The sequence below is a fragment of the Methylobacter sp. genome, from assembly GCF_023227905.1.
Classification (GTDB): domain Bacteria; phylum Pseudomonadota; class Gammaproteobacteria; order Methylococcales; family Methylomonadaceae; genus Methylobacter_A.
On the sequence record NZ_JALOCF010000001.1, the window covers coordinates 57,672 to 115,342 of the forward strand.

52 protein-coding genes are annotated in these 57,671 nt (G+C 48.6%); 25 read left to right on the forward strand and 27 right to left on the reverse strand.

What is annotated here, in order from left to right; genetic code table 11:
• Window positions 1–157 precede the first annotated feature (157 nt).
• Both M0R47_RS00300 and M0R47_RS21820 read left to right on the forward strand, forming a co-directional pair.
• On the forward strand, window positions 158–544 hold the full coding sequence (locus M0R47_RS00300) for a DUF3597 domain-containing protein (protein ID WP_292548819.1): 387 nt from the start codon (window positions 158–160) through the stop codon (window positions 542–544).
• A gap of 91 nt (window positions 545–635) precedes the next feature.
• Window positions 636–1,349: a YidB family protein gene (locus M0R47_RS21820; protein ID WP_366513149.1), complete on the forward strand. Its 714-nt coding sequence runs from the start codon at window positions 636–638 to the stop codon at window positions 1,347–1,349.
• Here the strand turns inward: M0R47_RS21820 and M0R47_RS00315 are convergent.
• Window positions 1,335–1,535, reverse strand: a complete 201-nt coding sequence (locus M0R47_RS00315) for a sigma 54-interacting transcriptional regulator (RefSeq protein WP_292548821.1) — start codon at window positions 1,533–1,535, stop codon at window positions 1,335–1,337. The genes M0R47_RS21820 and M0R47_RS00315 overlap by 15 nt on opposite strands.
• Window positions 1,536–1,713: 178 nt before the next feature.
• Between M0R47_RS00315 and M0R47_RS00320 the strand changes: the two genes are divergently transcribed.
• On the forward strand, window positions 1,714–3,681 hold the full coding sequence (locus M0R47_RS00320) for a sensor domain-containing diguanylate cyclase (protein WP_292548823.1): 1,968 nt from the start codon (window positions 1,714–1,716) through the stop codon (window positions 3,679–3,681).
• Window positions 3,682–3,878: 197 nt separating this feature from the next.
• On the opposite strand, the gene M0R47_RS00325 is transcribed toward M0R47_RS00320, so the two are convergent.
• The gene (locus M0R47_RS00325) at window positions 3,879–4,469 is read right to left on the reverse strand and encodes a hypothetical protein (protein ID WP_292548825.1); all 591 of its coding nucleotides are present in this window, start codon (window positions 4,467–4,469) and stop codon (window positions 3,879–3,881) included.
• A gap of 380 nt (window positions 4,470–4,849) precedes the next feature.
• On the opposite strand from M0R47_RS00325, the gene M0R47_RS00330 reads away from it, so the two are divergent.
• The 5 genes from M0R47_RS00330 to M0R47_RS00350 all read left to right on the forward strand — a co-directional run bounded on the left by M0R47_RS00330 (window position 4,850) and on the right by M0R47_RS00350 (window position 11,281).
• Window positions 4,850–6,055, forward strand: a complete 1,206-nt coding sequence (locus M0R47_RS00330) for a molybdopterin-dependent oxidoreductase (RefSeq protein ID WP_292548827.1) — start codon at window positions 4,850–4,852, stop codon at window positions 6,053–6,055.
• 10 nt (window positions 6,056–6,065) lie between these two features.
• A complete protein-coding gene (locus M0R47_RS00335; RefSeq protein WP_292548829.1) occupies window positions 6,066–6,341 on the forward strand; it encodes a cytochrome c in 276 nt (91 codons plus the stop codon).
• A 466-nt stretch (window positions 6,342–6,807) separates the two neighbouring features.
• Window positions 6,808–7,005: a DUF1289 domain-containing protein gene (locus M0R47_RS00340; protein ID WP_292548831.1), complete on the forward strand. Its 198-nt coding sequence runs from the start codon at window positions 6,808–6,810 to the stop codon at window positions 7,003–7,005.
• A gap of 578 nt (window positions 7,006–7,583) precedes the next feature.
• The gene (locus M0R47_RS00345; protein ID WP_292548833.1) at window positions 7,584–7,931 is read left to right on the forward strand and encodes a hypothetical protein; all 348 of its coding nucleotides are present in this window, start codon (window positions 7,584–7,586) and stop codon (window positions 7,929–7,931) included.
• A gap of 635 nt (window positions 7,932–8,566) precedes the next feature.
• A complete protein-coding gene (locus M0R47_RS00350) occupies window positions 8,567–11,281 on the forward strand; it encodes an NB-ARC domain-containing protein (RefSeq protein ID WP_292548835.1) in 2,715 nt (904 codons plus the stop codon).
• A gap of 101 nt (window positions 11,282–11,382) precedes the next feature.
• On the opposite strand, the gene M0R47_RS00355 is transcribed toward M0R47_RS00350, so the two are convergent.
• The 3 genes from M0R47_RS00355 to M0R47_RS00365 all read right to left on the reverse strand — a co-directional run bounded on the left by M0R47_RS00355 (window position 11,383) and on the right by M0R47_RS00365 (window position 14,029).
• A complete protein-coding gene (locus tag M0R47_RS00355; protein ID WP_292548838.1) occupies window positions 11,383–13,197 on the reverse strand; it encodes a sigma 54-interacting transcriptional regulator in 1,815 nt (604 codons plus the stop codon).
• 233 nt (window positions 13,198–13,430) lie between these two features.
• Window positions 13,431–13,760, reverse strand: a complete 330-nt coding sequence (locus M0R47_RS00360) for a type II toxin-antitoxin system RelE/ParE family toxin (protein ID WP_292548839.1) — start codon at window positions 13,758–13,760, stop codon at window positions 13,431–13,433.
• The gene (locus tag M0R47_RS00365; protein ID WP_292548841.1) at window positions 13,757–14,029 is read right to left on the reverse strand and encodes a type II toxin-antitoxin system Phd/YefM family antitoxin; all 273 of its coding nucleotides are present in this window, start codon (window positions 14,027–14,029) and stop codon (window positions 13,757–13,759) included. Before M0R47_RS00365 ends, M0R47_RS00360 begins: the two co-directional genes overlap by 4 nt.
• 381 nt (window positions 14,030–14,410) lie before the next feature.
• On the opposite strand from M0R47_RS00365, the gene M0R47_RS00370 reads away from it, so the two are divergent.
• Together M0R47_RS00370 and M0R47_RS00375 are read left to right on the forward strand one after the other, a co-directional pair.
• Complete coding sequence (locus M0R47_RS00370; protein ID WP_292548843.1) at window positions 14,411–14,668, forward strand: hypothetical protein; 258 nt, start codon at window positions 14,411–14,413, stop codon at window positions 14,666–14,668.
• 111 nt (window positions 14,669–14,779) lie between these two features.
• A complete protein-coding gene (locus tag M0R47_RS00375) occupies window positions 14,780–16,489 on the forward strand; it encodes a proline--tRNA ligase (protein ID WP_292548845.1) in 1,710 nt (569 codons plus the stop codon).
• Window positions 16,490–16,558: 69 nt separating this feature from the next.
• Here M0R47_RS00375 and M0R47_RS00380 read toward each other — a convergent pair whose 3' ends face one another.
• The gene (locus M0R47_RS00380) at window positions 16,559–17,092 is read right to left on the reverse strand and encodes a hypothetical protein (RefSeq protein WP_292548847.1); all 534 of its coding nucleotides are present in this window, start codon (window positions 17,090–17,092) and stop codon (window positions 16,559–16,561) included.
• 3 nt (window positions 17,093–17,095) lie between these two features.
• Entirely contained in the window at window positions 17,096–17,620 is a 525-nt protein-coding gene (locus M0R47_RS00385) for a hypothetical protein (RefSeq protein ID WP_292548850.1), read from the reverse strand.
• A gap of 377 nt (window positions 17,621–17,997) precedes the next feature.
• Between M0R47_RS00385 and M0R47_RS00390 the strand changes: the two genes are divergently transcribed.
• A complete protein-coding gene (locus M0R47_RS00390; RefSeq protein WP_292548852.1) occupies window positions 17,998–18,513 on the forward strand; it encodes an adenine phosphoribosyltransferase in 516 nt (171 codons plus the stop codon).
• Window positions 18,514–18,545: 32 nt separating this feature from the next.
• Here M0R47_RS00390 and M0R47_RS00395 read toward each other — a convergent pair whose 3' ends face one another.
• The 3 genes from M0R47_RS00395 to hpnH form a co-directional block, all read right to left on the reverse strand.
• Window positions 18,546–19,529 carry a VacJ family lipoprotein gene (locus tag M0R47_RS00395; RefSeq protein WP_292549019.1) on the reverse strand — a complete coding sequence of 328 codons (984 nt, stop codon included), beginning with the start codon at window positions 19,527–19,529 and terminating at the stop codon, window positions 18,546–18,548.
• A 13-nt stretch (window positions 19,530–19,542) separates the two neighbouring features.
• Window positions 19,543–20,160: an ABC transporter substrate-binding protein gene (locus tag M0R47_RS00400; RefSeq protein ID WP_292548854.1), complete on the reverse strand. Its 618-nt coding sequence runs from the start codon at window positions 20,158–20,160 to the stop codon at window positions 19,543–19,545.
• Window positions 20,161–20,326: 166 nt separating this feature from the next.
• Window positions 20,327–21,436, reverse strand: coding sequence for an adenosyl-hopene transferase HpnH (gene hpnH / locus M0R47_RS00405; RefSeq protein ID WP_292549021.1), 1,110 nt, complete (start codon window positions 21,434–21,436; stop codon window positions 20,327–20,329).
• Between the two features lie 477 nt (window positions 21,437–21,913).
• Here hpnH and M0R47_RS00410 point away from each other — a divergent pair, with 477 nt between their 5' ends.
• From M0R47_RS00410 to gloB, 9 genes are all read left to right on the forward strand, one after another.
• Window positions 21,914–23,014, forward strand: coding sequence for a phytoene/squalene synthase family protein (locus M0R47_RS00410; RefSeq protein WP_292548856.1), 1,101 nt, complete (start codon window positions 21,914–21,916; stop codon window positions 23,012–23,014).
• A gap of 11 nt (window positions 23,015–23,025) precedes the next feature.
• Entirely contained in the window at window positions 23,026–24,981 is a 1,956-nt protein-coding gene (shc, locus tag M0R47_RS00415; protein ID WP_292548858.1) for a squalene--hopene cyclase, read from the forward strand.
• Window positions 24,978–25,694 (forward strand): phosphorylase, encoded by a 717-nt coding sequence (locus M0R47_RS00420; RefSeq protein WP_292548860.1) that lies wholly within the window; start codon window positions 24,978–24,980, stop codon window positions 25,692–25,694. Before shc ends, M0R47_RS00420 begins: the two co-directional genes overlap by 4 nt.
• An 8-nt stretch (window positions 25,695–25,702) precedes the next feature.
• On the forward strand, window positions 25,703–28,318 hold the full coding sequence (locus M0R47_RS00425; protein WP_292548862.1) for an MMPL family transporter: 2,616 nt from the start codon (window positions 25,703–25,705) through the stop codon (window positions 28,316–28,318).
• Between the two features lie 15 nt (window positions 28,319–28,333).
• Complete coding sequence (locus M0R47_RS00430) at window positions 28,334–29,719, forward strand: aspartate aminotransferase family protein (protein WP_292548865.1); 1,386 nt, start codon at window positions 28,334–28,336, stop codon at window positions 29,717–29,719.
• A gap of 198 nt (window positions 29,720–29,917) precedes the next feature.
• Window positions 29,918–30,274, forward strand: a complete 357-nt coding sequence (locus tag M0R47_RS00435) for a copper resistance CopC family protein (protein ID WP_292548867.1) — start codon at window positions 29,918–29,920, stop codon at window positions 30,272–30,274.
• A 9-nt stretch (window positions 30,275–30,283) separates the two neighbouring features.
• Window positions 30,284–31,921, forward strand: coding sequence for a CopD family protein (locus M0R47_RS00440; protein WP_292548869.1), 1,638 nt, complete (start codon window positions 30,284–30,286; stop codon window positions 31,919–31,921).
• Window position 31,922: 1 nt separating this feature from the next.
• Entirely contained in the window at window positions 31,923–33,785 is a 1,863-nt protein-coding gene (dxs, locus tag M0R47_RS00445; RefSeq protein WP_292548871.1) for a 1-deoxy-D-xylulose-5-phosphate synthase, read from the forward strand.
• 221 nt (window positions 33,786–34,006) lie between these two features.
• Window positions 34,007–34,771 carry a hydroxyacylglutathione hydrolase gene (gene gloB, locus M0R47_RS00450; protein WP_292548873.1) on the forward strand — a complete coding sequence of 255 codons (765 nt, stop codon included), beginning with the start codon at window positions 34,007–34,009 and terminating at the stop codon, window positions 34,769–34,771.
• A gap of 160 nt (window positions 34,772–34,931) precedes the next feature.
• On the opposite strand, the gene lysS is transcribed toward gloB, so the two are convergent.
• From lysS to M0R47_RS00485, 7 genes are all read right to left on the reverse strand, one after another.
• On the reverse strand, window positions 34,932–36,431 hold the full coding sequence (gene lysS / locus M0R47_RS00455; protein WP_292548875.1) for a lysine--tRNA ligase: 1,500 nt from the start codon (window positions 36,429–36,431) through the stop codon (window positions 34,932–34,934).
• A gap of 29 nt (window positions 36,432–36,460) precedes the next feature.
• Window positions 36,461–37,559, reverse strand: a protein-coding gene (gene prfB, locus M0R47_RS00460) for a peptide chain release factor 2 (RefSeq protein WP_292548877.1) whose coding sequence is annotated in 2 segments (ribosomal slippage) — window positions 36,461–37,483 and window positions 37,485–37,559 — 1,098 coding nt in all. Because the reading frame shifts where the segments join, the coding sequence is not laid out codon by codon here.
• Between the two features lie 142 nt (window positions 37,560–37,701).
• Window positions 37,702–38,454 carry an SAM-dependent chlorinase/fluorinase gene (locus M0R47_RS00465; RefSeq protein WP_292548879.1) on the reverse strand — a complete coding sequence of 251 codons (753 nt, stop codon included), beginning with the start codon at window positions 38,452–38,454 and terminating at the stop codon, window positions 37,702–37,704.
• Entirely contained in the window at window positions 38,451–39,410 is a 960-nt protein-coding gene (gene ttcA, locus M0R47_RS00470) for a tRNA 2-thiocytidine(32) synthetase TtcA (RefSeq protein ID WP_292548881.1), read from the reverse strand. Before ttcA ends, M0R47_RS00465 begins: the two co-directional genes overlap by 4 nt.
• 119 nt (window positions 39,411–39,529) lie before the next feature.
• Entirely contained in the window at window positions 39,530–40,753 is a 1,224-nt protein-coding gene (gene fabB, locus M0R47_RS00475; protein WP_292548883.1) for a beta-ketoacyl-ACP synthase I, read from the reverse strand.
• A gap of 11 nt (window positions 40,754–40,764) precedes the next feature.
• A complete protein-coding gene (gene fabA, locus M0R47_RS00480) occupies window positions 40,765–41,280 on the reverse strand; it encodes a 3-hydroxyacyl-[acyl-carrier-protein] dehydratase FabA (protein ID WP_292548885.1) in 516 nt (171 codons plus the stop codon).
• Between the two features lie 82 nt (window positions 41,281–41,362).
• Complete coding sequence (locus M0R47_RS00485) at window positions 41,363–43,309, reverse strand: transglycosylase SLT domain-containing protein (protein WP_292548887.1); 1,947 nt, start codon at window positions 43,307–43,309, stop codon at window positions 41,363–41,365.
• 58 nt (window positions 43,310–43,367) lie between these two features.
• Here M0R47_RS00485 and M0R47_RS00490 point away from each other — a divergent pair, with 58 nt between their 5' ends.
• The 3 genes from M0R47_RS00490 to M0R47_RS00500 all read left to right on the forward strand — a co-directional run bounded on the left by M0R47_RS00490 (window position 43,368) and on the right by M0R47_RS00500 (window position 46,623).
• Window positions 43,368–45,245, forward strand: coding sequence for an ABC transporter ATP-binding protein (locus M0R47_RS00490; protein ID WP_292548889.1), 1,878 nt, complete (start codon window positions 43,368–43,370; stop codon window positions 45,243–45,245).
• A gap of 75 nt (window positions 45,246–45,320) precedes the next feature.
• Entirely contained in the window at window positions 45,321–46,154 is an 834-nt protein-coding gene (locus tag M0R47_RS00495) for a PHP domain-containing protein (protein WP_292548891.1), read from the forward strand.
• Window positions 46,155–46,194: 40 nt separating this feature from the next.
• The gene (locus M0R47_RS00500; protein WP_292548894.1) at window positions 46,195–46,623 is read left to right on the forward strand and encodes a YcgN family cysteine cluster protein; all 429 of its coding nucleotides are present in this window, start codon (window positions 46,195–46,197) and stop codon (window positions 46,621–46,623) included.
• Here M0R47_RS00500 and M0R47_RS00505 read toward each other — a convergent pair whose 3' ends face one another.
• The 6 genes from M0R47_RS00505 to M0R47_RS00530 all read right to left on the reverse strand — a co-directional run bounded on the left by M0R47_RS00505 (window position 46,624) and on the right by M0R47_RS00530 (window position 52,459).
• Window positions 46,624–47,160 carry a flavin reductase family protein gene (locus tag M0R47_RS00505; RefSeq protein WP_292548896.1) on the reverse strand — a complete coding sequence of 179 codons (537 nt, stop codon included), beginning with the start codon at window positions 47,158–47,160 and terminating at the stop codon, window positions 46,624–46,626.
• 215 nt (window positions 47,161–47,375) lie between these two features.
• Entirely contained in the window at window positions 47,376–48,209 is an 834-nt protein-coding gene (locus tag M0R47_RS00510) for a putative phage abortive infection protein (protein ID WP_292548897.1), read from the reverse strand.
• A gap of 22 nt (window positions 48,210–48,231) precedes the next feature.
• The gene (gene pgaD, locus M0R47_RS00515) at window positions 48,232–48,678 is read right to left on the reverse strand and encodes a poly-beta-1,6-N-acetyl-D-glucosamine biosynthesis protein PgaD (protein WP_292548899.1); all 447 of its coding nucleotides are present in this window, start codon (window positions 48,676–48,678) and stop codon (window positions 48,232–48,234) included.
• Window positions 48,675–50,003 (reverse strand): poly-beta-1,6-N-acetyl-D-glucosamine synthase, encoded by a 1,329-nt coding sequence (gene pgaC, locus M0R47_RS00520; RefSeq protein WP_292548901.1) that lies wholly within the window; start codon window positions 50,001–50,003, stop codon window positions 48,675–48,677. The genes pgaD and pgaC overlap by 4 nt, the downstream gene beginning before the upstream one ends.
• A 61-nt stretch (window positions 50,004–50,064) precedes the next feature.
• Window positions 50,065–52,095, reverse strand: coding sequence for a poly-beta-1,6-N-acetyl-D-glucosamine N-deacetylase PgaB (gene pgaB, locus M0R47_RS00525; protein WP_292548903.1), 2,031 nt, complete (start codon window positions 52,093–52,095; stop codon window positions 50,065–50,067).
• A 115-nt stretch (window positions 52,096–52,210) separates the two neighbouring features.
• Window positions 52,211–52,459, reverse strand: a complete 249-nt coding sequence (locus M0R47_RS00530; RefSeq protein ID WP_292548905.1) for a PA3496 family putative envelope integrity protein — start codon at window positions 52,457–52,459, stop codon at window positions 52,211–52,213.
• Window positions 52,460–52,748: 289 nt separating this feature from the next.
• Between M0R47_RS00530 and M0R47_RS00535 the strand changes: the two genes are divergently transcribed.
• Complete coding sequence (locus M0R47_RS00535; protein ID WP_292548907.1) at window positions 52,749–53,345, forward strand: hypothetical protein; 597 nt, start codon at window positions 52,749–52,751, stop codon at window positions 53,343–53,345.
• 53 nt (window positions 53,346–53,398) lie between these two features.
• The gene (locus tag M0R47_RS00540; protein WP_292548908.1) at window positions 53,399–53,782 is read left to right on the forward strand and encodes a 4a-hydroxytetrahydrobiopterin dehydratase; all 384 of its coding nucleotides are present in this window, start codon (window positions 53,399–53,401) and stop codon (window positions 53,780–53,782) included.
• 170 nt (window positions 53,783–53,952) lie between these two features.
• Here M0R47_RS00540 and M0R47_RS00545 read toward each other — a convergent pair whose 3' ends face one another.
• Genes M0R47_RS00545 through miaB form a run of 4 tightly spaced genes read right to left on the reverse strand, consistent with a single transcriptional unit; the run spans window position 53,953 to window position 57,583 of the window.
• Complete coding sequence (locus M0R47_RS00545; RefSeq protein ID WP_292548910.1) at window positions 53,953–54,795, reverse strand: transporter associated domain-containing protein; 843 nt, start codon at window positions 54,793–54,795, stop codon at window positions 53,953–53,955.
• Entirely contained in the window at window positions 54,792–55,193 is a 402-nt protein-coding gene (gene ybeY / locus M0R47_RS00550) for an rRNA maturation RNase YbeY (protein WP_292549023.1), read from the reverse strand. Before ybeY ends, M0R47_RS00545 begins: the two co-directional genes overlap by 4 nt.
• 56 nt (window positions 55,194–55,249) lie before the next feature.
• The gene (locus tag M0R47_RS00555) at window positions 55,250–56,224 is read right to left on the reverse strand and encodes a PhoH family protein (RefSeq protein ID WP_292548912.1); all 975 of its coding nucleotides are present in this window, start codon (window positions 56,222–56,224) and stop codon (window positions 55,250–55,252) included.
• 3 nt (window positions 56,225–56,227) lie between these two features.
• Window positions 56,228–57,583: a tRNA (N6-isopentenyl adenosine(37)-C2)-methylthiotransferase MiaB gene (gene miaB / locus M0R47_RS00560; protein ID WP_292548914.1), complete on the reverse strand. Its 1,356-nt coding sequence runs from the start codon at window positions 57,581–57,583 to the stop codon at window positions 56,228–56,230.
• Between the last annotated feature and the right edge of the window lie 88 nt (window positions 57,584–57,671).

Below are 57,671 nucleotides of genomic sequence, written 5' to 3' on the forward strand. Positions count from 1 at the left end.
CACCCAGTTCCAAGCGCTCGGATGCTCAATATTTATTAGCGTTCCGGATCCAAGTACCTGAACCAGGCCGGTTTCGTACCGCTTAATTTTAAATAGCCAAACTTCAACAAGCGTCAACATTGCTCTCACTCAACTTTTCATTTTATAAGGATCTGTCATGAGCCTATTTAATTCCATTCTTGAAAAACTGGGCATTCGCGGTGCGGCTGCCGCGAAAAAACCTGATGAAGGCCAGCCACAAACACAGCCACCAGCAGCTTCCGCCCCTACTGAAGGAGTTTCTGTGGTCGATGTTGTAACCAAATTGGAAGGATTAGCCGCTTCCCATCCGGAAAAACTTAACTGGAAAACCTCGATTGTCGATTTGTTAAAATTATTGGGACTGGACAGTAGTTTAGATGCACGTAAGGATCTTGCGGCAGAATTGGGCTGCCCTACGCAAATGATGGCCGATTCATCCCAGATGAATATATGGCTGCATAAAACCGTGCTGCAAAAACTCGCACAGAACGGCGGCAACATTCCTCCAGAGCTGTTGAGCTAAACAGATTTATTCGGAAATACCACTGATTGCCGCAAACACCGGAATCATGCTGTTGCAGTTATCTTCCACGAATTTCACTCGGAGAAACCTTATGAGCCTTTTTACAGACATTGTTAAATCCGCTATTGGCACAAATGATTCTTCTGGACAAGTTGAAAACAAAACCCAAAATTTATTGAATGGCTCTCTGGAAATGCTGGAGAAAATGGGCGGCATAGACGGGTTGGTTAAGAAACTTCAGCAATCAGGAATGGGAGATATTGCCGAGTCCTGGATCGGAACTGGAGAAAACAGGAGTATAAATCCCGACCAGCTGGCCAATGCACTGGGCAAAGACCAGGTTGATGCTGTCGCTCGACAGGCAGACATCCCTGAATCTCAAGGAGCATCAGTGCTGTCACAAATTTTACCCGCTGTGATCGACAAATTGACGCCGGATGGAAAGCCTCCCGAATCAAGCAGCCTGGCAACCTGGGGCAAGGTGCTTCTTGGCGGAGCGGGGGCCGCGCTTGCTGCAAAAGCGGCCGCATCGTATTTTGGCGATAAGGAAGATGAGGAGGAGCAAGCGCCCAGCCCAGGACAACAGGCAACAACCGCAAGCGCCGCTGCTGTCGATACCGGAGTTGGATCGGCCACTGCCTCGTCCGTTCGAACTTACACTGTATCCAGCGGCGATACGCTTTCTAAAATTGCCAAACAGTTCTATAACGATAGCAATCAATGGCAGCGCATTTTTGATGCCAATCGCAATATCTTAAACGACCCGAATCGGATATTTCCCGGCCAGCATTTACGTATTCCATAGCGGATATAAGCCTGAATACAAATCGAAACGAAACCTCTCCAAACCAGCCGCTTCGTCCGGATTGCGATGTGCGGCCGCGGTTACCCGCACATCGACCTGGATGGTTTTGCCGCCCCCTGCCCGCTTGAATTCCTGCTCCTGCCTGACCAGCATCATCGTAAACGCCTGTTTTTTGCTTGCGCTCAAACAAGCTTATTTTCCGGCTTACAGAGCTACAAGACTGGAAAGCAGCGCTGAACCGGTTTACCATTCAGCTTGAGACAGGATGCAGGGCCGTTGAAACCCGCTAGAAAATCAGGATACGCTCCATGAACAGCAAAAACATGTACCAAAACGCTAGATAACACACAGCTTCTAGAACGTTATGGTAACTAAAAGATTCCCCACACTTTCCACCGAAGGAAAAGTTGTTTTTATTATCTCCCTGTTTGTGCTGATTTCAGTATTGCTGGGCGGGATGATTTTTTGGTATGGCAGTATTTTCGATGGCGTGCGCTCCTATGTCAGGGGCGAAGGTTTGTGGGCCAAGGCGCAGAAAGATGCCGTATTCTATCTGGACAGTTATTCCTATAACCGTTCGGAAAGCGACTATAACGCTTACCTGCAAGCTCTACAGGTCATCAATGGCGATAAAAATGCCCGGCTGGCATTATTGGAATCCCCGCCAAATTATGAGGAAGTCAGAAAAGGCTTTCTGCAAGGGCAAAATCATCCTGACGACATAGAATCGATGATAGAGTTCTTTTTAACATTTCAGCGCATTTCCTATATGCGCGACGCTATCTTTACATGGCAATCTGCCGATCAAATGATCGACGAACTGAAGCAACTCAGCGAACAAATCCGGATTGAACTCAATGCCGCAAACTCAAACACCGAAAAAATAATCGAATTGCGGCAACGCTTGCAGCAACTCAATGGTCAGCTTCATGAACTGGAAAACCGCTTTTCACTGATCCTGAGCGCAGGGGCAAGATGGGTTAAACAAGCGACATGGCTCGCTACCGTACTAGTGCTGATTATCTTCATCGGCATCGCACTCCTGGTCAGCCGACAAATCATCAAAGGCATCACCAAAGCGGAACAGCGACTGCTTATCAGCGAGTCGCGGTTTCGCAGGCTCAAGGAATCGAATACGATCGGCATTATTTCCTGGCGAACAGATGGCGTAATCGAGGAAGCGAACGACCTGTTTTTAACCATGACCGGCTATGACCGGTCGGATGTTTTGACCGGCACCCTCAACTGGCGGGATATTACACCGGTTGAATTTCAACAGCGCGATCAACAAGCCATCCGCGAGCTTTTAATACATGGCCGATGCGAGCCTTTTGAGAAAGTATTGATCCATAAACTGGGTCATTGGGTACCGATTTATATTGGCTCGGCAATGCTGGCCGGCAATCAAGAACAAGGCATTGCCTATGTCATGGACCTGAGCGAACGCAAAAAAGCGGAGCAACAATTAAAGCTGGCGGCAACGGTTTTTGCCGCCAGCAGCGACGGAATTCTGATTACCGATTCGTCGGCGCGTATCGTTTCGGTCAATCAAGCGCTTTGCGCTATGACCGGGTACACCGAAGTCGAACTATTGGGCCAGCCTCCGTCAATCCTGCAATCGGGTTATACCACCGGTGAAGAATACAGCCGGATGTGGGAAGCGCTGAATAAAAGCGGCCAATGGCAGGGTGATGTTATCGACCGCAAGAAAAACGGCGCCCTGATTCCGATGAGAGTCAGCATTAACCAAGTAAAAGACGCCGACCACCAACTCACGCATTATGTCGCCATCCTGTCGGATATTACCGAACGCAAAGCGACAGAAGAGCATCTGCGCCACATCGCTCTTCATGACCCGTTAACCGGCTTGGCTAATCGGGTGCTATTTAATGACCGGCTTGAGCAGGCAATTAGACTGGCGGCGCGCAACAATACCAAATTTGCCGTGTTGTTCCTGGATCTGGACAAATTTAAACCGGTTAACGATCTTTTCGGGCATAAGACCGGAGATAAGTTATTGCAAAAAGTTGCAGACCGGCTCACTCGAAGCGTCCGCGAATCCGATACCGTCACCCGCTTGGGCGGCGACGAATTCGTCATACTGTTCGAAAATATTACCGGTCAGAAAATGGTTGAAAAGCTGCTTAGCCCTCTTGTCGATACAATATGCAGCCCTTACCATATTGATGAGAACGATATCGAAATTGACGTAAGCGCCGGAATAAGCGTTTATCCCGACCATGGCACTGACGCTAAAACGCTGTTGCATCATGCTGATACAGCAATGTATGAAGCAAAGGAAGCAAAGGGAAATGCGCTTAAATCTTTGTAAGTTGGGCATGCTTTGTGTTGCCCAAGATTCTGGTGACAAACCTGAAATCCGTCTCCATATTAAATCGGGCATAAAAAGCATGCCCAACCACAGCCTGAGTTGTTCACTGTAGGGTACGCACCGCGTACCTTTTGAGGTTCTAGTGGCGGAACGGTCTGAAATGGTACGCGGTGCGTACCCTACAGTGCTTGAAACGTTTATATGCTATTGGAATAAGGTTTCTGTTTTTCAGGCGGAGCGGCTTTTTCCATCTCACGGCGAAATTCATCCAGTTGCCGTATTAACTCCTGGCTGAAGGACCTGATTTGTTTCTCAAACAACGGAATTTGCTGCTTCAATTCCTTGTTGAAGGTTTCACCCAACGCTCGCAAGCTTCTAAAAATGTCTCCTAACGGCAGGATTGAAAGATTATTGAGCGTTTGCTGGTAATCGACTTTCCATTGATCGTTTTCTTTCAATAACACCGTATCAAAAGACAAATCATCATTGCTTTCCGAGTCTTTTAGCCTCATGCGCGTCGCTACCGTTGCATTAAAGCCGTTGATTAAAGCCGTCCCGGTTTTTACCGTCGCATCTCCCAGGACCGGCTGTGAATTAACAAGATATTGGGTCTCCCGGGTAGCGTATTTTCTGGCAGAGTCAATATCGCCATCGGCCATCTCTTCCCAAAATACCTCGGCAACCTGTTCGGGGGTTGATACGGTCTGGCAGCCGCTGAGCAAGAGCAACAGGCTTAGAAGCCCCACCAATTCAGCTAAATTTTTCAATAAAACTTTAGTTGTTGCCATCGAAACCTCCGGGAATTTAAGCCAGTTCGGGAAAAAGTTATTTGGATTATACGGCAGCCAGAACATCGGCTTCCATACAGAAAGTTTTATACACCAAGAATGGCGCAGGCCCATCGATTCCTGGAAATATATTTCACTCTTGACACAAAGCACAGAAATCTCCGTGTTTTCCTGCATGCTTCGTGATAGATTTGATTGTCAGTACAGTTTGCACATGGCTCATCTGCTGCTTAACAGCGTTCAGCTTTAAAAGCCGCTGATGCGTATGAGTTTATAATTCAGCCTGCATAGGCTGAACGCGGTCACCGTTGCGGTTTTTAATTAATCGATTAGCAATAGTATTGGGTTAGCGACAGTGAACCCAACCGGGGAGATATCTTATGGTCGACAGAAGGCACTTTATCAAGAACATCGCAGGCGGCTTGGCGGCTCTCGGCGGACTATCGCTATTGCAACGATCGGATTTGGCGGCAGCAACAGGCACGGGGGAATCATTGGTCATGGATACCCTGCCCGGCAAAGAGGCGCTGATCAAAAAAACCTTCCGCCCTCCCAATTACGAAACGCCGGTCAGTGTTTTCGAAGCGCCTTTTACGCCCAACAAGCTGTTCTTTGTGCGTTACCATAACGCCGTCATTCCCGAGGCAAAGATCAGCGAATGGCGGTTGAGCATAGGCGGCGATGCCGTTCATACACCATTCGAACTCACGCTTGAACAATTGCGCAAGGATTTTGAACAAATCGAAATCGCCGCCCTGTGCCTGTGCTCCGGCAACCGCCGAGGCTTGTTTGAACCGCCTGCGCCCGGATTACAGTGGGGGTCCGGCGCAATGGGCAATGCGCTCTGGCGTGGCGTCCGCCTGAAAGACGTACTTGCGAAAGCCGAAATCGACCCGTCCGCGCTGGAAGTGAGCCTGGCCGGGGCCGATTCCGGGGTACTGCCAACCACGCCGAACTTTGTTAAAAGCCTGCCGCTAACCAAAGCGCTGGATGAAAACACCCTGATCGCCTTTGAGATGAACGGCGAACCGCTGCCGCACTGGAACGGCTACCCTGCCCGGCTGATCGTTCCCGGCTGGACAGCCACCTATTGGCTTAAACACCTGACCGCGATCAACGTCATATCCAAGCCCTTTGACGGCTTCTGGATGAAGACCGCTTACCGCATTCCCAAGGATCGCTTTCCCAGCGGGCAATTTGGCTCCCAGGAAACCGAAACCCATATGCCGATCACTGAAATAATCGTCAATTCATTGATCACTAACTTGGCAGACGGGCAGACCTTGCCACACACCCAGTCGATCGAAATCAAAGGCGTAGCCTGGGACGGCGGCGATGGCATCGCACGGGTCGAAGTGTCCACCGATGGCGGCAACAATTGGCAACAGGCCAAATTGAAGCAAGATTACGGACGCTTTTCCTGGCGCCAATGGCAATTTGTCTTTATGCCTCAACATCCCGGACAATACCGAATCATGGCGCGAGCCACCAGCCATTCCGGCGCGACCCAACCGCTGGAGCCGATCCCGAATCCTTCCGGCTACCAGCACAACGCCGTGCAGAAAATTACCGTTAACGTGGCTTAAGGAGAACAGGATGCGGATATTAATTTTGTTGTTATCGTTTTTCGCCGCCACGGCTACAGCCGGGGAAAACCAGATATTCCTGAAAGACAGGCCGGGCAAAACCCAAGTCGCAACGCAATGTTCAATCTGCCACAGCCTGGACTATATCACCCAACACGCCGCGATCCTGGACCGGGTCGGCTGGGAAAAAACCGTCGGCAAGATGATCAATAGTATGGGCGCGCCGATCAATGGTGCCGACAAACAGATCATCATTGATTATCTGGCGCAGAATTATGGGAAATAACAAACATTAACCACATCGATAAGGTCAGCCCAAATTACGGACCTATCAGCATTAGAGCGGTTCTTGTGAAACAGATACTTAATAACTGATGTTACGCACAGGATGTACTTCTCCCGTTTGCCGCGCCGAGCACCGGAGCTTTTGCCGAGAATGGCCCGTAAGGGGTGCGGCAGGGAGGCCGCACGTTGGCAGAGGGGCAGGAGCCCCTTTCTGCCGACCCTCGGAAAAAGCGAGGAGCGCAGGAAGCAAGCGGCAACCGGGCCGCCTTTCTTTTGGATACTTTTCTTTGGCGGAGCAAAGAAAAGTATCTCGCCCTCGGGTGCGAGAACCCGATTCAAATAAAATATCGCGTTAGCGACGCCTTAAATTTAAATTCGACTGAATTCGTAACATCAGTTAATAACAACACGTAAGGCGCAATCCTTCTCTATCAGGCTTTGCGTTAACTACAAAGAGACTTTCTTCATTGATAAATATTATCTCGCCCTGTGTAAGGAACTGCTGCCTAAATGAGGAAAATGTCTGCCTTGGTTGTTTTCGCAGCATTGATGAAATTATTCAGTGGAGTGAGGCAACAGAACAGCAAAAGCAGGGAATACTACATTTGGCAAATGCACGAAAAATTGATCATCGACTTAAATACGGATCTAACATAGATTTTTAGTGATGACAGCGAAGATCAACTCCTAAGCTGTTCTGCAAGGTGTAATCGGCATTAGCCGTATTGCACCGCATGTTTGACTTCGAAAATGAAGCAATACGCTATCGCTATTGAGCCTTACGAACTGACCGGCGGAGAGGAAACGCCGCAAGATTTCATGGTGTAATCGCAGCCCCCACATCCCTGTGGAGAATGCAGAGAAGCTCAACAGCGGCCCCTCTATTTATTGCTGTGTTCATGGACAAGGAGCAAACTCGCACGAAGGCGGTACACGGCCTACGAACGAACCGTTCGGACACTGAAATGCATCTTGAGTACAAAAGACCGTTTCGTTATTGCACCCTTCGACTGGAGTCACCGAATAGGCCGTGGTCTGCGGATTGGGACGAATAGCATTCAGTTGGTTAATAACAGCGTTAAGGTTTTCCACCTGCCCAGCGGGAGCTGCTTCCGCACAGGCTGAGAACCCTCCTTCAACCCCGCGGCCCAATACTATGAATTTCTCTATCACACCACTGGCGACCGCATGACCAATAACCTGCCGCACTGTATCGAAAGCAGCAATATCCACCGCCGGGCCTATGCCAGAAATGCTGACCTCAAACGCAGGGCCTGCCGTAACCGTGGGATTTGTCGGAGTTGTAGAAGTCTCCATAAACGTAGAACCTGTCGTAGTAGTGGTAGAACCGGTTGTAGTCACTGGAGTTGTCGAAGCAAATGGCGTTGCCGTAGTCACCGGGCTTATGGTTGCAGCCGGACTTGCCGAAAACAAATTGCTCGTCGGGTTTGGTGTAGTCCCGGATGTTGTCGTAATCGCAGGGTTTGTTGTAGCCACGGGAGCTGTCGTAGTGGAAGGTGCCGCAAACATAGGGTCTTCCGCAAAGGCGGACGTGGTTATGAGTAGCGCCGATAACAATACAAAAGAATAATCTGATTTTTTCATGGGGTCCTCCGAAATAAATTGCTTAAGACAAAGGAAAAAGACCCGCCTGACGTAAAGCAGGCATCATTGGAATGGATATTAAATCTCGAACCGAAGCATAACGCGGCCTCGGAAGTCCGTAAAACCCGATGCTATGGCATCTAAAAATCAATAGCAACCTTTTTGGCAAGTTAAAACTTGAAGCTGATTTTCTAGCAAAACCATGGCATTAGCCCGAAACGGTTAGCGTTGGCAGCATTCACGAACGGCAACACTTAGGAGAGCGCGGGACGTATCCGTACAAAAAATCGGCGCGCGTCGTTCAGTTAATACGATAAAGAAGAAGGAGCCGACGGGAACATAAGCCCGCCTAAAGTGGGACATAAACGCAGCGCCAAAATGTAAATCAAAAAATGTAGGGTACGCACCGCGTACCACAGAATAGACAGGAGTGATTCTAGCACGGCACCTCAGATAGTTGAGAACATGATATGATACGTTAGACATTAAGGTACGCGCTACGTACCCTACCGGGCTTGCTTCTGCTGGGTTTCGCAATGCTCAACCCAGCCTATGGCCCATAGTTGTAATAAATTCACAAATTTTGATTAATAGCAGTACTGTAAAATTAAGGTGATTCTAATGTCCGAAGCTTTTCGAAAGAAGGTAATCAGTACACTCGTCGATGAAATCGCCCTCCTCACTGGCGGAAGGTTCGAGCAATTTGGCTACAAAATGATGGGGGTCATTTACCCTGCGCAGTGGGTTGAGCGTGGTACGACGATCGAAGGCGCTCCGCGGGGCTACACGGTTGACACCTCGGCGGATGGTTCTTCTCTAGTCGCAGAAATGAGTTCTGAAAGCGACTATTTCCATGGCAAAATGACAAAGCCGCAACGTGATTTGCAGCACGCGGTTAGCTTACACCCCGATGTGAAACGTATTTGGTTGTTGGCGTCGCAAGAAGCAGCCGCAGGCGAAACGACAAAGCGTGCTAATTTGGAGACTCAATTCAAAAAAGGGCGCAAGCCACTAGAAGATGTCAATATTTTAGATGCCAGAAAAATTGCTGAGCATATCTTTGATAACTTAGAAAGTGAGCACTTTATCAGCATCATAGCAGATTACCTACCAAGTATTGGCCGGTTGGCAGACGAAAATGCGTTCAGTCACCGAGTACCGAAGTATTCGGGTTACTTGTCACGTCCGAGTATAGAAGACACTGTAATTAATCGACTCGACAATACCTCATGCATTGTCATTAATGGAATTAGCGGAATAGGCAAAAGCGCTCTTGTTGCGCAAGTTGCAGAAAGACTTCGTCAAGATTTCGATGTTATTATTTGGTACGACGCTTGTGAATTAAAAAACGTAACAGAACTCTCCGATGTTGACGTCCGTCGAAGTGGTGCACGGCATAATATTACCAGTCTACTTCGTCGTCAAAAGTGCCTCCTTATTCTCGATGATACAGAACTTTCTTTGAGACAAGTTGCTGAATTGGATTTAGGAGAATCCAAGGTAATTCTAACCTCTCAGATTCGCTCTGATCCCCAATCTATCATATTAGAAGATTTAGATTTTGACTCGGCTCGTACTCTATTAGAAGAAGGCGTGTCTAATCCGTGCTCGGATCAAGTTTTCCAACGCGTGTTCTCTAACATCGGAGGCTATCCACTTCTTCTGGGAGCGCTGAACAGATTGGCTCAAGAAGAAGGGTGGGAAGCTGTTAATGACTGCTGTGAGGATGCGATAATTTCTGTTGAAGATGAGCGCCACAAAAAAGTCTGCCAGCGGATTCTTATTCGTCATCAGGCTGCTTTGACTGGAGAATTGGAGTTCGTCAAATGGTCTGGTGGGTCTCGCTTTGTCTCCGATCTAGCTGAAGTTTGTGTCTCATCCAGAGCCGTAAAAAATCTCCAAAAGCGAGCATTCCTTGCCGCGACTATTTCCGGTAACATTCGAGTTCATGATGTGGTCTACCAGTCCATCTGCGGTGTAATTAATACATCTGCACAAAATGACACCGAGTTCAGTAGAAAACTAGAAAATTATATTGGTGAGAAATGTGAAGAAGAGAAACCTGCATTCCGACGAATTGTAAGGTTTCACGCACCACTGCTAAAACGACTACTGAGTTCGAAGCCTTGCCCATCATTCGTTTATGCTGTTGCTCTTGCCAGAACTGGCGGAACACCGCTTGACTTACTCGGGGACCCGGTTGCTACAGCTAAAAAGATTGCTTCCTACGTTAATTGGAGTGGACTGGAAATTGAAATCCGAGCAGTCATTGAATCCGTGGAGGCTCTCTATACGCTCACATCGGCTGCTCAAGGAGCGGACGCCGCCAAAATAGACTTGCAGAATAACATCGTCACTCTGGAACTTCTTCGTGATAGCCCAGCAGCGAAAGGTGAAATTCTGAGAGATATTAAACATCATTTCGCCAAAATGCTTGTTCGTCTCGAAAGGGTTCAGGATGCGGAGATTGAATTTCAATCCATTCTAATAGATCATCCAAACTTCGCTGCTGGACGGCTTCAGCTAGGTAGAATATTAGACAGGACGAGGCGAAAACAAGATGCTCTCGACGAGTGCAAGAAAATCATCGCTCAGTATAAAGATACTCAGGCACGAGTTGATCCGGTTCTGCTCGAAGCCCTACGGTTACTGGCCTCGCTAGGAACCTCAGACGATCTGGCACCATACCAAGCCCTGATCATGTCCAGCCTCGCAGAGGCACGCGAATACGACACTGCTTTAGCTCTGCGTCTCGTTGCCTCTGTAGCCCAAAAGACGTGGTACACGATGCCGCAGATCGTATCTCGCATGTTCAAAGCGATCGAATGGAGAGATGCAGCTCCCTCCTCAGACTCAGAACGTTTTGACTGGGCGCAGGCGCATAAAGCGGCAGCCAAGGTGACTGATGTTAGTGACCCGCAGCGACATGACTTTCTAGTAGCCGCAGACGAAGCGTATAGGAGCATAGTAAACCCAAATAGTTACTATATGATGCAACATACCGAGGCTCTCGTCCTGCTTAAGAAATTCGTAGAAGCGAATGATCTTCTTGATCTAATCACTGAAAGCGAACATAACGAATTCTGGTGGCAGAGAAAGGCGCAGGCTTTACTGGGCTTGAATAGTATTGATGCTGCACTGGAGGCAATCAATCATGGCCTTCAAAAATTGAGAGACAAAAAATACAAGCCGGCATTTCTTCATGATCGCTACCTGATAAGGAAATCGCTGCAAGAAACTGAAGCAATAGAGGATTTGAAAGCTGCAATCGACGCATTGCCAAAAAATGATAAATACAGACAGGAACTTGAATTAGAGTTGGCTGAACTGTCTTAATTGGAATAATTTAGATCAGCTGAGATCGGGTTGGCGATAGCGTAACCCCACATTTACGTGTTATGTGTTTTTCAGGATTATCAGTGCCATTCAATACGCGCTCACTCTGCCTTGGAAATCCCCAACTTCAACATCCTCGACCGCAACGTATTCGGATTCATACCCAATATCGCAGCCGCCCCTTTGGCGCCGGAAACCTGCCAGCCGGTGGCTTCGAGGGTGCGCGTTATGTGTTCGCGCTCGACGGCTTCCAAGGTCGGCAATTTGCTGGTAGCGGCTTCGGACTGGGCGCGGGCGGGCTGCAACGGCGCTATTTCCAGCAGTGAGCCTTGAGACAGAATCACCGCCCGCTCGATGACGTTCTGCAATTCGCGGACGTTGCCGGGCCAGACGTATTGGCGTAAATACTCCAATCCAGTGGGATCGATATCATCGAAGCGCTTGCCGAATTTTTTGGAGTATTTGGTCAGAAAAAACCGCGCCAGCAGCGGAATATCGGTCGTCCGCTGCCGCAATGCCGGTATCTCGACAGGAAACACGTTCAGGCGGTAATACAGGTCGGATCGAAACCGCCCTGCCCTGACCTCATCGGCCAGATTGCGGTTGGTGGCGGCGATGACGCGCACGTCGGCCCGGACGGTTTCGCTGCCGCCGACCCGCTCGAATTCCTGCTCCTGCAACACCCGCAACAGCTTGGCCTGCGCCGACAGGGATAGTTCGCCGAGTTCGTCCAGGAACAGGCTGCCACTGTCGGCCAGCTCGAAACGGCCTTTGCGTTGCTGGGTTGCGCCGGTGAACGCGCCTTTTTCATGACCGAACAATTCGCTCTCGATCAGCTCGGCGGGCAGCGCCGCGCAATTGACTTTGACCATGATGGCTGCGCTGCGGTCGCTGAATTCATGGATCGCTCGCGCCAGCAATTCCTTGCCGGTGCCGGTTTCGCCGAGCAGCAGCACCGGCGTATCGGTGCGCGCGACCATTCGCACTTGCTCCATGACTGTTCGCATCAGCTTGGAGCCGCTAACGAAATCGTCCGGATTGTGGTCGTCGTTCAGCACTTCCTGCAGGTAGCCTTTTTCCTGTTGCAACCGATCCAGCTTCTGTTCGGCGAGGCATCGGTCGTTCACATCCCTGAGGATGATGGTGAAGAGTTTTTGGCCGTGCGCCTCCAGTAGCGAAAAAGTGGCTTCGATCGGGAACTCTTCGCCATCGGCGCGGCGCGCACTGAGGCCTTCCGGCGCCCAAGCCTGAGCTTTGGCTGCGGAGCTGTCGAAATCGATGAATTGCTCGAACAGTTTGCTGCAATGCGGCGCAATAAAGCGTTCGATCGACTGGCCGATAGCAAAGTCGGCGGCGCAACGGAAGATTCTGGCCGCCGCCGCATTGAACAATGTGATCTGGTGTTGCTGGTCGACGGTAACAATGGCGTCCATCGCCGAACCTAAGATCGAGGAAATGCGCTGTTCGCTTTCGGTCAGCGCCTGCATCATCAGCCGTTGCTCGGTACGGTCGCGCTGGGTTTCGACGATTGCCACCACTTCGCCGTGCTCATCAGTGATGGCACCCGCATCGATGACCAGATAAAGCCTGCGGCCGTCCGGCATCGGGCACCAGTTTTCGGTATGGTATATATCGCTGTAAGACGTGAAATCGCTGGCATGCTCATAAAGGCTGGACACTTCGCCCAAGGTACTGTCGAGCAGCAAGTCGGCCAGACACGGGCGTTTTTGGGTGTAAAAGCCGCGCCAATGCTGATCGGTACCGATCATCTCCTCGGCTTTCAGGCCGGTCAATTGCTCGCAGGCTTTGTTCCAGATCACCACCTGATGTTTGGCGTTCAACACGAACGCCGACACCGGCATGTTCTGCAATAAATGCTCGGCGGACAGGTTTTGAATTAATGGGTTTGTTTTCATATTGAGTTAAAAGATAAGACTTGTTGTGCCTGACAGGCTCGAACGGTATGCATCTTAGAGTTTACCAAGCAAGGCCGGAAATAAGATCATCTTACTTGTGCCCTATGGGTATTCCGGGCTACGGAGCTCGATTAAGACCTTCCAGGTTTTAAAAACCTGGAAGGTCTTTGGTACGGCACTTACCCAAGCAGTTCTCATTATTTTCAAATAAGGTGAGTAGAGACCTTTTATCATTAAACGGTTCGTAAAAGTCGCCTTGTCAGCAACGCCGTCAAGTCCCGCCGCGTGTGTGCAATCAGATGAATGTAGACGCTGTCTTGGCGCACTTCATAGATGATGCGGTTCATTCCCGGTATAACCTGCCTATATTGGCTGAGATTTATTTTCTCGAACTCTTCAGGAATAGAACCGGCATAAGGAAAATCCTTCAAGTTACGGATTGTATCTTTTATCCGGTCGAAGGTTGTTTGCCAGATTTCCTGGGAGAAATTCTTGACGATGTAGCCTCTAAGCTCTTTCAGGTCATGCTCGGCCGATTCCAGGATGATAATTTTAAAACTCATGGATGATCGAGTTCATCCAGTTCGGCAAACACTGTCTCTGCATCGAGAAATTTGCCTTGCTCAATTTCTCGATTCCCGAGCGCCAGGATTTTCAACAGAGCCAGCGTTTCTTCCTGTTCTTCGTAGCTTTTCACATCCATGACAACCAGTTTCGCTTCGCCGTTTTGAGTGATCAGCAAGGGCTCACGGCTTTCCGAAAGGTTTTTGACAATCTCGGCCGTGTGGCTCTTGAGGTAGCTGATCGGTTTGATTTGGGATGAAAATTTCATGGTATGGCCATAGTTTTTGCTGCAATCGATAGGACTGATTTTAGTTTTTATTTAGTCCTGCGTCTAAGGTTTTTTATTGTCCAACGGCTATGTGTAAGTTCTATTAAAAGTTGATAGTCGCCAAGCATATGGAGACGACTATTTACAGTTCCCTGGCTCCAGCATTGCGGGACGCTGGAGCGTCTACCTCGGTATTTTTAATATAGGTGAGTCTGTGAAAGTATACTGGTTAAAAGACTAACCACAGAGGTCACGGACGACTGCACGGGCAGGAAATGATCCAGTCATTTCTCTGCATTCCCCTCATCTCTGTGGGTTATGCAGGAGGTAGGCAGAAAACCGCTCCTGCGTAAGCTGCATTGACCTCCAAGGAGGGAGGAAATGCCGCAAGATTGCCTGGAGCAATCGCGGCCGCCACATCCCTGTGGTTTAGCACCAACAGTAGGCGCTTTAGGCGATGCAGGAGCAATTGCCGACGACTGCACGGATGCAGGAGGTAGAGCAACGCAGGAGCAATTGCCGAGAACACAGAGTTTTAATATTGATTTTCTCCGTGTCCTTCGTGTTCTCTATGGTGAAAAATCCTTTCAACCTGATTTTGAAAATACCCTGATAGTCTCTGGAGCGTGGAAACGATAGATATGGCTGGATAAACCTCAACAATCTGTATTGATTATGATAACGGGATGACTAACCCGGCATTAAATCGGTAAAATAGCGGTTTTTTATTGACCAGCTTATTAAAACATAATGCGTACTACTCAATTCCCGCTCAATACCGTAAAAGAAACGCCGGCTGATGCCGAAATCGCCAGCCATCAACTGATGATCCGCGCAGGCCTGATCCGCAAACTGGCCGCGGGGCTTTATACCTGGTTGCCCTTGGGACTGCGAGTCATGCGCAAGGTCGAAAAAATCACCCGCGAGGAAATGGAAAAAACCGGTGCGCTGGAAGTGCTGATGCCCGGCCTGCAACCGGCCGAACTGTGGCAGGAAACCGGCCGCTGGGAACAATACGGCCCGGAACTGGCGCGGTTAAAGGACCGTCACGAACGCGATTTTTGCCTGGGGCCGACTCACGAAGAAATCATTACCGATCTGGCGCGCAACGAAATCAAAAGCTACAAGCAGCTGCCGATCACTTATTACCAAATCCAATCCAAATTCCGCGACGAAATCCGTCCCCGTTTCGGCGTGATGCGTTCACGCGAATTCATCATGAAAGACGCCTATTCTTTTCACTTGGATCAGGAATCATTGCAAGAAACTTACGATGCGATGCATCAGGCCTATACCAACATCTTCAATCACTTAGGTCTAAAGTTTCGCGCGGTAGTTGCCGATTCCGGTTCAATAGGCGGTGCGATATCGCATGAATTTCACGTATTGGCTGATTCCGGCGAAGACGCGATAGCGTTCTCAACCGGCAGCGAATATGCCGCTAACGTTGAAAAAGCCGAAGCGCTTGTGCCTGCGGGTTCTCGCGGTGCGGCAAGCCAAGCTTTGACGCTGGTCGATACGCCTGACCAGCACAGCATTGAAGAAGTCTGCAACTTTTTAAACATCCCCAGCACACAGTGCCTGAAAACCTTGATCGTTAAAGGCGAAGAAGACACGCTGGTGGCGCTGCTGTTAAGAGGCGACCACAACCTTAACGAAATCAAAGCTATCAAAATTGACGGCATTGCCTCGCCGCTTGAATTCGCCAGCGATGAGCAAGTGGCCAGCGCCTGCAACTGCAAACCCGGCTCTATCGGCCCGATAGGCTTGAACATCAAGATCATTGCCGACCGCAGTGTGACCTTAATGTCGGACTTTGTTTGCGGCGCGAATCAGGATGGCAAGCATTACAAAGGCGTCAACTGGGAACGCGATTTGCCTGTTCCAGAACACGTTGCCGACCTGCGCATGGTGGTTGAAGGCGACCCCAGCCCGGACGGCAAGGGCCAAATCACGCTGGCTCGGGGTATTGAAGTCGGGCATATTTTCCAGCTCGGCACCAAGTACAGCGAAGCCATGAAAGCCGGTATCAGCAATGAAGAAGGCAAAAACCAGATCATGACCATGGGCTGTTACGGTATCGGCGTTTCCCGCGTGGTCGCCGCGGCGATCGAACAGAATCATGACGCTAAAGGCATTATCTGGCCAGCTAATCTTGCGCCGTTCCAGGTCGCGCTGTGCCCGATGAACATGCATAAATCCGAGCGCCTTAAAGAAGCTTCCGAGAAGCTATACAAGGATTTGCTGGCAGCGGGAATCGATGTGCTGTTCGATGACAGAAAGGTTCGCGCCGGTTTTATGTTTTCTGATATGGAATTGATCGGCATTCCGCATTGCATCGTGGTCGGCGACCGAGGACTGGATTCCGGTACGATTGAATACAAGGGCAGAACGGCTGAAGCAAACGAGGAAATCCCGTTTGCGGAGGTTATTGATTTTCTGAAGGCTAAGTTGGCTTAAAAACGGCTAATTACTCACCACGAAGGACACGAAGATAAAACGTCGTGCTTCTTCGTGGCTTATTAACCTTTATTGCTGCTGAATCAAATTCAGCGTCCTTTCCGGCAGCTTGTCCGTAGTCTCGCCTTCCAGATGCAAGCGCGCATCTTCATGCACGGTGGTCATAAACCGGATCAGCTGCATCTCGTGCTGCATCTTCTGTTCAAAGTCTTCCGCTTCCCACATTTTATTCAGCAAATATTTCGCATGATGATGAATGGTAAAGGCGACTGCCTCGGGCAGATGAGTGTAACTGGACTGGATTGAAGCTTTAAGCTGGTCCAGCGACGCCAGATACTGTTTATAGTCTTTAACATCCTGCTTGCACTTGGTTTTAAACATCGATAATTCAGCATCGTGTTTAGTCTTCAACAGATTGATGTCATGCTCCAGATGCACGCTTCTCTTTTTTAATTCGATTTCCAGGGCTTTTTCGGCCAACACGCGGGCATGCTTGAGCTTTGCCTGAGCATCCTGATTAGCCTGCTGCCATTTCAGGTTTTCATCCTTGACCGAATGGAACAGGTTAACAATATTAAAAACCCAGCTTTTTAAAGTGGTCATACGCTAAACAATAGTGGAGATTTTTTGCTGCAATTTCAGTAGCGACTCAATGTCCTGCTGGTTTCGAAAACGGGCATTTTCCTGTTGCAGTTGCAGGTAAGTTGTTTCCGGCAATTTATCCTTAATCGACAGCAGGTCTTTATCGATGGATTTGGACAATGACTGAATGTGTTTGCGGTTATTCAGCTTTAGCAGGCGTTTTCTGTTCAGTTCACTAAAATACTTGATTTGCATTGCTTTAAAATAAAACAAGCGCCTAACTTGGTCCTGTCTGGCCTGAGCAAACCACAACCGCCGCTGCACCCGCTGTTTAGCCGAAAAATAATCCAACGCAGCGCAGACGATTATTTTAAAAACGCCCCATACCCCTGCGATTATCAGCAATGCAAAAGCGCTTATCAGCATTGCCGAGCCAATCAGGGTTACTGCGTCCGGCAAGCCCGGCACGGCTAACCATAACAGCAGCTCCACCAATAAAAACACCGGCAATGAAGCCAAAATCAACAACAGGGAGATTCTAATAATCAAAATGAAAACCCAAAAGCCAAAAAGCTGCCTTGGCAGGCGTACCAAGTATTGTACGCAACTTTCTGCCAAAGGTTTAATCGGGAGTCAACTGTGCATCAAAGTACTGAGATTAAATTGGCCCGATAAACTATGCCCGTCAGTCGATAATTACTATTCGCTATCGGGACCTGCCGACAGCCTGAGTCGATATCAATCAAACTGATATTTCAGAAGCCAAAGGTATTTAATAATTATCGACTATAGAGTCCCTTATAAATTAATACTAAAACCGCGCCCCAATTATTCTGTTATATTTTTAATGCTAAAATTAAACAGTAAAATCGATATAGTCGTTTTACCTAACCTGAAATTTCTACACATTAAACTCATACAAAATAATGAATAGATTAAAAGATAAAATCCGCGACATACCTGACTTTCCAAAGCCCGGCATTATCTTCAAGGATATTACGCCCCTGGTAAAAGACCCTGCCGCGTTGAGGCTCGCCGTCCATCTATTGATACAACCTTTTTTAGGCAGAAATATTACCGTAGTTGCCGGCATGGAGGCACGCGGCTTTATCTTCGGCTCTTTGGTCGCATGGGAATTAGGGCTTCCGTTTGTTCCGTTGAGGAAACCGGGAAAACTACCGTATGACGTGCAAAGCGTATCGTATGACCTTGAATATGGCTCAGCCACACTGGAAGCGCATATCGACGCGGTTGATGCGAACGATCGTGTGTTATTGATTGACGATCTGTTGGCTACCGGCGGAACTGCAAAAGCAAGCTGCGAATTAATTGAACAACTGGGCGCAAAAGTAGAGGCGTGCGCGTTTGTGGTGGAACTGGATTTTCTGGAAGGAAGGGAAAAGCTGGGAGATTACGAAATCCATTCTCTGTTGCATTATTAGAGCTACATCCTTGTAGCTCACATTAAAAAATACTATCTTCTGTATTTTTTCGATTTTGTTAATTCATCCACTTTAGCACCGGCATCTTCAAACGATTTGGCGGTGCTATCAAATGATTGAGCGACACTGCTAAACGAATACGAAACTTGTTCGATCTTTTTTGTATCTGCGTCCAGGCGTAGAGCAAAACCCGGCTTATTGCTGGCGTCGGCATCAGCGGACGCGCCTTGTCCGGCAGTATCTTTATCGCCGTCAAGCGGATCATCGTCAAGAGCATCTATATCCGTTGAAGCTTCGGATTTTCCGTCGGTAGCCAGGTTATTACGCCACTGCAAAAAAGATTCGCGAGTGAAGACATAAGGATCTAACGCGGCTTCATCGATAAATTTTAATGCGCCTTCTGCACTGGCCCGTGCATTCAGCATAGCGACCAGCTGCACGGGCATGCCCACATAAGTGATCGGGTTTGCAGCCGTATCAAATACCGCTCCCGGAATACCACGCGCAGTTGACGGTCCCAGAAAAGGTAAAACCAGATAAGAACCTTGAGGCACTCCCCACACTGCCAGGGTCTGGTCAAAATCTTCCTCATTTTGTTCCAACCCGACATGCTTAGCCACATCAAACAGACCGCCCACACCCACAGTGGTATTGATAGCAAGACGTCCGGTATCTTCAGCACTTTGCGCAAACTTGGCCTGCAAAACATCATTGATAACTACATTGACATTTTTCAGGTTATTAAAGAAATTGAAGACCCCCGTTTGCATAAACTGCGGAGTTATCCACTTATAAGCATTCGAGATAGGCTCAGCGACATAATTATCAACGCCATCGTTAAAAATAAATATTTTCCTGTTGAAGTTCTCATATGGATCAATCTTGTTCTCTACAGTTGGCTGTTCCACGACTTCTGTTGTTGCACAGCCGCCCAGAGTGATGGCGGCTCCGATCAGCATACCTGAAAATATTTGTTGCATTTTAACGCTGCGTTTGCCGTTGTGTGGTCTGTTCATCATTGGCATAAACCTATTGTTTCGAGTAATTGTCAATTTTCTCATTGATCTTGTTAATTAAGGTGTCAAAGCCTTCGCGTTGCAAAATGGTGGTGTATTCCGATCTTTTCAATGCCAGGTCGCTTACGCCATTGGCAATAATATTAATAATGCGCCAGCTATTGCCTTTTTCCTTCAGCATGTAATCGAATTTAACGGGCTTATCGCCAGGAATAACAAGGTGGGAATGGACAACAACGCCGCCTCTTGTCGTTTCCTCTTCTGAATCGAATACAAATGATTCTCCCGAATAATCTTTAAAGTTATGCGCATAAGAGGCAATGCTCAAACGACTGAATACATCAACCAGCTTTTGTTGCTGTTCTTCGGATAATTTCTCCCACTCCTTACCGACCACAATGCGGGCTATTTTTGTCAGCTCGTGGCTATTGGAAACAGGATCTTTTAACCTTTCATATCTTCCTGCATAGCCTAATTTCTTGCCTTCTTTCATGACAGCAATAAGATCGGCTTGAAATTTTTCTACAACCTGTCTTGCAGTTGCCGCTCCTTCATCCGCAGCAAAAGCGCTTACTGCCCCGAACAAAAGGAACATAAAAACTACAGCTAACTTCATATTTTTTAAAATCATAATCAAAACCTCGAAAAAACCAATACGTATTTCATAAGCATCTTTAAACGCTACAAAGCTGCCACAACCGCATAATCAGCAAGTTATTGGGAAACATACCCTGCTTATAGCCACATCCCTGTGGATAATAGAGCAGCATAAAGAGGCCTCTAGCATGTCGAGCATTTTAATCGACAATCTCCACTCTTACAGGAATTCCTGCAATGGTTGAAGACACGTCTTCTTTTACATACTCAGGCGTAGCTTCAGGTACCATGGCACCCTCGGTTTTTGGGCCTCTGATTGATGTCAACAATGCTTTCAAAGGATGATTTAACATATCTTCAACAGCGGTTGCTTCATAACCGCAATGCGCCATGCAGCTTGCGCATTTAGGATTATTAACAGTGCCGTATTTTTCCCAGGGCGTAGTATCCAAAAGCTCTTGAAAAGTTGAAACATAGCCTTCATCAGCCAGCAAGTAACAAGGTTTTTGCCAACCGAATACGTTGCGGGTCGGATTGCCCCATGGCGTGCAATTATAATTTTGGTTGCCGGCCAGAAAATCAAGGTACAGCGAAGAATGATTTAATTTCCAGTTGCGTTTTTTGCCAATCTTAAAAATGCCTCTGAACAAATCCTTAACATCACTGCCTTTGATAAACACGTCTTGCTGAGGCGCATGCTCATAGCTAAAGCCTGGAGCAATGGTTACGCCTTCAACGCCAAGCTCCATTGCATAATCAAGAAAATCAGCCACTTCCTGGGCATTTTCACCTTGAAATAGCGTGCAGTTTACAGTAACCCTAAAGCCTTTTCCCAACGCCAATTTTATGGCCTCAACGGCTCGATCAAAAACACCTTCTTGGCAAACGGACGTATCGTGTCTTTCCTTCATACCATCCAAATGAATTGAAAATGTCAGGTAAGGCGATGGCGTATAATCGTCAATCCTCTTTTTCAACAAAAGCGCGTTAGTGCACAGATAAACGAATTTCTTCCGTGCAATGATACCTTCAACGATTTGAGGCATTTCTTTATGGATAAGCGGTTCGCCTCCTGGAATGGACACCATCGGTGCATCGCATTCGTCTACGGCCTGCATGCATTCTTCAAATGAAAGACGCTTGTCGAGAATATCATCGGAGTAATCGATCTTACCGCAGCCTGCACAGGCCAAATTGCAACGAAACAAAGGCTCAAGCATGAGTACCAAAGGATATTTCTTAGTCCCTTTCAACTTCTGCTTAATCAAATAACTACCTACGGTCAACTGCTGACGTAAAGGAACTCCCACAAGCACACCCTCCAAGAACTTTAATAAACTAAATGACGCTCATAAAAATGACCGTCCTGAAAACCGCATACACTACGAAACGATAAAAACCGTACCAATAAAACAACAAACAATATCTACAAAAATATGACCCCACACTGCTTTATTAACGACAGGAATCGAGGAATATCTTTCAGCCTGTTATATAATACAAGCGCTTATCTATTGTTGATTAGAATACTATCTTTTAACAGACGACTCCAGTTTTATAGTGCGTATAGGTAAATAGCCGGTAAAAATTGCAACCTTAAGATACCTGTAAAAATACGACACAACCCTCGCTAAACACTTATTTTTAATAACAATAAATCCCCGTTAAAAACCATAAGATTCACATATTTGCAACAAAACAACATTGCTTTGCAAAATACCAACAAACAGTCTATCATTGCCATTTATTAACTTAAAATAACCGTGCAGAACAGCATCAAAAATACCATGAGTGAAATTCAAATATCCCTGGATACCCCAAAATCACTCAGCAAATTATCTGATGATCAATTTCAGGCTTTATTGCTTGAAGGCGTATCCAGAACATTTGCGCTGACCATCCCCCAACTGCCGGAAAAATTATACGGCGCAGTAGCCAACGCGTATTTGCTGTGCCGGATTGTCGATACTATTGAAGATGAAGTTTCTTTATCTCCAGCACAGAAAAAATATTTTTGCTCCGAATTTATTAATGTTGTAAAAACCGGCACCAATTCCGAGTCGTTTGCCGTAGATCTTGCACCGTTACTTTCAGATCAAACTATTCCCGCCGAGCACACTTTGATTCACGTGCTTCCGAGAGTCATTGAAATCACTCATAAATTCGACCCCGACCAAATCGAAGCATTGGCTTCCTGCGTGGAAACCATGGCCGAAGGCATGCCGATTTTCCAAGCGCTGGATTTGCACGGCGGCCTTGCAACCATGGCCGACATGGACCTTTACTGCTATTACGTTGCCGGATGCGTCGGCGAAATGCTGGCCAAGCTTTTTTGCCATTACTCGCCGGAAATCGCTGAGCACAAAGACGAACTGCTTACTCTGTCTGTTTCTTTTGGCCAGGGGCTGCAAATGACCAACATATTGAAAGACATCTGGGACGATGCTGGACGAGGCGTGTGCTGGTTACCGCAGGATATATTTACGGAAACAGGGTTCGATCTTAAAAACCTGACGCCGGAAACCAATGATGAAAACTTCAGAAAGGGCCTGGAACACTTGATCAGCATTGCTCATGGTCATTTGCATAACGCATTGAAATATACGCAACTGCTTCCCTCTCATGAAACCGGTATCCGCAACTTCTGCCTCTGGGCATTAGGCATGGCCGTTTTAACTTTAAAGAAAATTAAGCAAAATCTGGATTTCAACAATTCCAACCAGGTCAAAATCACTCGCAACAGTGTTAAAGCGACCATTCTTGCAACCCGATTAACCGGACGCAGCAACGCTATGCTTAGTTTACTTTTTAACCTAACAAGTAACGAACTCAAAACGCCCGACTGGACATACTCAACACCATCCTCAAAAGCCACGGCAAAACTTTAAGGACGTAACTTATGTTTAATGAAACCATTTCAGAAGACACTACCAGCACTACTTCGAGTTCATCGAATACCGTTAATAACCTTGCATTTGACCTGAATAAAGCCATTAATAAAGCGCAGGAAAAATTATTAAGCCTGCAAGACAAAGACGGCTATTGGGTATTCGAACTGGAAGCCGATTGCACGATTCCATCAGAGTACATCATGATGATGCACTACCTGGGTGAAATCGATGAGCCGCTACAAGCTAAAATTGCCAACTACTTGAGGTCTCGTCAATCCAAAGACGGCAGTTATCCGTTGTTTACCGGCGGCCCCGGCGACATCAGTTGCAGCGTTAAAGTCTATTACGCATTAAAGATGGCCGGCGATTCCATCGACGCGCCCCATATGGCCCAGTTAAGAAATTACATTCTCAATCAGGGCGGCGCAGCCAAAGCCAACGTATTTACCCGTATTGCATTAGCAACATTTGAGCAAGTGCCCTGGCGTGCCGTTCCTTACATCCCTGTCGAAATCATGCTGTTTCCCAGCTGGTTTCCGTTCCATTTGGATAAAGTATCGTACTGGTCCAGAACCGTTATGGTGCCGTTGTTTATTCTTTGCACGTTAAAAGCAACCGCAAAGAACCCTAACAAGGTCAACATCCTGGAGCTTTTCGTTACCCATCCTGACGAAGAAAAACATTATTTTCCTGAAAGAACCACCCTGAATAAAATCTTTCTGGGCCTGGATAAACTGGGGCTGTTAACGCGCCCGTTAATTCCGCAAAAAGCCCATGAATTGGCGATTGAAAAAGCCAAAAACTGGTTTATTGAGCGGCTGAACGGCGAAGACGGCCTGGGCGGGATTTTCCCGGCGATGGTCAACGCTTACGAAGCCATGTTGCTGCTAGGCATGCCCAAAGATCATGAGCATGTGGTCACTGCGCGTAAAGCCATCGACAAATTACTGGTCATCAATGAGCACGATGCTTACTGCCAGCCCTGTTTGTCTCCGGTTTGGGATACCGCGCTAACCGCACTGGCTTTACAGGAAGCCGACAAAGTAAGCAGCGCCCCAAGTCTGACTCGCGCCTACGACTGGCTTAAGAGCAAACAGTTATCCGACGAACCAGGCGACTGGCGGATTTCCAAGCCTGATTTGGCCGGTGGCGGCTGGGCATTTCAATTTGAAAACCCTCATTATCCCGATGTCGACGATACCGCGGTTGTTGCCTTTGCGATGGCGGAATCGAACCTGCCTCTTCTGGATGAACCGATACACCGCGCCACCCGCTGGATAGTCGGCATGCAATCCAAAAACGGCGGCTATGGTGCGTTTGACGTTGACAATACTCACTATTATTTGAATGAAATTCCGTTCGCCGATCACGGAGCATTGCTAGATCCTCCTACATCCGACGTTAGCGCGCGTTGCGCCATGCTGATGGCTAGAGTCGCCAAGGATCATGCCGAATATTTGCCGGCCCTGGAGCGCACTATCGAGTACCTCCGCAGCGAACAGGAGCAAGACGGCTCATGGTTTGGCCGTTGGGGCACCAACTATATCTACGGCACGTGGTCGGTATTGCTTGGACTGGAGCAAACCAACCTGCCTAAAACCGACCCAATCTACACCAAAGCCGCTGTATGGCTGAAAAGCGTGCAACGCGCCGACGGCGGCTGGGGCGAAGACAATTACAGCTATCATGATGCGAGCCATAGCGGCAAATACCGTTTCAGCACCGCATTCCAGACGGCCTGGGCTGTTTTGGCGCTGATGGCTGCGGGTGAGGCCCACAGTCCGGAAGTAAAAGCGGGTATTGATTTCATCTTGCGCAACCAGAAAGCGGACGGCGTATGGAATGACGAATGCTTTACCGCGCCCGGTTTTCCAAAAGTTTTTTACCTCAAATATCACGGTTACGACAAGTTCTTCCCGCTATGGGCTTTGGCTCGCTACCGTAACGAGCTCAATAGAAAGTGATCACAGGTATTGTTGTAGCTTTACCGGAAGAACTCAGCACCCTGACCTCAAAAAAGATCGATAAAGGGTGCTGTGTTTTTATTACCGATACTATCGTTCTCGCCCATTCCGGCGCAGGCGCCGACAATGCACGAGCAGCATCCGAGCTATTGCTTACCCACGGCGCGACCCGCCTGATCAGCTGGGGTTGCGCAGCCGCCCTCAGCGAATCGTTAAAGCCTGGCGACCTGATATTAGCCGATACCCTGATTGATGCCGAAGGTCTTCAAATCGCTGTTCACGATGGCTGGCTCGGACTCACCAAAAACCTGATCCCAACCCGGCTAAAAACCCATACCGGCAGTTTAGTTGAAAGCCTTACCATCGTAGCTGCGGCCAGGGACAAAAAGCACCTGCATGCCCAAACCGGCGCAATTGCACTGGATATGGAAAGCGCGGCTATCGGCACAGTTGCCTGGCAAAACAATCTGCCTTTTCTAGCTATCCGAACTGTTGCCGATCCGGTTCACATGAATTTGCCCAAAGCCATTAATCATTCTCTTAATGATGAGGGCGACATCGTGTTAGCCAAATTGCTAGCATTTATCGCGTTACACCCGACTGAATTACCCGGACTGATTAAACTGGGCCTACATTTCAGTGCCGCAAAAAGCACGCTAAGATCGGTCGCCAAACAGCTCGACCAATTGGCGGCACTAGCCAGCCAAGCCTAATAAGCAGTATGTCATCTTTTTTCAACACCCTTACCGGCTGGTGCGAGCGACAAATCATGCGCTGCCCGTGGACGCTGTTATTGTTATCCCTGTTGCTGTGCGGCACCACGTTGTACTATTCCATTAAAAACCTGGAGATCAACACCAATACAGCTGAAATGCTATCGCCGGACTTGCCATTCCAGAAAAACCAGGCGCGGTTTAATCAGGCATTTCCGGAGGATGCGACGACCATCATTTTGGTGGTTGAGGCCGAAACGCCGGAAGAATCCTCTCAAGCCGCCAACCAGCTGGTCGATCAGCTGGCCCAGGAAAACGACCGTTTTGAATCTGTCTATATACCTACAGATAATGCTTTCTTCAGACAGCAGGCATTGCTCTACCTCGATCAAAACGATTTGGATAATTTTGCCCAAAAACTCACCGATGCCCAGCCTTTTATAGGCCACCTGGCCCAAAACTATCATCTTGAAGGCCTGTTCGGCATTATCAGCCAAGCGCTTAATCGCCACGATCATGCCTTGCCGATGGACTTGAACCCGATACTCCTTGCCATTGACGATGCCCTAAAAAGCCAGCTGACCGGCCAGTCGCATTATTTATCCTGGCAAAACATACTGTCCGCCGACAACTACAAAGAGGCAGCGCAACCCAGATTTAACCGGACGATTGTCATCGCCAAACCTAAAATGCATTTCAATGAAATGCTACCCGCAGATGTCGCGCTTTCTGCAGCACGCGAAATCAGCCACGCCATCATGGCGGAAAATCCGTCGCTCAATATTCGCATAACCGGCGAAACCGCACTGGAACACGAAGAACTTGAGAGCGTGACCAAAGGCGCCACTTTCTCCGGTTTGTTGTCGCTGGTTCTAGTGTTTGCAATTCAATGGATAGGGCTGCGTTCGGTCAAGTTGTTGATTACAACCTATATTGTCCTGGTTATGGGATTGATATTGACCGCCGGATTCGCCGCTATCACCGTAGGGCATTTGAATGTCATTTCGATTGCATTTGCCAGCTTATATATCGGACTGGGAGTCGATTACGCAATTCATATCTGCCTGCATTATCGCGAAGGCAAAGCCAATGGCTTATCGAATAGCGAAGCCATCCTGGACAGCATCCGCGATGTCGGCTCTTCGCTGTTTTTATGCGCATTGGCCACCGCGATCGGTTTTTTTGCCTTCATCCCCACAGATTATGCCGGCGTATCCGAGCTGGGCATTATTTCAGGCGGCGGTATCTTTATCGGCCTGATTATTTCCTTGACGGTATTACCCGCCCTGTTCAGCGTTTTTTCTGTCAACAATGTGCAACCGATACGTTCGCCATTAACCCCGGCATTTATTATTACCTTCCCGTTTCGCTTTTCAACCGGCATTCGAGTCGTTTCCATATTGCTGGGCATCGGCGCCTGCTTTGTGCTGACCGATCTTACCTTTGATTACAACCCTATCAATCTCAGAGATCCAAACAGCGAATCGGTCTTAACCATTAAAGAACTGTTAAAGTCCAAAACCGACTCCCCGTTTGCACTGACCGCTTTAGCCAACAATCTTGAAGATACAGACAAAATCACTGCCCAGCTTAAGCAGCAACCATCAGTGCATGAAACCATCACCCTGGCGAGTTTTGTAGCTAAAGATCAGGAAGAAAAACTGACGACGATTGAAGATTTAAATATGATGCTGGGCGGGCAACTTGAAAACTTTGACAACACGCTCGATACCGCCAACCAACAGACGGCATTAATCAAGTTCAATGAAGCGTTGAAAAAAGCCATTATTGAAAAATCCCCGAATGTGCCGCAACAAACCTTGCAGCAATTACAGCAACGCATCGAAGCGTTCATGCAACAGGCAGACGCCACTCAGGCGCCAACAGCAAGCTACGTGCAACTGGAAAAAAACATTTTAGGACTGCTGCCGTTCACCATAGAACGCCTGCGAACCAGTCTGACGGCAACGCCGTTCGGCTTGGATGATTTACCGCTAGAGATAAAGTCCCACTGGATCAGCGCTACCGGCCTTTACAGAGTTTTGATCACACCTGAAAAAGACCAAAACAAGCCTGAGAATTTAAAAGAATTTGTGACTCAGGTGCAGACCGTCGATAACTCGGTTTCCGGCCTGCCGATTATTAATCAGGCGGGCGGCGATGCTATTGTCAAGGCATTTATTAATGCCTTTAGCGGTGCTTTTATAGCCATTGTGGTGTTATTATTGCTGATGTACAGAAGCGTCAGAAAGACCTTACTGGTTATCATGCCATTATTGTTAGCTGCTTTGCTAACCGGTGCAACCAACGTGTTACTGGATAACCCTTTCAATTTTGCCAATATCATCGCCCTGCCCTTGCTGCTCGGCATGGGTATCGACAGCAGTATCCTTATCATGCACAGACACCATTCCAGTTCGAGTGAAGATCAAAATTTGCTGCAAAGCAGCACCACTCGAGGCATTATTTTCAGTTCCATAACGACCTTGTGCAGTTTTTCAAGCCTTGCTTTCACCGCCCATCAGGGCATGGCAAGCATGGGCTTAGTATTGGCCATAGGCCTTACTTTCACAGTGATGTGTTCTTTAATAGTCCTGCCTGCTTTCAGCGGCAAAAGAATTTAATTTTTGAGGTATCTAATGTCATTCAGCATCGCCGAACTTTTTTCTCAACACAGCACTGATAAATTTGATCTGCACGAACAACATTTAAACAATCAAATGGTCAGAGTGTTAAAGACCATAGGCTATGACCGCCACTACCAAAAAGCTGTCGGACAATATCTCTATGATCAGGAAGGCACGGAATATCTGGATTTGCTTAGCGGCTTCGGTGTATTTGCGATCGGCCGCAACCATCCGTCCGTTATCAGTGCATTGACTGAGACCTTAACGCTGGAACTGCCCAATTTGGTGCAAATGGATGTATCGGTACTCAGCGGATTGCTGGCGCAGGAAATCCTGAAAACCACGCCGGACAACCTGAACAAGATGTTCTTTTGCAACTCGGGCACCGAAGCTGTAGAAGCCGCGATCAAATTTGCCCGCTATACGACCAAGCGTGAAAAAATCGTCTTCTGCGAACACGGCTATCACGGCTTGACCATGGGATCGTTGTCATTAAACGGCGAAAACATTTTCCGCGAAGGTTTCGGCCCCTTGCTGCCCGGTTGCAGCGCTGTACCTTTTAATGATCTTGCTGCGTTGGAACAGGCGTTAAGCAACAAAGACGTTGCCGCTTTCATCGTCGAGCCTATTCAAGGCAAAGGCGTTAATGTTCCTGATGACAATTATTTGCCGGAAGTCGAACGCTTATGCAAAAAATACGGCACTTTGTTTGTCGCCGATGAAGTTCAAACCGGCTTGGGCCGCACCGGAAAATTCTGGGCGATCGACCATTGGAACGTCAAACCGGATATGATCTGCATGGCTAAAGCCCTGTCCGGCGGCTTTGTGCCGGTCGGCGCGGTTGCCATCACCCAAAAAATCATGGATACCGTTTATAACCGCATGGACCGAGCTGTCGTGCATGGCTCGACTTTCTCCAAAAACAATATGGCGATGGCGGCAGGACTTGCGACGCTGCATGTGATGGAAGACGAAAAGCTGGTGGAAAACAGCATGAAAGTCGGCACCGACATTATCGACAGCCTGAACGCCATGACCGGAAAATATGAATTCCTAAAAGAAGCGCGCGGCAGAGGCATGATGATTGCCATTGAATTCCAATCACCCAAGAGCCTGAAACTGAAAGCGGCTTGGGCGATGCTGGAAGCGGCCAATAAGGGCTTGTTCTGCCAGATGATCACCATTCCTTTATTTAAAGAGCATCACATTTTGACTCAGGTTGCAGGGCATGGCATGAACGTTGTCAAACTGTTGCCGCCGTTAAATTTAACGCAAAAAGACCGCGATACGATAGTCAACTCATTTGATAAGGCTGTAGCCGATACCCACCAAATCCCCGGCTCTATCTGGGATTTAGGAAAGAATCTGGCTAGCCATGCCTTGAAAGGCAAAAAATAATAAAGGCTAGAGCAAAAGAACGCGAATATTAAAAGCAGGTGCCTCTACGACTGCATGGACGCAGGAGCAGGAGCAGTTGCCGAGGCGACGCAGATGAATGTGATGAGTGCAGATAGCTTCATAAATCCTATTCAATCATGGTTAACAGCGTTCTATTATTAATCTGCATGTGCAAATAGTTACAAACTGGAAAAAGCAATGAAAAAAATCATTCCACTATGTTTATTTTTTATAACTTTGTGCCCTCCGCACTGGGCGGCCGCTCATGCGGTGATAACCGATTATTCACTAAAAATCACGCCCATCCATGCCAATAGTCCGGGGAACGTCGAACTGTCGTTTAATTCCCATATAGAACTGGGCTTGTCGCAAATTTTTCTAGTCAGCAAAGGCGACAAACATCAACTCTTAACGGTCACCAATGGCACAAAACAAGGTCAGATTATTATCCAGATTCCGCCAGTGGAAGCTGGCGACTATGCCCTCAGATTTAAAGTCTTCGCTGCTGACGGTCATTTAACCGAAGACGTTATTCACTTTTCCGTTTCCAAATAGGAGTTGGCAATGGCCGGCATAGCTGATTTTCTCGATTCTCTTATTGGCGGGTTTGACCTGATTTGTTATTCACTGGCAATCGGCGGCCTGTTCTGGGGGCTTTTTGTGTTGCGTCCGTGGCATAACCAAGGCGGATACCCGGCGGTATTAATGCAAAAAACCGTCACCCTTATTTATAAAGGCGGCTTTTGGCTGGCTGCGGCTCAACTTTTCAAAATTGTGCTCAAAGTTTGGTTAATGACCGCCGTACTTGAGCGCTGGCCGTTTCCCGAATTCGCCGGCACCACACAATTCATAGGCGGCATAGTACGCACAATACTGACTGTGGTTTTGGCGGGTTACTGTTATCAATACCTCAGCAAAAATCCCGGCTCCAAGCAGCACTGGATAACCGCCGGCATTGTCGCCTTGCCGATGATCATTTCAGGCGCTTGGCTGGTACATGGCGCCGGGCGTTTTGAAAATCAGTTTATCTTAATGTCGATGACAGTCATCCACCAGCTGGCCGCAGCCGCCTGGATCGGCGGTGTTTTCCAGCTGGTCAACATTTGGCTGCTACGTAGCAGCAAGCAGGTTCCTGCCGAATTATGGCCTTTATTGCTTAAGCGTTTTTCTACATTCGGCATAGCCTCGGTTGCAATGATCCTGATTTCGGGTCTGCCTATTGCACTGCAATACATCGACACCTGGAACGGCCTGATCGGTACCGGCTACGGCAATTTATTAATGGTTAAAATCGTCTTAATGGGCATAGCCCTGGGTTTTGCCTTTTTAAACAAATCCGCAGTATCGGCATTCGGTTTTTCAGGCAATGGTCACGCATTAAATAACCGCGTCCCTTACTACATTGAAGCGGAAACCTTTGTGCTGATCACCTTGCTGTTTACTGCCGCCAGCCTGGCGTCTCAGCCTCCGGCCATTGATATTCCGACCCTGACCGCAAGCTGGCAGGAAGTCTTGAACACCTTTGCTCCGCAAATCCCCCAAACCAGTTCGCCAACCCATACCGACTTGATTGCCGGTGAAGCCGGGCGCGTTGCCATTGTCGGCCAAGTGCCGTCGCTCGCGGCAACCGAATGGTCGAACTACAACCATAACATTGCCGGTATCTTTTTGACCGTAATGAGCTTTTTTGCAATGCTATCTTACGTAAAAAAACCGGGATTTGAACACTGCAAATATTGGCCGTTGGGCTTTGTCGGTCTGGGGATTTTCCTGTTTTTCCGCAGCGACGCCGAAACCTGGCCCTTGGGTCCTATAGGCTTCTGGGAGAGCACATTTAATAACGGTGAAGTGTTGCAGCACCGGATTGCGACCCTACTGGTATTTGTACTCGGCATTATGGAACTCACTGCCAGAATAACCAAAAACCCAACCAGCAAATTACCGTTTGTCTTTCCATTGCTGGCGGCTTTTGGCGGTTTGATGCTGCTGACCCATTCACATGTCGGCTTTCAACCCAAAAGTGCTTTTCTTATCCAGGTCGGCCATACCATGATGGGAATTTTTTCCCTTATTCTGGCATGCGGCCGGTGGCTGGAGTTGAAATTAGACAGACCGGGCAAGGAAATTGCCGGTTTTATTTCTGTTGCCGCCCTGTTTCAGATTGGCATCATCCTGATGTTCTATCGCGAACCTCTTTACTAATATGAATACATTACATAACTACCCACTGCTCAAAGATATCAACACACCGGCCGATGTACGCAAGTTGTCGAAAAATCAACTTAAACCTTTGACAAAAGAACTGCGCGAATTTCTAACCCATACCGTGAGTATTTCCGGCGGCCACTTTTCTGCCGGCCTGGGCACAGTTGAGTTAACGGTAGCCTTGCACTACGTGTTCGACACGCCTTATGACCAGTTGGTCTGGGATGTGGGTCATCAAGCTTATCCACACAAGATTCTGACCGGGCGCAAGGAACGGATGACCACTATTCGTACCCGGGATGGGGTCTCGGCGTTCCCGAACCGGGCAGAAAGCGAATACGATGCGTTCGGCGTCGGCCATTCCAGCACCTCGATCAGCGCGGCCTTGGGCATGGCGATTGCGTCTGAGTTAAAAGGCGAAGACAAGAAAATGGTCGCGATTATCGGCGACGGCAGCATCACCGGCGGCATGGCTTTTGAAGCGATGAACCATGCGGGCGCCCTGGACGCCAATCTGCTGGTGATTTTGAACGACAATGACATGTCGATCTCGCCACCGGTCGGCGCGATGAACAATTACCTGACCAAGATTTTGTCCAGCAAATTTTATTCGTCAATGCGCGAAGGCAGCAAAAAAGCGTTGAGCAGCATGCCCAGCGTCTGGGAACTGGCGCGACGCACCGAAGAGCATATGAAAGGCATGGTCGTACCGGGTACCTTGTTTGAAGAGCTTGGCTTTAACTATATCGGCCCGATTGACGGGCACGACGTAGACATGCTGGTATCGACGCTGGAAAACCTGAAGCATATTACCGGCCCGCGCTTTTTGCATATCGTCACCCAAAAAGGCAAAGGCTATCCGCCCGCCGAAAAAGATCCGTTGGCTTACCACGGCGTACCGGCTTTCGATCCCAGCAAGGATTGCTTGCCCAAATCAGCGCCCTCCCCGCACCAGACTTATACGGAAGTGTTCGGCGAATGGCTCTGTGATATGGCGGCAAAAGACGAGCGCTTATTGGGTATTACTCCCGCCATGCGCGAAGGTTCTGGACTGGTCAAATTTTCGGAGTGCTATCCAAGACGTTATTTCGATGTCGCCATTGCCGAACAACATGCAGTAACGCTGGCTGCCGGACAGGCTTGCCAAGGCGCAAAACCTGTCGTCGCGATTTACTCGACGTTCCTGCAACGGGCTTACGACCAGATGATCCATGATGTCGCGATCCAGAACCTGGATGTATTGTTTGCGCTGGATCGCGCAGGTCTTGTCGGCCCGGATGGCCCGACCCATGCCGGCAGCTTCGATTACAGCTATATGCGTTGCATTCCCAATATGCTGGTGATGGCGCCTGCCGATGAAAACGAATGCCGGCAAATGCTCTATACCGGCTTTATGCATGAAGGGCCGGCGTCCGTGCGTTACCCGCGCGGCAAAGGTCCCGGAGTTGCCGTCAATAAAGACATGACCGCATTACCGCTAGGCAAAGGCGAAGTGCGCCATCAAGGCAGCCGCATTGCCATTTTGGCCTGGGGCAGTATGGTGACCCCGGCTATGGAAGCGGGCAAACAACTGGGCGCAACCGTCGTCAACATGCGCTTTGTGAAACCTATCGATGCCGAATTGATTCTTGAGCTAGCCAAGAGCCATGAAGTGCTGATAACTGTCGAAGAAAACGTTCTCGCCGGTGGCGCAGGCAGTGCCGTCAATGACTTCCTGCAAGCGCAACAAATCCTGATGCCGGTGTTGAACATCGGTCTGCCGGACAGCTTTGTCGAGCAAGGCACCCGGGAGGAATTGCTGACTCTGTGCGGCCTGGATGCTAAGGGAATTCTTGCCCAGGCTGAGAAGTTTTGTGCATAAGTAAACGACGGTAATAGCAAAATAAAAAGGGGCGACTAATAATTGCCCTTTTTTTGTATCCTATGAAAAGCATGCAATGATTGCCATACTTAACTTTAGCGTATAGGCAAGGCGACTGGCCTTTATCAAATTGCAGCCCCAAAACACTTGATTAAGCTCGATAGCATCGCGTACCATTTTCTTACCTACGCGATAGACGCTCCCTACCTTGACTTAAAAACATGTTAACCATCCTGACACTCCCCGTCTTAAACGATAATTACATTTACCTGATTCACGACCCTGTATCGGGCAAAATCGCCGCGGTAGACCCTGCTGCCGCCCAGCCGGTCCTGGACGTTTTAAATCAAAAAGGCTGGCGATTAACTTACGTCCTGAACACTCATCATCACGGAGACCATGTCGGCGGCAATCTGGAGCTGAAGCAAAAAACCGGCTGCACGGTGATTGCTCCCCTTTCAGATCGGCATAGAATCCCCGGTATCGATCATGGCGTTGTTGACGGCGATGTGATTATGCTGGGCCAGCATTCAGTCAGGGTTATCTCGACTCCGGGGCACACCAGCGGTCATGTGGTTTATCATTTTGTAGGCGACAACCTGCTGTTTTGCGGGGACACCTTGTTTGTCATGGGTTGCGGCCGGTTGTTTGAAGGCACGGCGGAGCAAATGTGGCATTCGTTACAGAAATTGAAGGCGTTGCCCGGATCGACTCAAATCTATTGTGCCCATGAATACACGCAAACCAATGGTCGGTTTGCGTTAACGGTAGAGCCCGATAACCGGCATTTACAGCAAAGAATGGATGTTATCAATCAGCAGAGGGCGAAACATTTGCCGACGGTGCCGTCGACGATAGAGCAGGAACTGGCGACCAATCCGTTTTTCAGGGAAGATAGTTTGGAACTACAGAAAACCGTTAAGATGGAAAATAAAAAGCTGGTGGAAGTTTTTGCGGAAGTCAGACGATTAAAAGACAGTTTTTAATTAAAATCATAAAGATGCACCACGAACGACTGCATGGATGGATGATGGATGGATGCAGGAGGTAGAGCAATGCAGGAGCGGTTGCCGAGGCACGAAGAACACGAAGTTTATATTTTTTCTTCATGCTCTTCGTGCCTTCGTGGTGAACTAATCTATACCCTTAACCCTTAGGCCTCATATGCGGGAACAACAACACATCGCGTATTGAAGGCGCATCGGCAAACAGCATGACCAAACGGTCGATACCTATGCCCTCGCCTGCTGTCGGCGGCATGCCGTGTTCCAGCGCGACGATATAATCGGCATCAAAGTGCATCGCTTCGTCATCGCCGGCCTCTTTTTCTTCGACCTGTTTCTGGAAGCGCGCGGCCTGGTCTTCGGCATCGTTCAGCTCGGTAAAGCCGTTGGCGATTTCCCGCCCGCCGACGAAAAACTCGAAGCGATCAGTGACATGCGGATCGTCATCATTACGTCTTGCCAATGGCGATACTTCAACCGGATACGCGGTGATAAAAGTCGGATTCATCAACCGGCTTTCCACGGTTTTTTCAAATATCTCGATCTGGATTTTGCCCAAACCGTAACCGTCCTTGACCGGGATATTCAGCTTCTTGGCGACTTCAACGGCCGCTTCACGCGTGGCGATATTCTCCGCCGTTAAGTCGGGGTTAAAGTGCAGGATAGACTCGAACACGGTCATGCGGTCGAAGGGCTTGCCGAAATCGTATTGCTCGCCTTGATAGGTAATCAGGGTTTGCCCCAGCACTTCAATCGCAACGCCGCGCAACATGGCTTCGGTTAAGTCCATTAATTCGTGGTATTCCGCATAAGCCTGATAAAACTCCAGCATCGTAAACTCAGGGTTATGACGCGTCGATAAACCTTCATTGCGGAAGTTGCGGTTGATTTCGAACACCCGCTCAAAACCGCCGACAACTAGGCGCTTTAAATACAACTCCGGCGCGATACGCAGATACAGCTCCATGTCCAGCGCGTTATGGAAGGTCGTGAAAGGACGCGCCGTTGCTCCGCCTGGAATCATTTGCATCATCGGCGTTTCAACTTCCAGGAAACTACGCTCAATCAGGAATTGGCGAATATAAGCGACGACCTTGGAACGGATCAAAAAGGTGTTGCGCGATTGCTCGCTCATGATCAAATCCAGATAGCGCTGTCTGTATTTGATTTCCTGATCGGCAATGCCGTGGAATTTTTCAGGCAGCGGCCGCAAGGCTTTGGTCAGCAGGCGGATGTCATCGACCTTGACGCTGAGTTCGCCAGTCTGTGTTTTAAATAATGTGCCTTCTGCGCCGACGATATCGCCGATATCCCACTTTTTGAACTGCTCGTTGTAAAAACCTTCCGGCAGTGTGTCGCGGGTCACATAAAGCTGCATTTTTCCGGACATATCCTGAATATGGCAGAAACTGGCTTTGCCCATCACCCGGCGGGTCATCATCCGCCCCGCCAATTTCACACGCATGGGCTCGGCTTCGAGTTCTTCCTTGGATTTTTCGTTGTATTCAGCCAGCAATTCGCCTGCAACGACATTGCGGCGGAAATCGGTAGGGAAAGCAATACCGCCGTTTTCACGCAACTCATTCAATTTGCTGCGGCGTTGCCTGATTTGTTCCTGTTCGTCGTGCTCGATTTCTGACATTTTATTTTTAACTCTTTGTTTTAATAATTTTATAAGCCGCTCTTCAAGCTGGCTTCGATAAACTGATCCAGGTCCCCATCCAGCACCGCCTGGGTGTTGCCTGTTTCGACGCTGGTACGCAGATCCTTGATCCGCGATTGGTCCAGAACATAGGAGCGGATCTGGCTGCCCCAGCCTATATCCGACTTGGTATCTTCCAGTGCCTGGGCCGATTCGCTACGTTTGCGCATTTCCAGCTCGTACAACTTGGCTTTCAACTGCTTCATCGCGGTGTCCCGGTTCTTGTGCTGTGAACGGTCGCTCTGGCACTGTACGACAATACCGGTCGGGTTGTGGGTCATACGCACAGCCGATTCGGTTTTGTTAATGTGCTGGCCGCCCGCGCCGCTGGCACGGTAAACGTCGACACGGATATCGGCGGGATTGATGTCGATGTCGATGTCATCGTCGATTTCCGGCGATACGAACACCGACGCAAACGAGGTATGGCGGCGATTGCCCGAATCAAATGGCGATTTCCTGACCAAGCGGTGCACGCCGGTTTCGGTACGCAACCAGCCGAAAGCATATTCACCTTCAAACTTGATCGTGGCGCTTTTGATCCCGGCCACGTCGCCTTGCGATTCTTCGATCAATTCGGTTTTAAAGCCCTTGCGCTCGCCCCAGCGTAAATACATGCGCTCGATGATCGAAGCCCAGTCCTGAGCTTCGGTGCCGCCGGAGCCGGACTGTATGTCCAAAAAGGCGTTGTTGGCGTCCATTTGCCCGGAGAACATGCGGCGGAACTCCAGGTCTGCGACTCTTTTTTCAAAGTGCTCCAGATCATCGACGACGGTTTCAACCGTTTCTTCATCGTCTTCTTCAACCGCCATCAACAGCAATTCTTCTGCATCAGCGAGGCCGCGCTCCAGATCATTAATGGTGTTAACGATGACTTCCAACTGGCCACGCTCTTTGCCTAAGGCTTGCGCTTCTTCCGGGTTATCCCAGATTTTCGGGTTTTCCAGCTCCCGTAAAACTTCAACTAAACGCTCGCTCTTGACGTCAAAGTCAAAGATACCTCCTAAGGGCATCGCCACGGCTTTTTAAGTCGGCTATTTTGTTTTTGATCGGATTTATTTCTTGCATGAGGTGTATTTAACCAATGACAGTCGAGACCAAACGCGCGTACGAACGCCGGTCGATAAAAACTTTAGAGGAAGAGATTATAAACTATAAGCGAAGCCCGTTCATCCCAAGTTACCGGCTTATGCCTATTGGGGCGGCGACTTTAACTCAGCCACCTGCTATCAAACGACGAAAAACCGATTTGCATCCCCAGCCTCAGGGCCAACTGCTGTTCCGCGCGGCCTTTATTAACCGCAATTTCGACCAGGCCGCTGGAGTTTTTATACCAGAACGCCTGCTGTTCTCCGACATCGCCGAAAGCACCGGCCTGTTTGATTGCCGTACCGTTGATGGTTAGAGTCTTGCCGCCGTAGGTTTCTTGATAGCGCAATCCGGTCATCGCATTGCCGTAATGATCGAAATAAATCACTTCTGCTAAATCGTGAGGCCAATCGCTTAAATCATTGCGGTCAAACGGCTGCAATAAATCCTCTGCGGCGCTGACAGCCAACTTTGCGGCAACGGGGGCGAATAGATCCCTGCCATGAAAGCTCATCGAACAAACTTTCGGTTTCCAGGTAATTTCCGACCATTGCGCGTTTTGCGCCTGGACGGCGACGGTATTGAACAAGCCGTTATCCGGCCCGACAAAGATTTGTCCGTCAGCGTGCAAAACAACGGCTTTGCGTTCGCCGCCGACGCCCGGATCGACCACGGCCAGAAAAACGCTGTTTATTGGAAAACTGTGCCGTAATGCGGCCAATAGATAAGAGCTTAATCGGGGATCAGCTGTCGGGGCATTACTCAGCAAATTAATGACAGGTATGTTCGGCGCTGCCTGTAATAACGCGGACTCCATTTGCCCGACATAAGGGCCGGACGGCCCGAAATCGGTAAAAAGGATGATGCAGGTCACTGCGCGAGCACGTCCAGTCCGGCATTCGCCGCGCCAGTTTCCGACTGGCTATCGGCATACGCACCATCCCTGGCGATCGCCGAACCTGCTCCCGGCAGGTTTGCGGCATACACACCATCCCTGGCGATAAATGTTACAGCCTGTTCTTCAACGGCTTGCTGGCTGCGTGTTAGCCCGGCAAAATCAAATAGCTTCGTATCAGCCAATTGTGAAGGCGCGACATTTTGCAGACTGGTGAAAATGGTTTCCAGACGTCCCGGAAACTGCTTATCCCAGGTTTTTAACATGGCTTTCATGGCCTGGCGCTGCATATTTTCCTGAGAGCCGCACAAGTTGCACGGAATAATCGGGTAATTTTTAAATGCCGCCAAGCGTTCAATCTCTTTCTCACGGGTATACGCCAGAGGCCGGATGATGATATTTTTCTTGTCGTCGCTTAACAATTTAGGTGGCATCGCTTTTAATTTGCCGCCGTAAAAAATATTCAGGAAAAAGGTTTCAAGAATATCGTCGCGATGATGCCCCAAGGCTATTTTGGTGACATTGTTGGCTTCGGCATAACCGTACAAGGTGCCACGCCGCAAACGCGAACACAGCCCACAGGTAGTATTGCCCTCGGGGATAACCCGCTTGACCACGCTATAGGTGTCTTTTTCGATAATATGATACGGCACGCCTATCGATTCGAGATATTCCGGCAATACATGCTCGGGAAAACCGGGCTGTTTCTGGTCCAGGTTGACTGCAATCAGTTCGAATTCAACCGGCGCGGTCTTTTGCAAGTGCATCAGGATGTCCAGCAGGGTAAAGGAATCCTTGCCCCCGGATAGGCACACCATGACCTTGTCGCCATCTTCGATCATGTTGTAGTCGGCAATCGCATCGCCGACCGTGTGCCGCAATTTCTTTTGCAGCTTGTTAAATTGGGTTCTGGATTTTTGGTTTGGATCTGACATGGTCAGAGATATGAATATTTGAAAGGAAAGATAAAAGCTATCACCACGAAGGCACGAAGAGCACGAAGAATTAAAAACTTCGTGCTCTTCGTGTCTTCGTGGTGAACAAAATTTTTTTGTTAGCCGTTGTAACGCTGGAAAATCAGTGTAGCGTTGGTGCCGCCGAAACCGAAGCTGTTCGACATGATCGTGTTTAGCGTAATGTTGTCTTTACGCTCACGCACTACCGGAATGCCTTCCGCGCCCGGATCAAGCTGGGTGATGTTGGCCGATGCGCTGAGGAAGTTTTCTTCCATCATCAACAACGAATAAATCGCCTCATTAACACCTGCTGCGCCTAATGCGTGACCCGTCAGTGATTTTGTCGAGCTGACTAACGGTACGCTATCCTGACCGAACACTGTGCGCAAGGCTTCAAGCTCTTTGGTATCGCCGACCGGCGTACTGGTGCCGTGAGCATTGATGTAATCGATCTTGCTGCCGCCGATAGTCGCCATCGCCTGCTGCATGCAACGCACCGCGCCTTCACCCGAAGGTTGAACCATGTCATACCCGTCTGAAGTTGCGCCGTAACCGGTTAGTTCCGCATAGATTTTCGCGCCGCGCGCTTTGGCATGTTCCAGCTCTTCAATCACCAAAACACCGCCGCCGCCGGAGATAACAAAGCCGTCACGGGTTTCATCATAAGGCCTTGAAGCTGTGGTCGGCGTGTCATTGTATTTGGAAGATAACGCGCCCATCGCGTCAAACAACATCGACATCGTCCAATGCACTTCTTCGCCGCCACCGGCAAACACGACATCCTGCTTGCCCATCTGGATTAATTCCATCGCATGGCCGATACAATGCGCGCTGGTCGCACACGCTGAACTGATCGTGTAATTGACGCCTTTGATTTTGAAAGGCGTTGCCAGACATGCAGTATTGGTGCTGGACATGCTTCTGGGCACCATATAAGGCCCCACTTTTTTGATGCCTTTATCACGCAATATATCCGCGGCTTCAACAATGTTTGATGTAGAAGGACCGCCGGAACCCATTACCAGGCCAGTCCTGAAATCTGAAACTTCTGATTCACCCAGACCGGAATCATCAATCGCTTGCTGCATGGCAATATAATTGAACGCTGCGCCATCGCCCATAAAGCGTTTTATTTTACGGTCGATAAATTCGTCTAAATCTATATTGACAGGTCCGTGGACATGGCTACGGAAACCCATTTCCTTATAAACGTCTGCAAAGGCAATTCCTGAACGGCCTTCCTTTAGCGAATCGACAACTTCGGCTCGATTATTCCCTATACTGGAAACAATGCCTAGACCGGTGACTACGACTCTTTTCATTGTTAGTGCCTCTAAAAATCTTCTGTGGAAGTGAATAGACCAACCCGTAAATCGGTAGCCTCATAAATCACTTTGCCATCGACTTCCATGGTGGCATCAGCTATACCCATAACCAACTTCCGCATTATCACTCTTTTTAAATTGACCCGATAGATCACTTTCTTGGCAGTGGGCAGCACTTGTCCGGTAAATTTAACTTCACCGACCCCTAAAGCGCGACCTTTACCGGGCCCGCCCATCCAGCACAAAAAGAAGCCAACCAACTGCCACATAGCGTCCAGCCCCAAGCAACCGGGCATTACAGGATCGCCCTGAAAATGGCAGTCGAAAAACCATAAATCAGGCGTTATATCCAGCTCAGCAATAATCTCGCCTTTTCCGTATGCGCCGCCTTCATCCGTAATAAGCGTAATACGATCCATCATCAACATATTCGGTAAAGGCAATTGCGCATTTTTAGGCCCGTACAACTCTCCCCTGCCGGACTTCAACAATTCTTCGCGCGTAAAACTGTGCTGTTTACCCATACTCTTTATATACCTTAACGTGGTTATTATTATTATAAATTGTGCATTATCTAACAGACACCAAAAAAAATCAGCTCAAATTTTAGCCGGGCAGTACGTCAAGCATCAACTCCTTTATCTTCAACGCCTTCCTTTGCATGAGCTGCTGATAAATAATGGCATAAGAAAGCACCGAAGTTACATATTTCCTGGTTTCCTTATAAGGAATGGTTTCTATCCAAATATCAGCCGGTACGGACGCGACACTCGGCAACCACTTCGCAACTCGCCCCGACCCGGCATTATAAGCCGCAATAGCCAACGCAAAATGCCCATGAAACCGCCTTAGCAACTGCTTATAATAAAAAGCGCCATACCTGACATTAACATCTGGATTAAACAGGCTGTTGTCCGACAGCCATTTTTCCTTCAAATCGCGGGCTATCTGCATCCCTGTCCTGGGCATAACCTGCATTAAGCCACGCGCGCCAACGGCTGATTCGGCATCTTTATTGAATATGCTTTCCTGCCGGATCAGGCCAAAAACAATGGCCGGATCAAGATTATGCAAGGAGGCATTATTGTGAACCTGACTCGCATAATAAACGGGGAACCGCAACGCTAAATCATCCCAATAATCCGCTTTAACCAGTGTAGTAATAGCCATTTGGTCTTTGTGCCATTGCTGAGCCAATTTGGCAGCGACCATACGCCGCTCCTTGCTCAGCTTTTTTACCGCGTACCACCATTGTCGTTCAGCCTCTTGATCCCTGTTCAGCAAATTAAGCTCCCGGACCACTTTAAAGTCGGTTTCATTGGCCAACTTTTCCAGTTCATTTTCCGCCAGAATAACCGGCTTATTGGAAAACTGATAAGGCTTATGGACATTATCCGCGGCCAGGAACCCGTAAAAGCTCCGGTCTTCAGCAAGCTTAGCGTAGACATTTTGCGCCTGTAACGCATCTCCGGCTTTTTCCAGTGATCTAGCCAGCCAGTATTGCCATTTGGGCTCCTGCCGCTCCTGGGCCGTCAAGCCCGCCAGCGCTTCGGCGACATGCTGCCAGTTTTGTTCAAACAAAGCCGCCCGAACTTTCCATTCATTAACTTCCGCATCAGCAGCCGGCAATTGACTAAGACGGAAATAAGCGGCCGGATTACGGTTGTGCGCCAAGCTAAGTGCAAGGCTGCGCTCCAATTGCAAAACAGTCTGCGCATCTATCTGGAAAGCGTGTTTTTTATCGTCCCAAAGTTGAATAGCCATGCTTAAATCAGATTTTGCCAACCGATGTATGCCATGAGCGAAAAGCCGCCCCATTTGCGGACTTAAAAAGCCGCCATTTCCGATCAGGGCCGGCTTTTGATGAACCCGCAGCCATATATCGGCAACATCCTGATCTGCGCTACCCATCAGGCGACGTACGTATTCGGCCACCGAGACATTATCTTTGTTCAGAGCCAACTCAAAACGTTGCCAGATAAGCTCCCGTGTAAAGCCGGACGACATCATCAATTCCGACAACAGCGGATCGCATTCTTGCGGCAGAGAGTCCCCGGTCACCCACACATGTCTGGCTTCATTTAATGCCTGCTGCTGATTGCCTGTCTTATAGAGTGCCAGGTTGTACTGGCATTCAAGGGCTGTAGGTGCAGAGGCCTCCGCCGCGCCAGTTCCTGACTGGCCAGCGGCATACACTCCATCCCTGGAGATATAGTAGCGGATAAAATCGTTCCAGCGCTCATTCTTAGCCAGGTAATCCAGCCATTTGGATCGCAATAACCCAGCGTAACGGGTTGATTTGTATGCCGCTAAAAAAGACAGAATCTGGTCATCTTGCTGTAAATTCTCTTTCAGCCATTGGTATTGCAGATAAGGATATAACGGGTAATCGGTCAAGGCAGCACTGGCGCTCATGAATGCCGCATCATTGCCTTGAGCAAGCAGTTTTTCGGCTTGTAAAAAATCATTTCTTTGCCGGTCGAGCGTACTGCCAAATACTGCATCGGAAAAAAGAAGCGGATATATCAACGCAATCCACGCTACATATTTCATATTTCACTCACAGTAATATATTCCTAAAGATGTTTCAGACAGATATAATCAAGCGCTCATGAAAACATCCCTATCAAATCCCGCGCAACCAAAGCAAACTCCTCAACCCTACAGTTGGAGTACTATCTACCAGATTGCTTTGGAACACAAAAAAGAACTGATTATTTCTCATTTTATCGCCATTTTGGCAACCATTGCCAGCGTTCCGGTACCGTTGCTGATGCCGCTACTGGTCGATGAAGTTTTATTGCATAAACCCGGCATTATTATTCAAACAGTCAACCTGCTGTTTCCTGTAGCCTGGCAACTTCCGATTCTTTATATCAGCGTTATATTGCTGATCAGCGTGATCCTGCGCATTATCGCGATCATTTTCAACATTATTCAATCCCGACAATTTTCCTGTATTGCCAAGGATATTGTGTTCCGCATCCGCGCCAACCTGATCGGACATTTGCAAAATATTTCCATGTCTGAATACGAGAGTCTCGGCACCGGCACGGTGGTGACCCATCTGGTCAAAGACCTCGACACCATCGATACGTTTATCGGCACGACCGTCAGCAAACTGCTGGTAGCCGCCCTGACCGTTATCGGCACTGCGGTTATTTTATTATGGATGCACTGGCAATTGGGCCTGTTTATCCTGCTGCTGAACCCCGTGGTAATTTATCTGACCCGCGTGATCGGCTCGCGCGTTAAGGACCTTAAATCCAAGGAAAACTCCGCCTTTGAAGTTTTCCAGCAATCCCTGACCGAAACCCTGGAAGCCATCCATCAAATACGCGCCAGCAATCGCGAAAAGCATTATTGCCAGCAGCTGATTGAATCGGCGCGCTCCGTTAAGGACTCTTCGACCGCTTTCGCCTGGAAAAGCGATGCAGCGACACGCATGAGCTTTCTGGTATTCCTGTTCGGCTTCGACATATTCCGCGCCTGTGCGATGCTGATGGTGTTTTATTCCGACCTCAGCATCGGGCAAATGCTGGCCGTGTTCGGTTATCTGTGGTTTATGATGGCTCCGGTGCAGGAAATCCTGAGCATCCAATACGCTTTTTATGCCGCCAAAGCGGCGCTGATCCGCATCAACCGGCTTAACGCGCTGAAACAGGAACCGCATTATCCTCACCTTGAAAACCCGTTCTTAAATAAAAAAACCGTGTCTTTGCGTGTAGAAGACCTGCATTTCAGCTATAGCGATGACCAATTCGCCGAGAGTGAATTGGCATTTACCCGCGGGGTGCCGGGCAGGACAGACCGGCATGAAAAAGTGCTCGACGGCATTTACTTAAAAATCCCAGCCGGTGAAAAAGTTGCGCTGGTTGGCGCCAGCGGCGGCGGTAAATCGACATTGATACAAACCCTGATCGGCCTGTACCCGCCCAACCGCGGCCAAATTTATTTCGATGAAATTCCGATCGATCGCATCGGCCTGGAAGTGGTCAGGGAAAATGTTGTCACCGTACTGCAACACCCCGTCCTCTTTAATGACACCATCCGCGCCAACCTGACTTTGGGTAAAACCGCTAGCGATGAGACCTTGTGGAATGCGCTGGCTATCGCGCAGTTAAACGACGTCGTGCAGGATCTGGACAAAGGACTTGATACCATTGTCGGCCGGCTGGGCATGCGGCTTTCAGGCGGCCAGCGGCAACGCATGGCGATTGCCAGAATGATCGTCGCCGATCCCAAAGTGGTGATATTGGATGAAGCCACCTCGGCACTGGACAGCGAAACAGAGCACAAATTGCATCAAGCGATGGCTGAATTTTTAGAAGGCCGCACCACCATCATCATTGCCCACCGCCTGAGCGCCGTTAAACAGGCCGATCATGTTTATGTTTTTGAGCAAGGTAAAATCTGCGAACACGGGCAACACGAAACCCTGCTCAGCCAAAACGGCCTTTATGCAAAACTTTATGGTGAGTACCAGTAACAAAGCTTAAAGGCGCAAGGAAAAATCAATATCCTTAAGCCGCCTTTAACCCTGCTACTTTAAGCTAGAAAAACTATGACCGAACATTACGACCTACACTGCCACTCTACCGCCTCTGACGGCGCATTATCACCGACAGCCTTAGTGCAACGCGCTCATCAATGCGGCGTCACCTCGCTGGCTTTAACCGATCACGATACGGTCGCAGGACTCAACGAAGCACAAGCCGCGGCAGACACAGTAGGCATTAAATTAATTCCAGGCATTGAATTATCAACCAGCTGGCAGAACAAATGTTTTCACATTGTCGGACTGGGCATTAACCCTATGCATCCGCCGCTGGCCGAGGCCACCCGCAATCTGCAACTCATGCGCATTGAACGCGCCGAGAAGATCGCCGCTAAGCTGGAGAAAAAACGTATTTTCGGTGCACTGGAAGCCGTCAAAACAGCCGCCGGAGACGGCATGATCACCCGCTCTCATTTCGCCGATTTCCTGGTTTCGCAATTTCATGTTTCCACTCACCAGGACGCTTTCGACCGTTATCTCGGCTCTGGAAAAGACGCTTATGTGGCGACGGCCTGGGCCGAACTGGAACTGGCGATAAGCTGGATTAGCGAATCCGGCGGCGTTGCGGTGCTAGCGCATCCTTTGCGCTACAATCTGACTGCCAGCTGGGTGAAACGCTTACTAACGGCATTCAAGGAAGCCGGAGGTGCAGGCATAGAAGTCGTAACCGGCCGCTGTAACAGCGACGAAATAAAACTCGTTGCCCGTTATGCAACACACTTTGACCTGGCCGGCTCGGTCGGTTCCGACTTTCACAACCCGGCCAACCAATGGGTGGAATTAGGCAGGCTTGCGCCCCTGCCTGAGAACATCAAACCTATATGGGAACTGCTTAATTAAAGCCCAGCCGTAACCTCAGTCCGTTAACGAGAACTGCCACATGAACTTTTGGGAAACCAAGAAACTATCTGAAATGACCACCGAAGAATGGGAGTCATTATGCGATAACTGCGGCAAATGCTGCCTGCATAAACTGGAAGACGAAGACACCGGCGACATTTACTTTACCAGCGTCGTCTGCAACCTGATCGACCTGGATACCTGCCGCTGCACCCGCTACACCGAACGCACTCAATTAGTCCCTGAATGCCTGGACTTAAAACAACACGATTTTGCCGAATACAACTGGCTGCCCGCAACCTGCGCTTACCGCTTATTAAGCGATGGCGAACAGCTTCCGGCCTGGCATCCCCTTTTATCGAAAAGCGCCGATAGCGTTCAGGATGCAGGCGTTTCAATCAGCAGCTATGCGATGAAAGAATCTGAAATTGATGATCTGGAAGATCATATTATTGAATGGCTGGATTAACTATTTCATCTTGGACGGCAGATGGATCGTCTCGCCGGCAACCATGAACGCGCCTTCGCCTAGATGGTGAATCGTCTGCGGATGTTCTTTTCGAGGATCAATCCAGGCTTTAATAACTTCAAGGATAAAGAGATTGTATTGGGGAACCATCTTGTCATCGATAACCCGGCATTCCAGATTGGCATAGCATTCATCAATCAGCGGCGCATTAATGCTTGAGGCGACCGCTGGCGTCAGCCCAAACTCCTTGAACTTGTCGACCGTTCGCCCTGACGTATTACCGCAGCCCACTACCTGTTTCGACAGCTCCACCGTTGGGATATTGATGACGCATTGCTTGGTTGCTTTCAATATATCGAATGTGTAGTTCCTGTTGCTGATTACGCAACCTACCAGCGGCGGCTCAAACTCCAACATCGTGTGCCACGACATAGTCATGATATTCGCTCGCCCTTCTCTGGCGGTCGAAACCAGCACAACCGGCCCCGGCTCAAGCAGACCATAGACCCTAGACAAGGGAAAGGATTCTTTCGACATATCAGCACCTCTTATTTTGTGATAAGCGTGTTATAGACAGCCTTTTATCTCACGATAGATAGATTATAAGAGAATATAGGTTGGACAACAGCTTTTCCTTGCCTAATATGCCGATATCCGGTGTGGAACAGCTAGAAAACCAGAAATCCATCAACATATTAAATACAGAAATGTTGGGCATAAACAGCACGCCCAACTCACAAACATAGGATAAACTAGTTTATTACAGAGCCTAAGATTTGCTTTTTATGAGGATACTCGTCACCAAAAGCAGAACTTTGATAAAACTCTATATCAAGCATTGAAGATAAAGCCTTATATGGGACATGCTTTAGCAGGGCATATTTTTCAATCAAGGGTGTAAATTTCGAGTCATCATGATAAATACAGTTATACAGCAGTATTAATAGCTCTTGACCCGAAAGTTGAGCCCGCACTATATTTGTATAGTGCTTTTTATCTTTAACATGGGAATTATTAACAAATTTAATTACGTTATATAGCGAACGAAAATAATGACCAAATTCACCTTCATATTTTGTCCATAGTTTTAAGTAAGCCGCATTAATTTGTTCATACCGCTGCTCACTATCTACTTGCTCGGCATCTTTAGCGAATAACGGCTTATAGCGTTGCCATGCCATCATGAAACAATCCCTACCCGCCTGAACTTTAACAGCATTTTCACCACCTCCAGTTGTAAAATCTATAGAGTTAAGAAGTTCATTATGAAGCCTCAGCATTTGAAAGAAAGTACCCTCAAAGTTTTGTAGAGTTATTTGTTCATTCTGGGCTTGCATCGTTTCTCTTTGCCCTCGAAGTTCTTCTCTTGTAAGCTCTAACTCTTTTCTTTGTAGGCCGAGTTCATTTTTTTGAAGAAAGATTGTGTAAATCAAGCCAGCAAAAGCAAGGCCAGAAAATAAGGCATTTACTGCCCCGAACATATCACCAATTGTTCCACGATCTGGATTATCTATAAGCAAAAAACCTGACGTCCCCCATATACCTACAATAAAAAAAACTAACACGGGTAATATCCAGCTTTTCATTTTGACTCCATTAATTTAAGGATTACCGATCAATATGCGGATCAAGATGAACGATATGCCCATGATCGTCAAAATAAACGGTAACCACTGCTGCATCCCGGCACTGCTGCAATTCATCGGCTTTGACTTGATAAAATACGCACAGCTCGGTATCGCTGACAATTTTATGCACCGCCGGAAGTATCGCCCTACTCCGCAAGGTGCGGTAGAGAATCCAGCACAACCAGAGCACAACCATGACCAGTAAAGTCGCAACGTAAATCTGCATCAGTTCCAGCAGGCTTTTGTAGCCGCCAAACCAGCGCATTTCATTGATCATCTTTCTATCGCCGAGCACCCAACTGCTCAAAGGGACCAATGGAATCAACAAATAAACCCACATCACCCAACAAACGGCCCAGGCCAATAAAGCGCCCATCCGTTTGTGCAGGCTTTGCAATTGCGGCGCGTTAATAATGTATTCATTCATTTTGCACGTAAACCTCTATCGACAGTGACCCAGATGGCACGTTGCCCGCGCTTCTTTTTTATCGCCCGAACCGAGCCGACGATGGTGGTGCCGACGTTGATCAGCCAGTACACGATCGGATACCAGACCATCCAGTAATAATACCGGGCGACGCCGCCGGTACGGTATTCATATTGCGAATCAATGAACAGGCTGACGCCGAACTGGATTAGACAGGTCAGGCTCAGCAACATACTGGTCCAGTTTGGGCTAAGATCGTGCAGCGACTCATTGGCCGATTCGCTAAACAACGCCACAGGCGCGTACAGCACATGCAACAGGATCAAAAATGCCCAAACGATGCTAATCAGGCATTCGCCGTATAACAGCCACATGCCGCGCGACGACCAGCGAAACAGGCTGCGAAAATAGCGCAGCAACACTTCGGTTCCGCCCTGCGCCCAACGCATCCGCTGCTTCCATAGTCCTTGCAGGGTTTCCGGCATCAATACCCAGCACAAAGCGTTCGGTTCAAAATAGATCGACCAGCCGGCCAGCTGCAACTTCCAGCTGATGTCGATGTCCTCGGTGACCATGTCGTTGCTCCAGTAACCGACATTGTGCAATGCGGATTTGCGGAATGCCGCAATAACGCCGGAGACAGTGAACACTTGCCCGTAAGAGCGCTGCGCCCGCTTGATCATGCCGACGATGGCCGAGAACTCGCCGACCTGAATCCGGCCCAACAGCGTGGAGCGGTTACGGATGCGCGGATTGCCGGTGACCGCGCCGACATTGGGATTATCCTGAAAATGCCGCACCATCCAGGCGATGGCTTCAGGAGCCAACAGCGCATCGCCGTCGATGCAAATCAGGATCTCGCTGTTCGCCAGCAATGCGGCGGTACGCAAACCCATCGCCTTGCCCTGGTTGGTATGCAAATTAACCACGCGAAGCTGGTCATGCTTTTCAGCCAGTTCCTGCAAGATTGCCAGCGTGTTGTCTTTGCTGCCGTCATTAACTGCGATAATTTCAAAATTCGGGTATTTCTGGCGCAGCAAAATTTCCACGGTTTCACGGACATTCTCGCCTTCGTTATAACAGGGTATCAATATGGAAACCGGGGGATAGTCCGTTAATTCCGGCAGGTGTTCTTCATTACCCTGTTGATGCCATTCATGACGAAAATAAAAAATAAGCGCGCCAAACATCCAGATGTAAGCCATAAACAACGGATAGTAATAAACGAATCCTTCGATCACGTCGTCCAAGGGTTCCCATGCAGAAACTAAATCATGCCATTGGGTTTGTAGTAGTGCGGTCAGGTTCTGCAATGAAGTACTCATGGTTTTTCAGGGCAAACGGCATCGCCCACCCTATTCGGGTTAATTAAAACAAAATGCATGATTAAGGCTGGATAGGCAGCGAGAAATGCTGTTGTAAATCCGCGAGGCGCGGCTGATCCTCAAAAACATTGTCCGGATAATAGCCAATGTGTCTGGCGCCCAATTTTTTCAGTAGCTTCAACTGTTCGACAAAAGTCGTCATCGGGACTTTCTGTTGGGCTTTCCAGTCGATCGATTGCAGTTCGAACACGGTCTTTTTAAGGCCATCCGGCTGTTTAGCCGCCGTTTTTACCAGCTGTGTGAGCCACTGCCTGGGGTTTTCAGCCTCTTCCATAAACGGCATGGCTTCGATAGCCACATAATCGTAATGCGCTAAAAAGGACTTAAAAGACTGCGCATACCATTCTTCGCTATAAGGCTTTAACAAAGGCAGCGCATAAAAATTACGCGCCGTCTTTATGCCGGGCCGATAAACGCGCACTCGGCTAGCCAGTTCATCGGTAAACTGGTTAATCAATTCGGTTTTATGTTGCGCCCAAACCATGTGCATTTTGGGGGTTGCATGCAATTGCTCGAATTGATCAGGCAGGCCCCATGCCTGTTTTGCAAAGCTTAGCGCTAGCGGCGATACATCTTCATAATCCGATAAGATTCCGTCGTCATGAAACAAGATGCCGTCAAAATTGCAATGCTTGGCCAGGTCTTCGTAAATTTCAGCCACATACTGGCGCGCTTCAGGGTTGAACGGCGACAGCCGGGTATAAATATGACTGGCTTTTTGCGCCTTGCCGTCCCGCCATTCCTGAACATACCAGGATTCCGGCACTTTGCCTTGATAGGCCATAATCGGCATCCAGGCATACACTTTCACTCTGGCTACGGTTTTTAACTGCCAGGCAACCCGGCTGAATAAATCCTGCTTTACCGGTAAATGACGGTTGGGGAAATATAACGCATCGGCATTGCCATCGCCGTCAGGATCGGCATAGGCCTGTAAGTAAACCGTGTTGATGTGCATGTCTTTGATGCGCTGAACCGCGACATCCAGATTGTGCTCGGTCTGCTCGGGGTCTTCATCGTAAAGATAGTCCATGTCCAGATGCGCTACCCGTAACGGCCGGTCAGCGCGCAGCCCGGTAACAATTTCCGCAAATTGGTTGACGTCGGGATTATCGACCATAATCAAACGACGCAAGGCGCTGATATCCGCCACGGTATTAAAGCCGTCCATCAGCCCCATCGTCATCGGCATTCCGGCTTCACGCGAGGCCTGCACAGTGATTTGATTATATTCGCCATAGGGCCAAACCATCGCCCTGGGCCTGACCCCGGCATGTTGAAAGATGAACTCGGCGCTTTTCAGCAGCGCTGCATTGATGCGCTCGCGGTACTGCTCATCGGTTTCGTAAACCAGCATCGGGTCGTCATACAGCCGGGTAACGGCCGCAGCCTGTGAATTGGCTTGAGGGTTGGCATTCACGCCTTTATGCAAGTCGTAACTGTGCGAGGCGACCTCTACCAAGCCGGACTGCACCATTTCCCTGACCTGCTCCCAGCTGAGCAATGGCTTGCCCGGTTCTTCCGCAGTGACGTTACCGTCCATCCAGGTTCCCACCAAGGCAACCGTGGCCGGATAATGATATTTTTTTAATAGCGGAAAGACGCGGGTATAAAAACTTTGGTAGCCGTCATCGAAGGTCAACAATGCCGCTTTATCGGGCAACGCATCCTTACCTGTAGCGGCATCGAGGATATTTTGTACGCTGACGATCTTGTAGCCTTTGTTTTTCAACCAGTCCAGATGTTCTTCAAGATGATCGACACTGACATCCATGGAATTGAAAGGCGGCTTGGCACCTTCCGCGCCGACGATGTCATGATAATTGAGAACCAGAAAGTGGTGTTCTTGGGCAGATGCAGTGCCGAAAAAACCGATAAGAAAAAACAACAAAAATGCTTTATTTAAGCAATTGACTGCTGCAACAGGTGTAAAAATGACCATGAAATCCGGATTAAAATAAAGAAACTCGCTAACGGGCGACAATATTAACCGAAAAACGTGCAAAGCCGGATTGAAAAATCGGTTAAGCATGATTATGTAGCCGGATATCGACCACAAACCATGCTCAACAGTCTGTTACTGAACAAAAAACCTGTTATTACCCAGCTATGGGTAAACGGCGTTTTGTCCCGTTCATGCTGCTAAATTAAAAATCAAGATCCTCCTCATCAAAATCACCTAGCTGTTCCTGCAGGCGTTTTTTCTCCCAGTACAGTTCAATTTTTCTGCGCGCAGCCATTTTTTTTGCTGCGCGCTCACTTTCGTTAGGAAGCGTTACATAGTCACTGCTCAAACCCAAATCGAAGCCTTCAACATCAAGATCAACATCATCTTTGCTTTTGTCGACACCGGCTTCAGGCGCGGATTTATCTGGAACGGATTTAGATACTTTCATAGTCGTAATTTAATCTAGCCTTAAAAAATGCACTTTTTAATTACTTATGACAAGCTTGTAAAGCGAAATTTTATGCGGCCTTAATAAAATGCCATGATCTACGAAGGCTCCGATATTCATTTGTACAAAAGATCAATCAGTTGGAAGAGCCATAAAGACCAGCACTTTATATTTTATATATGACCGTAATTTTTTGGAATTCATTAAACATATTTTTTACCTCACGACTTTTTAACGATTACAATGCCCTAAAGACCACATAATCTCCCTTAACGACGCAGAGTAATTTATGAAACCAAGCATACAAATTTTAATCGGTATGACATTTATTGCACTGGCCGCATGTTCAACTCAAGAGGTCAAACATGACGAAAAAGCCGTGTCGACTCCTGATAAAACGCCCGCAATCACCGAAGATTCATCGCAAAGCTCAGGCCCAAACCCACCAATGACCCGAACTAGCGGCGACAAAACATTAAACCTGGTTAGAATCATGGATGGCGGAGCCTGTAAAAATGATTTTCAAGGCGCTAAAGGCGCATTTCTTGTCTATGCCGATTCAGCCGATATAGAGCGGATTAAACGCGACAAAGGGACGCAAGTCTTCAGTGAATTCGAAAGCAAAATTCAAATCCTTGCAACACAGGCTTTGCAGGAAGCTATCAATGCCACCAACCTCGCGGAAGATCCCTTTGCCTTGGGCGCAGATGAAGCACAAGAGAAACTGTCTAAACAGCTGTCCAAAAATTTTCGTAGCAGCATAGCTGACCCTGTTAAACTTTTCCAAAACGAAACAACGTTGACGATTGATATTGTTCCATTTGCTCCGTCATTAATCTTTTATCAGCAAGGCTGCGACGCCACGCACCAGGAACCGGAAAACTAGCGTTGCAAGATTATCCGGGCTTTCATAATCAAACTAACAAGAGGTGAAGCATTATGGGTTGGAGAGAACGCACACATGACGCTGTTTATTCCGATGCCGATACCGAGCAGCGTTTAAAAGAGGAATTGCCGCACTGGTACCTTGAAGGCGGCTGGATTCGGCGTAAATACAAAACCAGCGGCTGGAAAGCGACGTTGATGGTGGTTAATACGGTGGGGCACTTGGCTGAAGCGGCATTCCATCATCCGGATCTTACCGTTTCTTATGCCTTCGTGATCGTTAAGCTAATGAATCACGCAGCCAAAGGTATTACCAACAAAGATTTTGAGCTGGCCCGTAAAATCGAGGAAGTGGTGATGTGGCAGCCCGGCAAGGAAGGCGGCTCATTGGAAGGGACACCCGATGACCCGAGGTTTAAATACATCAAATATGATTAGCTTGGATAATAGAACACGGATGACGCGAATAGGCGTTCTAGCCATGAAAGTGGGGATTGAAAATCAGGTGAAAGGCAAAAGGCCCAAGACGAAAAATCCACGCATCAACATCAACATCGCCGAGCTTTAGCCTTTAGCCTTATATTTTTCGTCTCTTTCGTAGAATAGCTCTACTCAATTATTTTCAGCTTCAGCAGGTGTACGCGCCGGCTATCCGCCCTGATCACTTCAAACTTCATAGTATCCACGACCAGGCTCTCGCCTTTTTTGGGCATGTGTTCAAGCTGGCTGACAACAAAGCCGCCGATGGTGTCGTATTCATCCGTTGCCAGATGCGTGGAAAAATATTCATCAAATTCATCTATCGGCGTCAACGCTTTAACCATGTATTCATTGGAACTGCGCTGAAAAATATAGCCTTCGTCTTCATGATCGTCGTGTTCGTCTTCAATCTCGCCAACAATCTGCTCTAACACATCTTCGATGGTGACCAAACCGGCCGACTGGCCGTACTCATCGACAACAATTGCCATGTGGTTGCCGTTGGTACGCAGCTCTTTAAGCAACACGTTTAAGCGCTTGCTTTCAGGTACAACGCATGAAGGCCGCATTATTTCATGAACTTTCAGCGTTTTATTGTCCAGGATGCGGGCCAGCAAGTCCTTGGCTAACAGTACGCCGACCACCTTGCTCCGATCGCCGTCAATGACCGGATAGCGCGAGTGCCCGAATTCCGTAACCAGCGGCATGATGGTTTCCAGTTCGGCGTCCTTGGGTACGACAACCATTTGAATGCGGGGAATCATAATATCCCTGACCCGCATTTGAGACACCTGCAAAACGCCTTCAATCATGGATAACGCGTCGGTATCCAGCAAGCGTTTTTCGCGTGCCTCTCTTAATATCTCAAGTAGATCCTCAAGGTCTTGCGGCTCCCCAGTCAGTAAATGGCTGATTTTATCAACCCAGCTTTTCTGCGGGGAGTGCCTACTTGGGGGTTGTTCATCACTCATTTGTCTTTTACCTCTGTATAGGGATTGTCTATCAGCAATTTATTCAGAATTGCTATTTCTTTGTTTTCCATCAGCTCGGCCTCATCATCTTCGATGTGGTCATAACCTAACAAATGCAACACACCATGCACAATGATATGCGCCCAATGGTGCGTTAACGTCTTTCCCTGTTCCAGCGCTTCTTTTTCCACTACCGGCGCGCATATAACCAGATCGCCCAGCAAATCCAGCTCAATCCCTTCGGGCAAATCAACCGGAAAACTGAGAATATTGGTCGCGCCTGATTTGTGGCGATACTGCTCATTGAGCTCGGCGCTTTCCTGTTCATCGACAATACGCACGACAATCTCGGTGTCCTGATCGTAATCAGCCAACGTGGTATCTACCCAGAGCTGGATTTGCTGCGGGTCAGGCTGGCCTGGCGATTCAAAAACAGCCTGGATTTCTATTTGGTTCACGGCTCGACCTTGTTTGCCTTCTCATAGGCTTCGTAGGCGTAAACAATACGCTGCACCAATGGATGTCTAACCACATCACGGGCATTGAAAAAGGTAAAGCTGATGCCTTCGACATTTTTTAATACTTCAAGCACATGCCGCAAACCGGACATTTTTTCTGAAGGCAAGTCGATCTGGGTCACGTCGCCGGTTACCACAGCCGTCGATCCGAACCCCACACGGGTCAGGAACATTTTGATCTGCTCGATGGTGGTGTTTTGCGCTTCATCCAGGATAATAAACGCATCATTCAGCGTTCTGCCGCGCATAAAAGCCAACGGCGCAACCTCGATAATGCCCTTATCAATCATCTTCTCAACCCGCTCAAAACCCAGCATGTCGTACAACGCGTCATATAAGGGCCGCAAATAAGGATCGACTTTCTGCGCCATATCGCCCGGCAAAAAACCCAGTTTTTCTCCGGCTTCCACCGCTGGGCGCACCAGAATGATTTTTCTGACTTTCTCGCTTTGCAGCGCTTCAATGGCGCAAGCTACCGCCAAATAGGTTTTGCCGGTTCCGGCAGGTCCGACGCCGAAATTAATATCATGAGTCACAATTTTCCTCAGATATTCCTGCTGGTTTATTCCCCTTCCCCTGATCATGCCGCATTTGGTCTTGATGGCAACATTTTGCTGGGGCGATGTTACCGGGTCATCCAACAGCTCTTCAATGGAAGAATCCTGCATGGCCAAATGCACCAGTTCAGAGGTCAGGTGTTCTTTTTCGGTACTTTCAAATAATTTCTGCATGACTGCGCAGGCCGCCTTGACTGAACTATCCAAGCCGGTAACCTTGAACTGATTGCCACGATTGGCGATCTCGACCTGAAGACGCGACTCAATCTGCCGCAAATGCGCATTAAATTGGCCGCAAAAATTAGATAAGCGGTTACTATCGGCAGGTGCCAGACTAATTTCCTGTGAAATCATAAATCAACTGTTACCAACAATTTTATTAACGGAAGCATCGACCATCCGACCTCGCAAAGAATTGGGCAAAGCCTCGGCAATCAGCACATCGACAAATTGCCCGGCCAACCGGGGATGCCCGATAAAATTAACGACCCGATTATTCTCCGTTCTACCCTGCATTTGCAACGGATTCTTTTTAGACTGTCCCTCAACCAAGACCGTTTGTACGGTACCGATCATGCTCTGCGAAATAGCCGCCGTCATTTCGTTAATGCGATTTTGAAAACGTTCCAAGCGCTGTTTTTTAACTTCTGCCGGCACATCGTCCGGCAAATCCGCCGCCGGTGTTCCAGGGCGCTGGCTATAAACGAAACTGAACGATAAATCGAAACCGACTTCTTCAATGAACGCCATGGTTTCTTCAAACTCGGCATCGGTTTCGCCGGGAAATCCGATAATAAAATCCGATGACAAATAAATATTGGGACGCACTGCGCGCAACTTGCGGATAATTTCAAGGTAGTCGGCACGCACATGGCCGCGCTTCATCATCTTTAAAATGTGATCGCTGCCGCTTTGCACCGGCAAATGCAGATGGTCAACCAGTTGCGGAATTTCGGCAAAGGCTTCAATCAGCTCGTCAGTAAATTCCATCGGGTGAGAGGTGGTAAAACGAATGCGATCGATGCCCTCCACCGCCGCCACATAATGCAGCAATAAGGCAAAATCGGCGATGTCGCCGTCGTCCATTATCCCGCGATAAGCGTTAACATTTTGACCTAACAGATTGATTTCCCGCACGCCTTGTTTAGCCAAAACGGTAATTTCGGCAATCACGTCATCCAGCGGACGGCTGATTTCTTCACCTCGCGTATAAGGCACCACGCAGAACGTGCAGTATTTACTGCATCCTTCCATCACCGAAACAAACGCTTTCGGGCCTTCGGCTCTTGGCTCAGGCAGAGCATCGAATTTTTCTATTTCGGGAAAGGAAACGTCGATCACGGGCTTTTGCTGACTGCGCGCTTGATCCAGCAGTTGTGGCAAGCGGTGCAAGGTTTGCGGCCCAAACACGATATCGACAAACGGCGCCCGCTTTTGGATGGCTGCACCTTCCTGGCTGGCAACGCAACCGCCAACGCCAATAATCACGTCGGGACGCTTGTCTTTAATCTTGCGCCATTTACCCAAAGCCGAAAATACTTTTTCCTGCGCTTTTTCGCGTATCGAACAGGTATTCAGCAACAGGACATCGGCTTGCTTGGGGTCATCGATTAATTCAAATCCATGTGAGGCATTGAGCACATCCCGCATTTTATCGGAATCGTACTCGTTCATTTGGCAACCATTGGTTTGAATATAAAGTTTTTGTGTCATATTTTAAATAGTTAAATCATTTAAAAATCACTGAGGCCACACCCCCGTTTCTCGATTTTATTGGGACGGAACGGCGGTGCTAAGCCAC

Bases quoted from the DNA above. Each gene is read 5' to 3' on its own strand.
- M0R47_RS00300 (WP_292548819.1), top strand. From the start codon at position 158: ATGAGCCTATTTAATTCCATTCTTGAAAAACTGGGCATTCGCGGTGCG.
- M0R47_RS21820 (WP_366513149.1), top strand. From the start codon at position 636: ATGAGCCTTTTTACAGACATTGTTAAATCCGCTATTGGCACAAATGAT.
- M0R47_RS00320 (WP_292548823.1), top strand. From the start codon at position 1,714: ATGGTAACTAAAAGATTCCCCACACTTTCCACCGAAGGAAAAGTTGTT.
- M0R47_RS00325 (WP_292548825.1), bottom strand. From the start codon at position 4,469: ATGGCAACAACTAAAGTTTTATTGAAAAATTTAGCTGAATTGGTGGGG.
- M0R47_RS00330 (WP_292548827.1), top strand. From the start codon at position 4,850: ATGGTCGACAGAAGGCACTTTATCAAGAACATCGCAGGCGGCTTGGCG.
- M0R47_RS00335 (WP_292548829.1), top strand. From the start codon at position 6,066: ATGCGGATATTAATTTTGTTGTTATCGTTTTTCGCCGCCACGGCTACA.
- M0R47_RS00345 (WP_292548833.1), top strand. From the start codon at position 7,584: ATGCCAGAAATGCTGACCTCAAACGCAGGGCCTGCCGTAACCGTGGGA.
- M0R47_RS00350 (WP_292548835.1), top strand. From the start codon at position 8,567: ATGTCCGAAGCTTTTCGAAAGAAGGTAATCAGTACACTCGTCGATGAA.
- M0R47_RS00355 (WP_292548838.1), bottom strand. From the start codon at position 13,197: ATGAAAACAAACCCATTAATTCAAAACCTGTCCGCCGAGCATTTATTG.
- M0R47_RS00360 (WP_292548839.1), bottom strand. From the start codon at position 13,760: ATGAGTTTTAAAATTATCATCCTGGAATCGGCCGAGCATGACCTGAAA.
- M0R47_RS00365 (WP_292548841.1), bottom strand. From the start codon at position 14,029: ATGAAATTTTCATCCCAAATCAAACCGATCAGCTACCTCAAGAGCCAC.
- M0R47_RS00370 (WP_292548843.1), top strand. From the start codon at position 14,411: ATGCCGCAAGATTGCCTGGAGCAATCGCGGCCGCCACATCCCTGTGGT.
- M0R47_RS00375 (WP_292548845.1), top strand. From the start codon at position 14,780: ATGCGTACTACTCAATTCCCGCTCAATACCGTAAAAGAAACGCCGGCT.
- M0R47_RS00380 (WP_292548847.1), bottom strand. From the start codon at position 17,092: ATGACCACTTTAAAAAGCTGGGTTTTTAATATTGTTAACCTGTTCCAT.
- M0R47_RS00390 (WP_292548852.1), top strand. From the start codon at position 17,998: ATGAATAGATTAAAAGATAAAATCCGCGACATACCTGACTTTCCAAAG.
- M0R47_RS00395 (WP_292549019.1), bottom strand. From the start codon at position 19,529: ATGAACAGACCACACAACGGCAAACGCAGCGTTAAAATGCAACAAATA.
- M0R47_RS00400 (WP_292548854.1), bottom strand. From the start codon at position 20,160: ATGATTTTAAAAAATATGAAGTTAGCTGTAGTTTTTATGTTCCTTTTG.
- M0R47_RS00410 (WP_292548856.1), top strand. From the start codon at position 21,914: ATGAGTGAAATTCAAATATCCCTGGATACCCCAAAATCACTCAGCAAA.
- shc (WP_292548858.1), top strand. From the start codon at position 23,026: ATGTTTAATGAAACCATTTCAGAAGACACTACCAGCACTACTTCGAGT.
- M0R47_RS00425 (WP_292548862.1), top strand. From the start codon at position 25,703: ATGTCATCTTTTTTCAACACCCTTACCGGCTGGTGCGAGCGACAAATC.
- M0R47_RS00430 (WP_292548865.1), top strand. From the start codon at position 28,334: ATGTCATTCAGCATCGCCGAACTTTTTTCTCAACACAGCACTGATAAA.
- M0R47_RS00435 (WP_292548867.1), top strand. From the start codon at position 29,918: ATGAAAAAAATCATTCCACTATGTTTATTTTTTATAACTTTGTGCCCT.
- M0R47_RS00440 (WP_292548869.1), top strand. From the start codon at position 30,284: ATGGCCGGCATAGCTGATTTTCTCGATTCTCTTATTGGCGGGTTTGAC.
- dxs (WP_292548871.1), top strand. From the start codon at position 31,923: ATGAATACATTACATAACTACCCACTGCTCAAAGATATCAACACACCG.
- gloB (WP_292548873.1), top strand. From the start codon at position 34,007: ATGTTAACCATCCTGACACTCCCCGTCTTAAACGATAATTACATTTAC.
- lysS (WP_292548875.1), bottom strand. From the start codon at position 36,431: ATGTCAGAAATCGAGCACGACGAACAGGAACAAATCAGGCAACGCCGC.
- ttcA (WP_292548881.1), bottom strand. From the start codon at position 39,410: ATGTCAGATCCAAACCAAAAATCCAGAACCCAATTTAACAAGCTGCAA.
- fabB (WP_292548883.1), bottom strand. From the start codon at position 40,753: ATGAAAAGAGTCGTAGTCACCGGTCTAGGCATTGTTTCCAGTATAGGG.
- fabA (WP_292548885.1), bottom strand. From the start codon at position 41,280: ATGGGTAAACAGCACAGTTTTACGCGCGAAGAATTGTTGAAGTCCGGC.
- M0R47_RS00485 (WP_292548887.1), bottom strand. From the start codon at position 43,309: ATGAAATATGTAGCGTGGATTGCGTTGATATATCCGCTTCTTTTTTCC.
- M0R47_RS00490 (WP_292548889.1), top strand. From the start codon at position 43,368: ATGAAAACATCCCTATCAAATCCCGCGCAACCAAAGCAAACTCCTCAA.
- M0R47_RS00495 (WP_292548891.1), top strand. From the start codon at position 45,321: ATGACCGAACATTACGACCTACACTGCCACTCTACCGCCTCTGACGGC.
- M0R47_RS00500 (WP_292548894.1), top strand. From the start codon at position 46,195: ATGAACTTTTGGGAAACCAAGAAACTATCTGAAATGACCACCGAAGAA.
- M0R47_RS00505 (WP_292548896.1), bottom strand. From the start codon at position 47,160: ATGTCGAAAGAATCCTTTCCCTTGTCTAGGGTCTATGGTCTGCTTGAG.
- M0R47_RS00510 (WP_292548897.1), bottom strand. From the start codon at position 48,209: ATGAAAAGCTGGATATTACCCGTGTTAGTTTTTTTTATTGTAGGTATA.
- pgaD (WP_292548899.1), bottom strand. From the start codon at position 48,678: ATGAATGAATACATTATTAACGCGCCGCAATTGCAAAGCCTGCACAAA.
- pgaC (WP_292548901.1), bottom strand. From the start codon at position 50,003: ATGAGTACTTCATTGCAGAACCTGACCGCACTACTACAAACCCAATGG.
- pgaB (WP_292548903.1), bottom strand. From the start codon at position 52,095: ATGCTTAACCGATTTTTCAATCCGGCTTTGCACGTTTTTCGGTTAATA.
- M0R47_RS00530 (WP_292548905.1), bottom strand. From the start codon at position 52,459: ATGAAAGTATCTAAATCCGTTCCAGATAAATCCGCGCCTGAAGCCGGT.
- M0R47_RS00535 (WP_292548907.1), top strand. From the start codon at position 52,749: ATGAAACCAAGCATACAAATTTTAATCGGTATGACATTTATTGCACTG.
- M0R47_RS00540 (WP_292548908.1), top strand. From the start codon at position 53,399: ATGGGTTGGAGAGAACGCACACATGACGCTGTTTATTCCGATGCCGAT.
- M0R47_RS00545 (WP_292548910.1), bottom strand. From the start codon at position 54,795: ATGAGTGATGAACAACCCCCAAGTAGGCACTCCCCGCAGAAAAGCTGG.
- M0R47_RS00555 (WP_292548912.1), bottom strand. From the start codon at position 56,224: ATGATTTCACAGGAAATTAGTCTGGCACCTGCCGATAGTAACCGCTTA.
- miaB (WP_292548914.1), bottom strand. From the start codon at position 57,583: ATGACACAAAAACTTTATATTCAAACCAATGGTTGCCAAATGAACGAG.